Raw genomic sequence first — 57,671 nt, forward strand, 5'->3', positions numbered from 1 at the left:
CTCCGCCAGACTTTCTTCCATCATTTTGGAAATATACCAGAGCAGGTGATCCCCCTCGCGATGGCCGTATAATTCGTTGACCCGTTTCATTCCGTTAATATCATAAAGCGCAACAGACACCATCTTTTGCTCCTGCCGCGCCAGTTTCGTCAACTCTTCAAGTCGTTCCTTCCCCGTCAAACTGGTCATAATCCCGCTCAGATCATATACCATCCGGTTGTTCACAGTTCCCATGATTCCTGCCTCCATATGGGCTCATACATTTTAAGCGCTTCTTTTCTCACATCGTTCCCGGGCGGTCTGTCAGGAAACAGAAAATGCCCGTTTCTCTTCTATTGTAATCGTTTCTTTGGAGGCAGACAAGTTAAATCAAACAATTTTTACCGGTTTTTATTAGTTAATTGAAAATTATGTAGTTTTTTGGGATTTTTTCTTCTTTTGTGCTATACGAATGGCACAGACGGCAAAAAGAATAAATCCGATTATATCTGTTGCGATTCCCGGTTTAATCATACAAAATCCGGCTACCAGGCAGGTAATGCGCAGCCACGGTTCGAGCGGTACCAGAAACCAGCCTTTTAACCCTGCGGCAAAGGCCGTCACTCCAAACAGAGCGGTAAGGAATGCCTGCATAATCAGAAGCGGACTTCCCATCATGAGAAGTTCCGGCGCGTAGAGGAACATAAAGGGGATTATAAATGTAATCAGTCCCAGCTTGCATGCCGCAAGCCCCGTTTTAATAAATGATGCTCCCGATATCTCGGCTCCCGCAAGGGATGCCGGCGCTACCGGAGGCGTGATCATGGATACCAGAGCAAAGTAAAATGCAAACATGTGGGAAGGCAGCATAGCAAAACCAAGCGCTTTAAGCGCCGGAACGGAAACAGCCGATACGATGATATAGGCTACGGTTGTAGGCACACTCATGCCAAGGATAATTGAAGCAATGCCCACTAAAACAGGCCCAATCCACTGGCTCTGGCCCCCCAGCTTCGTCACAAACCCCACAAAATTAAGTCCCAGCCCGGAATAAGAAACCACGCCCACCACAATCCCTGAGATCGCACACGATACGGCAATCATTACCGTTCTTTTTCCGGACAGTTCCAGCGCTTTTAGTATCTTAGACGGGGTCAGCCTGGTTTCTCTGTCCAGCCAGCTGACAGCCACAACCGCCAGTATCGCATAGGCTCCGGCAAAAGCAGCGCTCTTTCCCATCAGCAGCAGCACAACCAGAACAATGAGCGGCACCAGAAAAAACATTCTCCGGCTTACGTCTTTCCACTTCGGAATTTCTTCCGGAGGCAGGCCTTTTACCCCGCTGAGAGCCGATTCAAAATCCACCTGCAGAAACAGAGACAGGTAGTAAAGGACCGCCGGAATCAGTGCCGCCAGCATAATTGTTGCGTAGGGAAGTCCTGTAAACTCCGCCATGACAAAGGCGGCAGCGCCCATAACCGGCGGGGCCAATTGCCCTCCTGTACTCGCCACCGCCTCCACCGCGCCTGCAAACTCGGGACGATATCCCATCTTTTTCATCATCGGGATTGAGAAAGAGCCGGTCGCATAGACATTGGCGACCGCACTTCCTGAGATAGAGCCAAACAGGCTGCTGGTGATTATCGCAATCTTCGCCGGGCCTCCCCGCGTTTTCCCTGCCGCCGCCTTTCCCAGATCCATCAGAAAATCTCCGCCTCCAGCCATTTCAAAAAAGCTCCCGAAGATGATAAAAATGATAATCAGCGTAGAGCACACGGAAAGCGGCAGCCCAAAGATGCCGTCAAACCCAAAACAGGTAAACTCCGCCATTGCCCTGAATGAAAAGCCCCTGTGTCTGAACGGACCCGGCATGAACTGGCCGAACCTCCCATACAGAAGCGCAATGACGGCAATCATCGGAAGGGCGATCCCCGTCGCCCTCCGCCCCGCTTCCAGAGTCAGTATTACAATAACAAGGGAAATAACATACTTTGTATTATCAAAATCCGAGACAAGATAGATCCAGTTGCTGATCATTTCACGGTTTACCAAAAGATACCCCATGACGGAGAGCGCCGCTACTGCCAGAACGCAATCCACCACCGTAAACATCTTTGCTTTGCACCCCGCAGCCGGACGGTAATAGAGCAGTCCGAGAACCAGGGCAAATAAAAGATGCAGCGGCCTCTGTACCGGCGCTTCAAAAATACCGAAATAGCCGGTATACAAGAAGAGAGCTGCAAACAATATGGCAATGTATGTAATGACTTTATGATTCCTGTATTTCGGTTCATCATCTGCTCCCATTGTTACCGTCTCCTTTCTTTATCACTTTAAGTATCCGACCTCTTTAAAGTATTTCTCCGCTCCCGGATGAAGCGGTCCCCCAACATTATTACATGCCTCTTCCGGTTTAAAGTTGGCATGTGTGGTTCCCCAGCCTCTGATGATATCCGGTTTCTCACAAATCAGCTTCACAACATGATAGGCGACATCTTCCGGAAGATCTTTTCTGCAAAGCAGAATGTTCGGTTCCCCTATGGCCCAGAATTCTTCTGAAGCAAACGAATAAGTGCCTGTTTTAACGAGATTCTTAGAATAGCCATATTTCTCGACCAGTGTGTCCACCATCGCTTCATCCAGCGGCAGTACTTTTAAATCCACGCTTGTCGCCAGTTCCGTAATCGCCGGAACCATCGGCGCTATAATCCCGTCCGCATGCCCGTCTGAAATGAGCTGGCAGCCGTCGGTGTAGCTTAAGTAAGACATACTTCCTCCCCAGGATTCAATATCCTTGACCGTAATACCAAACTCTGCCAGAATACGTTCCGCTCCCAGCGACGGTGTGCTTGACTTTGAGGTTGTCACGAGGCGGATGGGATATTTCTGATCCGCAATGTCTTTTATGGAATTGACAGGAAGGGAGGACTTCACTATAAAAAGGCAGGTATCGCTTGTCCCTATCTCCGCCAGACATGACAGGTTTTCATAAGTTTTCCCCTCATAGGGCGCCGTCCCGGCCAGGGCTGAGCGGTATAAATGGGAAACCGTCGTGGAAATGTCCATCTCTCCCTTCTCGGTTAAATCAATATTTCCGATTCCACCCCCCGGCATAACGGAAAATTTCATCCCGTCCATCACATTTTCACACTCAGAAGCCAGTTGGCCTGCAAGGCCATACCAGCCTCCGCCCTGGGGGCCTCCTCCGATCGTAAAACTTGTTTTTCCGGAATCAGCGGCAGGCGCCTCCGGCTTGTCTTCAGCCGATTCATTTGTTTTAACTTCCGCTGTCTCTTTTGATTCCCCTTCGGCAGACTGGCCTGCCGTCTGTTTTTCCGATGACGGGCTCTGACATCCTGCCATACTTCCCAGACATACCGATGCAACCAATATGGTCAGAAATAATTTTTTCATATAGCTCCTCCTCTCAAAAAAGTCTCACAAAAACTATCATTTGCTGAAAATAACGGGTCTTTCACCCTGCCGTTCCATCCCGCTACAGTTCTACCGAGGAATGCAGAAAATCAATCAAACCCCGGATATCGAAAACAGGCATCCCCAGCCGTTCCCTGAGTGGGCGGGAATACGGCGCCAGGTTTGTGCATTCTAATAAAAAAAGACTGATTTCCGGCTCTCTCCCCTTTGCCTCCAGGCACAAATTGATTACCTCCTGCTCCACCAACCCGGTATCCAGTTCATACGGCTGTGAGAACGACATAATCCCACGCATAAATTCCGGACAGTTCTCCATGCTGAGCAAAACGCAGCGCTCCCGCTGGTTCTCAGGAAGCCCGTTCAGATAATCATCAATTGCCTCCGTTCTGCTGCTGACAACTACAGCAGCCTTTTTACCGTCCCCTGTCATGTTCAGTAAAAGCGGCAGCAGCAAAATCGCGGATGAAACGACCGGAATCGTAAGCTTTTCACGAAGCTGCTCCTGATAGGGCACCAGAAGGCCGCAACTTGTCGCAATACTCTTGCAGCCCCGTTTTTCCAGCCTTCCGGCTGCTTCAAACAGCTTGCGGAGAGCTTCCTCCGTCCCCTGTTTTGTCAAAGCCTCTGTTTCAGCCAGTTCCACAATCTCGTATTGAACCGGATAGGAAAACGAACGGGCGTTTCCGGGATCGCCTAACGGCCTGGGAAACCGGCAATCCAGCATCACAATTCCGATGTCCGCACCATATATTGCCCGACCGCCTTTTATAACCGCCATAAGTCTCCTTTCTTGCTTCGTTGATTTTGTGCAGTTTTTGTGTTAATTGTCTGCCGCTGCCCCCTCTTCAAGAGCCATCTTCTGATAGGCGGCTTTCAGTTCTTTTGTCATCTCCGCACAGTTTTCCGGAGCGCATTCTTTCCAGCCCAGTCCCAGGCTCTCCCTGATCCAATACTGCTCCGCCTCCGTAAATACGGCCGTCCCGTCTTCCTTTACATAATCGAGTCCGTCCTTTTTCATACCCGCGGTATTAACTTCAAATGCCTCGGCAGCGCTTACGCCTTCCGGCAGCGCCAATTCCTGTCTGTCCCATAAAAGACGGACCGGTGCACCTCCCGGTATTCCCAAGATTCCGGAGCCGTGTCTTACGGTTCCCTCATTGCACACAAGAGCATATGCCGTTTCCACCGCAGAGGCCGCTGTGATGGAAGCATTGTTGCTGACCGGGGCATTCATTGTCTCAACGCCTGTCACATCCGTCGCATAATTGACGAACCCAAACCGTTCCTCCTCTGTGAAATCCTCTGTGATATCACGCTCTCCATAATAAATTTTCAGGATAAAGGGTACTTCATGAGCTGGAAAACGGCGGAGGGCGTGGTGGGCAACGAGACGGATTACAATCTCATTCGGTGACGCGCCCAGTTCCTTAGCCACTCTCAGTGCAATTCCCTGGCTGGTCGAGTCAAGAGTCCCCGCTCCAATAGTCGGCGCAAGGCCTCTCGGGTATAGAACAGGGCCGGCCAGATCCGGTGCCGAAAGATTGACTACCCTGCACCTCGGCGCCGCCTGATGTACCGCCTGCATCAGAGGATAGAGAACCACCATATCCTTGGGCAGGGTATGAGCAAATCCCGGTATCAGCCCCATTCTTTTCTGCCTCTTTTTCATAGCAGGAAAATAAGGATAAAGAGACATTCCTGTTGCGCAGTTGATGAGTAAATCCGGTGACAGGCGTCTGAGTGTCTCAGCGGTCTCCTCGACATTTGACAGATCCATTCCCACCGGCTCTACAATAGAGGGATATCCCCGCATCAATGAACTGGTTTGTGCATTATAGCTGATTGTAGCAAGATTTGCCTGATTTCTGGCAACCACATAGATGGTATCCGCAATCCCCAGGCGGGCCGCAAAAAGAGCGGCATAAGATCCCACTTCCCCTGTAGCTCCGGTAATCATCATGCTTTTTACCCGTTTTTTCATCCCGTCCTTATTCGCATCCATTCTCCATCCTCCTTTGGCTATTTTTTCTCAAACAGTTTCACCAGCGCCGGATGGACAAAAACCCCGTCTCTCATCACCTCTGCCCCATCGTATTTTACGGTGGCTTTCGTCATCAGGCCGTCCGTGTGTCCATTTGCACGTATCACACCTCCAAAACACGGGAGATCGTTGGTGCCAAAGCCAATGTCAAATACACCATACATTCTCTCATTCAAAAACTTTAAGTCACTGAGCTGCCGGATAGCCGGATTGATGCCGAAGCCATAATGACAGGTACGGTAAATATTGGAATCATTGCGGCCGGCAAACCATGCCTCAAACTCTTTCGCCTGCGCCCCTCCGGAAAACTCTTCGATCCTTCCGTCCCTTATTTCCAGTATAATCGGTTCCCTTAAGATTCCAACCGGATAAGCAAACGCGTCAAAAACCACCCGTCCGTTCCATGTTTCTTCCAGCGGAGCCTGCCCTACCACTCCGGCCGGTATATAGGCTTCATCGTGGGGATGTTCCGCCTTGCCCGGGTTTGTCTGCACCGGTCTGCCGCCCAGCTTCGCCCTGATGTCGGTGCCGCCTTCCGATGTGATATGTATCTCCTGTGAAATGCTGATAATTTCTTCGAGTGCAATGCAGATGTTGTCGGTCAGCGTAAAATCGGCCTCATATATCATGTCATGCACCATCTCTTTGGTAGCGCTCATTGTTCCAAGAACCCTTGTCCCGCCGTTCAGCATATCAAGGCAGGTCTTTGTATAAAAATCTGCACTCTCATACGGAATTAAAGGTATCACAAGATCAGCCGCTTTCATTGCCTCCCCCAAGTGGGCCGGTACATCGATATTCTGGACTCCCCGATAGGGCAGAACCGTCAGAACCGGAGCCGCCCCCTTCTGCTGAGCCGCCTCAAATATAGCATTGGCAAGTGTCATGTCCGACGGAGGTTCACATACAATTAAAACCTTTTCTCCGGCCTTCAGCCCTGCTCTTGAAAGATATTTGTGTGCCATCCGAAGCATAAGATCATGGGAATAATTCATATTCATTCCTTCCTTTCACCGATACCGCGCATATAACGATGTCTTCGCCTTATCATGCGCCATTTCCTGTTCCTTCTTCGTTAATTCTGCTCTTTTTACATGCACTGCTTTTCATCTGTCTGTGACCGGCCGGGTTGACAAATTTTCTAAAAACTCCATTTTTGCCTCATTGTTTTCTGGTTATTTTCATAGTATCACAGTAGAAATTGGTTGTCAATAAAAGGTCTTTATTTTTATGCCCCAATATGTATATTTTTTTGTTTTTAAGTCATTATATCGCATTGTGGTATAATCCAATTTAACGTTTTTTACAATTCCTTCCATATATTCATGCTGACAAACACTTTGAAACATGTTACAATAGAAAATATTAAGATACTTTCGGATTATTTATCCATGGATGAACCTGCATTCAATGGCCATTAGCCGGCATAAGTCTGCGGCATTAGTTTGCTGCCTGATATTTAACCTATCAGTAATTGAACGATAAATATTCGGTTGTTAAATACTTCTAAGTCATAGTTTCCATTGTAAAAAGTAACCATTCGATAACTGCTTGCATTATAATCTATAAATAAAAGGAGAATTGAAATATGAGCTGTGCCATTTCTCTCACAATCGATAAATCACAGAAATCCCCTGCCTACAAGCAGGTGGCTCAGCAAATCAGCGAACTGATTCGGACAGAGCAGCTCCATCCCGGCGATCGGCTTCCCACTGAGCGCCAGTTAAGCCAGGATACGGGAATTGCCCGCGGCACGATTAAAGCCGCCTACGCCCTTCTGCTTGAATCCGGGAAAATTGAGACAAGACGCGGCAGCGGCTCCTTTGTCGCCTCCAAAATGTCGGCAAACTCCATTGAATTCATACGCCGGGAAATCAGGAACATGTTGGAAAAAATCAGTGATCTGCAGATTCATCCCGATGATCTGCTCGGAATTTTCCAGGATGAATTAAAACAGCTCCCTCAAACCGCTGCTCCGGTCAACATTGCATGGATTGACTGCTGCGATGAGTGCGTATGGGCTGCCAAACGGCAGCTTCAGCCGATCGACGGAGTCGGCTTTGCAGGATATCTGCTAAATGATGTAGCGGCAACTCCCACACGCCTGTGGGACAGCTTCGAACTTATTATCACAACCACCAATCACTTCCGTCTGCTTACCCAACTGCTGCCGGGCTGTCTGGAGAGGTTACAGCAGGTTACAATGGATCTTTCCAGGGACTCCGCAATCAGCATTGCCCAGATACCGGCCGGAAGCCGCGTCATCACGCTCTGCCGGAATCAGACCTTCAGTGATATCATGCAGGAGCAGCTCCGTGACTTTGACAATCTGCCATCGGTTCTCCATTTTACCGACGATGATCACGATGAGACGATTAAGCGTCAACTGCAAAAGGCCGACTATGCGATTGTCTACGCCGACTATGCCGGAAGCGGACGCAAAGGAATCTGCCAGGCTTTGGAACGTTTTACTGAAAATGGTGGAATTATTATACCTTTCGATTACCGCCTTGACCGCGGATCGATACTGCATATTAAAGAACTGGTCTGGAAGTCCAGGGAGAGCTGTGGAGAATGGGAGGTGGAGAGGAATGATGGGGGTGAATAACCTTTTTGCTATATGAATGCTGCTATGCAAATTCTGCCATGCGAATACTTCCATGCGAATACCTGCATGCGAATACTGCTGCTATATGGATGGTAAATAGAGCGAATGATAAAAAGAATGTTAAAAAGAGCAGATAAAAACTTGATTATTCTAGTTTTTGTCTGCTCTCTCTTTATCAGTCTATTCAATTATATTAGCCGGATATCTTAATCGGAACGGCGGCCGAATAGAATACATAACAATTTGAAAATCAGCCATCCGGCCAGCGTCCCCAGTGTGTTCATTACCACATCGTCGAGCTGGCAATGGCCTCTCTGCGTCAGGTACTGCGCAGTCTCCAGCGATACACTTGCCAGAAAACCGCTCATAATACAAAGCCAGGCTCCGGCGCCTCTGCCAAACGGCCTGATAAGAACCGGCAGAAGAATTCCCCAGGGAATGAACATGATGACGTTTTCTATTACATAGGCATTGCCCTGCGGGCTGTGCCCCCATGTGCCGAACAGCTCCAGGTCTACGGAAGTCCTGGATCCTGGCGGGCGGGAAAAGAATGCTTCCTGAAGAAGGACGGTCAGGTAAGCGGCGAAAAGAAACAGTACACAAATATGCAGGGCGATTTCACCCGCTGTTTTGTTACTGCCTATACGCGGCTCCTTTTTAGTCCATTTTATTATGAATAAAAGAAAGAATCCGGCAGCGGCGGCGGCCAGGCCGATGAGGACGGCCTGGGGCAGATAGCTTACCGGTTCTTTCATGTCCTGGAGCATATAGCCCCAAAGTTTCATTTTGTTTCGTATTGTCATATTTCTATTTTTTACCAGTCTGTTTGATTTTATTCATTTTGGCTGTGGCTCTTGTCTCTTGTCGGGGAACCGGGCTGTCTGAATTAGTTATTTTATTTATTATAGTGAATTAGGAAGGTGGAGTCAATAAGATAAATTACTGTGCTTCTACAGTTCATTATCTATATCAAGATTTGCCTATATCAATAAAACAGCAAAATTAAGTTTATTATTTTTCTCAAATTAATGGTTGTATGGCAATCGTGAAATTATCTTAAAAGCACTCTATCTTAAGCTAAATACCATGAAAGATGTCAGCCTGAGCCTAAACTTTACCCAATATTACATTTTCCATTTAAAAGAGAGCATTGAACAAATTACTGCCTACTGTACAATGCCCTCTTTTCTGCTTTTATATAACGCTATTCCTCCTTTCCGCCCCAGCTTTTTTAGGTTACTTGTCCTGAGGCTTTATTATAAACAACAAAATGCTCGCTCCGCAAACCTTTCATTGCCAATAAAAAGTACAGCCCGATTGCACTTTTTATTATCTCTTGAAAAAACACTTGTCTTTCCAGCATGCGCCTATGAAGAATACGCTTCTGTCTCCGGAACCTGAATTTCCGCAATTTCATTTGAATTAGATTCTAGAATTCTCCCATTAGAACCAACTTTCCACTCGCAGCCACCACTATCTTTTACCTTTTTGTTTTTTACCATTTTGCCTGATTCACTAATCACGCGCAGACCTTTTCCCGGGATATCAAACACTTCATATTTTGATCCTTTCTCAGCCGTCTGGAGCTTTCCTTTATAGTAAAAATATCCTCCCTCAATACCTGTTACCCCTTTTCCATTTGGGCTGAACCTATATTTAGCCACCTTTCCGGTTTCTGGCTCTACAATATTGCAAATTCCGTCCACTCCGGCCAGATTTCCATCCTCCGGTCCAAAGTAATAAACTTCATTTTCAATTTCTAATAAGCCGGCTCTGGTATGACCTTCTGCATCAAACGCATATCTTTTCCCGTCGATTTTTTCTATCACGTATTTTCCTGCCGATGCAAAAACGGGTTCTCCGCTTCCTTTTAAGTAGTACCAAAATTCCCCTGATGGTCCATCCAGCTCATCCGGCTCTACTGTTTTCACCCAATCATTCTTTGCTAATTGTCCTATAACATGCCCCTCTCCAGTTTCCTTGTAAAGATAACGAAAGCCCTTAATTGAAGGTGATATGTTTTTCATCCTTATCCAGCCCCTCTGCATAATCCCATAGGTGTCAAAGATATAGCCTACTCCTCCCACCGTACTCTCGGTATAAGTGCCGGAAGTACACGCTCTTTTCCTGCCTGAGGTCTCTGAAAAATAGAACCAAGCTTGCTTTCCGAATTTTTCAAAATGAGCTGCAACACGGTCATTGTCGTCAATCCATTCATCCTCAATTTCCAGCCACTGCCAGCCATGACGGAGCGCTCCGTCCTCGCCTAAATAATATTTCTTATCATCAAACCATTTAGTGGCCATATTCCCGCTTTCATTTAGGTAATAGACCTTGTCATCAATGGAATACCAGCCGTTTTTTTGAATGTTCCCATTTTTATCTGTATGGTACCAGTTGGTGTACTCCGTGCCATCCGCTCTTGTCCCGTCAATACTAAACCATGAATCTTTACATAAGACCCCGTCTTCATCAAAATACTGCCTTCCTCCTTTTTCTGTTGTCAGCCATCGTTTTTTATACATCGTTCCATTGACATCAAAATAATACGTTTTCCCATCCACCTCACAATAGCCCCCCTTGAAAACCGCACCATTCTCATCGGCAAGATACCAGCTATCAGTAATTACCCCTGTCTGAGTGTTCGTACTGGAAATCTTAAACCACCCATTGCTTTGGAGTACACCATTTTCATCCAGATAATAACGATGCCCGCTGCCATCTACAAACCACCGTTTTCGGAAAGAAAATCCATTTTGATCAAAATAATACGTTTTTCCATCCAACCTGGCAAACCCATTTCTCAAAATCACGCCGTCCGTTCCCGCGTAATACCAGTTTTTATACTCCTCTCCATTCCCATTTATTCCGTGGATGGCAAACCAGCCGCTTTGCTGCCGGACTCCATTCTCATCTACATAATATCGTTTCTCATCTATATTAACCCAACTCTTACATGGCGAGTTGGCTCCCGGATAAAAATAATAATATTTGCCTTCCAGGTTAAACCAGCCGTTACTCAGAAGAACCCCTTCACTATCCGCATAGTATCTGTTAGTATAGGAAGCGCCGTATGAATTGACACCGGACAGTGTAAACCAGCCATTTTCCTGGCGGGCGCCTTCCTCATCTACATAATAGCGCTTTCCCTCCAAAGTCAGAAATGTCTTTTGGGGTGAATTTCCGCCTCCATAAAAATAGAAGTTTTTTTCTCCTATCTTGTGCCATCCGTCCTTTAAAATGGCCCCGTCTGCCCCAGCGTAATACCACGTTGTGTTCACTTTATCCAAAGGATTATTTGGAACACTATCAAAACAGAACCAAGCATTCACATAGCGCCTCCCGTCTTCCCTGACGTAATAGCGCTCCCCCTCGAAATTAATCCAGCAATTTACCGAAACCCGGCCGTTACCATCTACAAAACGCCAGCTGCCATCCGGCCATTGCACCCACTGATTTACTGTTTTTTTCTCATCCTGCAGATAGTACCACTGTCCGTCACCATTCTGCTGCCAGCCATCTGCTGCTAATGTTTTTGTTGCCGCCAGAAATATCATAGCTGCCGTAAGAGAGATGAGATGCAGCGTGCATAATGTCTTCCTCGTTCTTAAAACAAGCATTCTTCTTCGCCCGGGCTTATTCATCATAAATCTTTATCCTCCACAGTATCCATTTATTCTTGTGATAAATGATATTTATCAGAATCGTATTAAATCATGTTTTGTTTAATTCCTGAAGTAGCCTCAATCTCAATTCCATATTTTTAATTTCCGCCTCATTATCGCAGTTTGTTCTGGACAGATATAAATTAATAATTTCAAGTAAATATAACTTAAAGGCAAAATCCACTTCCACGCCCAGACATTCTAATACTTTGAATATTCTCTTTCGTTTTTTCAGTATATGTTCTGGACTGTTATGATGAAGAAATATTTCGGCTTGAACATAAAAATGGAAGGCGTCAAGATAAGGGGGATACGTCTTTTTAAAATATTCAAAATCAAACGCACACAAATTTTTCTTGCATATTGCGGTATTCCATGGTGTAAAATCTCCGTGATAGAAGGAGAACTCAACATATGGATTTTCTCTATAACGGTCTTCTACATAACCGATAGCGGTAACCACTATTTCTTTTTTCTTTTCATTTAACTTCTGGCAATTTACTTTTAAGTCGTTGAGCATCTGGGCATAATCCGATTGATTAAACCGTATCTTTACTCTGGTTTTACAGTATAGAGTATACAAAAAATGAAGGCTATATTTAGAAAATGAACCTTCAATACGAAAGCAGGATCTCTTTACATTACTTTGAATAAAAATTTCTAAACCATTAAGTGTTTTCCTTTCTATCACCCTGGGGATATTTTTAACACCGCATTCCCTCAGATACATTAACGCATCACACTCTTTATCAAACAATATACCAACTTCGTTATTATCCGATACCTTGCAGTATGCCTTTACTTCACTTTCCCGGCTAATTTGTAACATAACTTTCTGGTGGACAGATGGGGTCCCGCCAAAGTATGATATCCCATAGTCATTGCCAAAAGTACTGTCTAAAAATTTTTTAATGTCTTTCTCTAAACTGATTTTTTTCTTTTTTACCCCTAATATCTCTGAAATAACCTTCCATTTATGTACATAAGGGAATATTCTTTTCAGGAATCTCCCTTTAAACGCTGTGGGTTGGTATATTTCAAAAGCGGTTTTCAAATTTTTTTCATTAAGCAGCCACTCTTTTCCTGATGAATTAATGATGTCATAATAATACCGGCCTTCTGCATCCGCGCATACAATCTTGTCAAGTAAGTTCACTTCTTCCCCTTTCAAAATGTATCTCTCGATAATTTAAGCAATAAGTATCACCATTTATGCTTTTTTACCAAGCTGTGTACATTCTTCATAAAAAAGTCATCTTTTAATAGAAATAAAAAAACAATATAGGTTACTATCCCCACAGAGATAAGGACTATCAAAGAGCTTATTTTAATGGACATTTGCCTTTGTAACAGCAGTAAAATAACGAACATTCCGATTGCAGAGAGCCAATTTTTCCATGAGCTTATCAATAAAACCTTTAAATCAATTTGTCCCCGTTTTACTGTATAAGCAATCATAAAAAGTGCGCCAAAACATTCCGCCGAAACGGAAGCCGCCGCTGCGCCTAGTGAAAAAAAACGTGGAATAAGAAAACTGTTTAAAAAATAATTCAGTATCGCGCTAAACACAACTGCAAACGTATATATTTTTTGTTGTTTAGTAGGTATTAAAAATTGACAGCCAATTACATTGCTGAGTGAAACCGGTATAATAATTAAACTGTATACCGGTAACAATACCTTAATTTTTTCAAAATCCGATCCAAAAAATACAGGGACAAAAATCCGCACTGTTCCTGCAATGCCAAACAGTAAAGGAATTCCCAACAGCCAAACGAATTGAAATGAGCCTTTCAGATATTCCTTCATAAGTGAATAATTTTTATCTGCAAAAACTTTGGCGATCCTTGGTATCATTACGGTTCCAAGAGAAGTGACTATTGCCAATGCCAGCCTGACAATTTTTTCAGTCTGTTCGTAATAGCCATTTTCCATTAAAGACGGTGCCGATATGCCAAGCATCGTTTTATCAAGAACCGTATATATCTGAACTGCCACGGCCGGTATGAACAGAGCAAGTATTTCCTTGAAATTTGAAAATGGCTTTACTGTTTTAACCGATATTTTATTTATATACTTTGGCAGATAAATCCATATTGATAAATTTCCCACCAACGTCAGTAGTGACAATAACAGCGTATATTTCCACACATCTTCCGCTGTTTTTATCAGGGCAAAGATTAATACAATGTTTATTATTTTAACCAATGCATTTCTAAAAACAATTGTTTTGAAATCTTCCAATCCCTGAAAAAACCAGGTTACATCAAACAGGACAGAAATCAGATACAGCAATTGAATCACTGCAATCTCTTTGTTATCCTGAACAAAATTAAATAGATAGAATAAATAAATAGTAACACAGCTCAAAGTAGAGATAACCCTGAAGATAAGTATTTCATAAAAAGCCCTGCTTCTTCTTTCCTTATCTTCCTGATAATAAGCAATGGTTCGTTGCCCAAAAGTTGATGTTCCCATAACCGCCACAAGAACAAAATATGAAACAATTGAATACGTATAACTGTAAATCCCGATACCATCGGCCCCTAAAACTCTTGAAATATAGGGGGTGGTTATTAAAGGTACTATCATAATCAGAATTTGGTAAGATGTATTTAAAATGTAATTATATTTTATGCTGTTTTTCATTCGTTTTTACTCTATTCTTAAATCGATGATTTATATGCAATCCCAAGCCCATCAAATAATTTTCCATGATAGCCAGTATTTTTTGAATCATATTGAATTCGCTGTAGTTACTTATATAGTAATTCCGGCTCTTTGCTTTCATCTGCATCCTTTTATTTATATTTCCTTTTGCACCCGCAAAATGTTCATGATTCGCCGTAATTTCCTTTATATATAATTCTTTACGGCAATGTTTCCTCACCTGTTTTGCTAAGATAGCTTCTTCGCAATACATAAATACATTTTCATCCAGAAAACCAATATCAACTAAAAAGTCGGCTTTAATAAAAAAGCAGCATCCTGAAACTTTTTCACAATACCCTGTTCTGTCCGGCATTAGATACCAGTTGAAATTTTTAAATAACCTGGCCTTTAACACCTGCACAGGCCATAAAAATTCTTCCCAAAACCCAGGTTCTCTCTGTGGATTCTGTCTGGTACCATCCGGTAAAATAATGTTGCTGGCCGCGACGGCGGCCTCCGGCCATTGTTCAAACCGGCTGCTCATATAAGAAATATAGGCTCTGTCCCTCAGTTCGACGTCCGGATTAATAATCAGACACCAGTCGGCTCCTGACATCACCGCCTTTTTTAAGCCGATATTATTTCCTGCAGAATAGCCTTTATTTTCTTTGGAAAATATCAGATCCACGTTAAATTCACTGCTGATTTTCTCCAAATTTTCTCTTTCACCAATTTTAGATGAGGCATTATCAACTAAAAGAATATTTAAATTGGGGTAATCTTGCCTGCGTAAAAACTGTATGCATTTTTTACAGTCAGCGCTATTGTTATAATTTAAAATGATTACTTCTATTTTTTTCATGCTTCCCCCCCTTCTGCCATAAATGCCTTTCTCCAAAAATGTATATATGCAGCTATTCCAAACGCAATCCAACACTCCGGAACATACATCGTTCCACTCGTAAAACCAATCGTAAAAATATATACAATAATTGTCATCATACTTTCAGCCACTGTTGCAAAAAAATCTTCATTGTCTCTCTTTAAGCTGTGAGCTGTGCCAGCCATTAATTTAAATGTACACCATATGGTGATAATCCAGGCTGCCGCCGTAAAAACACCTGTTCCGGAAAGCAATGTTATAAATTCAGTGCCTCCGGTCCTTGTAAAAACCTCGCCCGCCTGCAAATACGCATATGTTTGTCCAAAGCCTACCCCAAATAAAAATGTCAGAGGACTTTGAAGCCAAAATTTAAGACCGGAAGAAATTGCCTCCAATCTGAATCCTCCCGACCCATCCTCCCTTAATTCGCTGGCACCAAATACAAAAAAATTCTGTAACTTTTCTAAAGAATAACCGCCAATTTTTATGATTTTGCAGGAAAGAAATATGTATATCACTGTTCCTATCATGAGCGCTACAAAAATTTTTTTCATCACCAAATTACTTTGCCCCTCCCTAATATAGAATATCAGTAATACAATGATCGCTGCGAGCAGAGCATAGGTTGCCGCCCGGGTAGGGGAAATTACCAAAGTAAGAACAGAGGCGCAAAAAAGAATTTTCTTTTCTGCGTTCGCATTCTCCCTCAACATAAAGGGGATAGAATATGCCGCAGCAAAGCAGGCCAATTTACCATGCGTATTCGCTTCCGTCCTGAAACCGGCAATTTGGAATTGCGATAACTGGGTTTTACCCACTTCAGTAAAAGCCAGTTTATATCCTGTAAAACGGAATAAGGCTAAGGCAAACAATCCAAATAATAAACACAGTAGCAAAACATGGTCAAAATATTTCATAAATTTTGTAAATGATATTTTTCCGCTGTTTAATACAAGATATATTATGAAGGCTCCTATTACATTGAGAAATAAAGAAACCGTTGCTGCCATAGAACCTTTCAAGTCTGTACTGAATATATTACTCACCAGCAGGATGCCACAAAAAAGCAGCATATTTCGCATAATGCAATTATCAATTAATCTTTTAAATCCATGCCCCATACAACAAAATAAAATAAAATTCACAAAATAATAGATTCGCATATTGCCGCCAAATAAAGTGAATGCCCAAAGCTCTGTTGTAAACAGTAAAAAAAGATAAAGAACCCAAAAATCGCTTTTTCTGATTTTTAAGTCATTAAAGCTTACTATATCCAGCACCTCCTTTATCTATGACTTTTAATATATCTTCAATCTGCTCGCCCTTCCTCTCCCAGGTAAACTTTTGTAACATCCGCAGCCTGCCTGCCGCCCCCATTCTTTCCCTTAGCGGCTTATCTATAATGAGAGTATCCAAATATTCCACAGTTTTTCTTAAAATATAATCATAAGACAGCGGATCGATGCGAAATGCACATTGGTTGTTGGTGATAATCTCCATCCCCGTCCATTTTAAACATACAACCGGGAGTCCGAGAGCCATTGCTTCCATTAAGGACCACGAACCGCCTTCTTTCAGACTGGGAAATATAAAAATATCTGACATACTCATTATTTCCAAAACATCATTTCTGGGCATTTCTCCTATAATCGAAATATCTTCATCCAAGCCACAATTTTTTATCCTTTTTTTCATGTTTTTATACTCGCTGCCGGAACCTATGATTGTCAAATGTATATTTCTTTGGCTGTCACGCAGGTACTTTATACTGTCTATCGCTATATTCATATTTTTGATCGGTATAAGTCTCCCAACTGTTATGATTTTAGTACAGTTATCCTCTCTTTTACTGGCTTTCCTCAATGAAAATATTTCATCCGACATAGCAGTTTCTAATATTACTTGTGTCTTGTCGCGGTATTTTCCTGGAACTGCTAATACATTCTGCTTCGTTCTGCAGAGGATTGCCACTGCTTTCCTGCTTGGTATATAGACAAGTGGATTGAACATTGTGGTTCTAACCAATAAAAAACGGAATTTTTGTAAAAGTTGCTGCTTAAGAGGCAGAGTCTTTATCATCTGCTCAGGTACAGCATCTGCGCCGCCAAGTGGCCCCCAGATAAAAGGGACTTTAAAAAATGGCAGAAAGGTCGGCATCCACAGACTGCCAAAACTTAAATGCATAGAATAATCAAATTCATGTTCGCTTATTAACCTTCTGACTAACCGAATAATTCCAATTTGCCAAAACCAATAATACAAATAAAGCCCTTTTTCTCGTTTTTTTACCTTCCTTAACAGTTTGCAAGTGTCGTAATAATAAAAATGAAGATTTTCAAAAAGTTGTTCCGGAATACTCATCTCTATCTTATCTTTATCGTTGCTGCGAGTAATAATGAACAGCTCATTATACCTGGCCATCTGCAAAACCCAGTTCCAGCCAACGCCTGCTTCAGAACCGCGATTTGGCTCACAACCATATGCACTCACAAGTATTTTCCTTTTTTTCATGAAGTCGGGTCTCCTTACGTCTTATATGTATACCTGGAAATAATCTTTTCCGCAGCCTCATCGACCATTTCTTCAATACTTCTGCAGGCGTTCAACTTAATAAATTGTTTTCCCCGCCTGCTTAACCTTTCAAACTCTTTCAACTGTCTATTGATTTCTTCCAGAGATAATTCCTGCTTTCGCTTATAAATTACTTTTGCATCTGCTTCTAATATGAAAACCATGTGCGGCTGTGGAACTAATCTTGTAAAAACGCTTCGTACGGTCTCAGGAAGATTAATTCTGGAGCGAAGTGGATCCACAATAAAGTCGTATGCATATCTGTCAAAAATTGTGAATTTGTCAAACTGTACATCTTTTCTTACACAAATTACCGTGCCCACAATATAGTCTAACCAGTAGTATGAAATGCGTATAAACGAGCTAACCGGGTTTGCCGGTTTATTTCTATGGGGACAGGTAAAATCTTTATCCTGTTCCATTACCCCCATCCTTTCCCCTACCGCCCCCAGATTCGGAAATAGACCCGGCCTGAAATGATATATGTGCATCTTTTCTATGTCACAGACAAACATTTGTGCAAGCAGGACACATAGCTCATTGATAAACGTAGTTTTACCTGTTCCATCAGGAGCTTCGACCGCGATAAATTTTCGGTATCTGTTTGGACATACACCTATGCGATACAATTTTTCCATCCAAAACTGTAAAACATTACAACTTGTCTTGAACGGTCTTCTTTTTAATGCAATCTTTTTTGAAACTTTTGATATTTTCTTTGAATGTTCAAGAATCTGGGCATAATTTTTATCTTTTAACGCATTAATCACTATCCGGGACTCTTTTTCGTCCAGCACTGAACGCAGAATCATGTCTATATGCTCGGCGCTATTTTTGTAACCTTCTTCAATTTTTAATACATACTTATTCTTCAGTTCTTTACAGCCGATTACTTTATATAAAAGCAACATGACGATATCATACGCCTCATTCAAAACCCTGTATCCATTATACTCAACTGTATTTTTATAGAACAAATCAAATGGTATTATTTCAAAACCTTTATTTAAGTAACCTTCAATTAAATCTATGTGTATTGCAAACTTTGTGTCCAAGTCAATCCCAAACCAGCACCTGACTCGTTCATATTTCACCGTGTAATAATTTGGTACGGCAAATTGTTTAAATATCTTTAATAAAATTCTTTCAGCAAGGGCATATTTCCTCGGACGGACAATAATATCCACATCTTTCGAATCATTTCTTTCCGGCAATCCCCCATAATTTCTTAAAATAAAATATTCTACTTCAGCGTTTCCCAGTTCCTTTAAAAAGGTATCAAGAATATCCGAATGCCTTTTTCCCCAGAAATATTCCACCATACCTTATCTACCTCATTTTGTTTCTTAATTCCGCTTCTAAATTTTTTACGGTATCCTCATCCAATATTGTTAATAATATTTCCCGTGTCTTGCGCAGCAAAGGTCTGAAGACATTTCTCCAGATCAAACTGTTTCCCCTTTTCTTTTCTTTCTCGCTTAACCAACTTCCTGAAAAGTGGTGTATGACCGCTGAATGTTCGGTAACCTTAAATTCATTTTTTCCGATTCTTTTTGGACAAAAATATTCTCTCTTATAAATATGTATCCCTTTTAACCTCTGCTCCCTGTCTTCACTCTCAAATCCATTTAAAACTAATAATTTATAAAGGATTTTGACATTGGTTGTCATATCCATATAACCCTTTTCATTGATAAATGGATTAGCATGATAATAATCCAGCATCGCTCCGAGAATTGCATTATTTTTTTCTGCCCCTATAATACCGGTTCCTACCATTGTTCTATTCTCAAATCCGATAAACGCTTCATTTTCCAAAAATTCATCTAAATTTCTGAGGACTTCAACATCTGTATCCAAATAAATCCCGCCAAACCTGTAAAGTGCATTGATACGTACATAATCACTTACAAAAGCATATTTGCCACAGCTATAGGCCTGCTTTACATAATCAACGCTTTTAACATCAAATGTTGCTTCATTCCAGAAAATAATCTCATAATCAGGCAAATGCTGCTTCCATGATTGAATACATTTTTTTTCCATGTCCGGTATAGGGTTCGGCCCAAACCAGCAATAATGAATGATTTTAGGAATGCTCATCCTATCAGTCTCCTCATATGTACAGCCGCTCTATGTCTCTTACAGAAGGCGCCGTGAATTTTTTTATATTATTTAGATTCATAAGCCTGCATTTCGTCTTATCCCCAAGCAGTTGTAAAATGGCCTCTTTTAAAGCTTCTTTATCTGGCGCTATGACAATTCCGTATTCTTTTTTAATTAAATCTTTCGCGCCTACATTCTCACTTACCAGTACAGGTACGCCATGGCTCAAAGCCTCCAATACCGTAAATCCAAATGTTTCATAACAAATACTCGGTGCAATCAGCAGATCCGTTTCCTCAAAAATCTTTTTCAGTTCATCATACTCGTAACCATCCTGAATAATCATATAGGGGGATGGCGATTCAATATGTTCAATAATCCGCAGACTGAAATTATGTTTTTCCTGCGCCCATATTTCGTCGAGGGCGTCTTTTATAATAGTGCTCCCTTTGAATGGCTTAAAAGGCGATAAAAATGATATTCTCAGATCATCTGAATCAAATGCTTTAATGATCCGGTTATCCTCAATCCCCCTATGTGAAATTGGAATCACACTGCTGTTTTCGGGGATAAAATACCTCATGTAGACTTTTTGTGTTACAGATGAATTAAAGTGGATGACATCTATTCCGGTAAGCATACTTAAATAGAACTGCCTTAAACTTTGATAGTCCGTTTTCTTTATCGTCTCTTTTACTTCTGATTTGCTGTGTTCTTTCAGAGCGGCCGGAGCTGTCGCAGCGGATTGCAAATAAAAATTGCACCTGTGTTTTTTGCGGATTTTTTTTACCGGTCCGCAATTTTTTATTTTTCTGTAGATTGGTGATTGCAATAATTTGATTTTGGACTGCGCGAGCCCTTTGTTGTTACAGTTTATACAGTCCACGCATTCATGGTCGCAATCGCAGACTGAGCCTTCACGGTACAGGGTAACTTTCGGACAAATCCCGTAATAATCATGTGTTGTAAACAAGGTCTTTACGCCGGCTTTTTGAGCCGCCGTAATCCACTCTTTGTGAAGTCCCATTAAAGTATGGATATGAAGAACATCAGCTTTATAGCTCCTTAAAAATTGTTCACAAATTTCACTATCGCCGTCGGTCATATAATATTCGATGTCCCGGACTCCTTCATCCATGGGTACGGGAAGTGGATTTATAATTTCATAGCTTTCTAAACCATAGTTATCTTTTCTTTTAAGCACACTATTTTTCTTTAAAAAGTTAATTTCTCCCGGCCACAGTAATCCTACCCTGTTCCCCTGTTCTTTCTGGGTCAGCATTAAATCGAGGCAGTATTTTGTCATTCCTCCTGACCGATATGGGGGAAATCCCAGTGAATAATGTAAAATTCTCATTTTATCGTTTCCTTAACCATTACTTGTTACTTTGCCGCAAGAAATAAAGCTTTATATTTATCCGCAATAAAATTCCAACTGTAATCGGTCATTATTTTACGTTTTGCCTTTTTACTTAAAGCAGCTCTTTCAGCTTCCGTCAGTTGCTCAGCCTTCTCAATCATCCCTGCTAAGCAGCCAGGTGTTTTAACCCAATACACAGCTCCGTCTTCCGCCACTTCACGATTAAAGCCAACATCTAGAAGTAAATTCAGGCCCGTACTTCCCAATGCCTCCAACAAGCTGGGATTAGTGCCTCCCACCTCATGGCCGTGGAGATAAGCATATGCATTTTCACGAATCTTCATTAACAGTTCCGGTTCGTAAATTGTTCCCACAAATTTTATCCGAACATCCTTATCAAATCCCGTCTTCGTTTTTAGAACTTCAAGAAATTTTTCACTAACATTTGTTATAAGTACAAAATCTTTCCTGGAATTACTTTTCATAAATTCCCGAATCATTATTTCATAATTATTTTCCGGTACAAATCTTCCAACAACCAGATAGTAATCTCCTGGGCGTAATCCTTTTTGCTCATACCAGCTGATCAGTCTTTCATCATTATCTGAAACCGTACTCTGTCTTGTCTCGGCCCCATATGCAATATAAACCGTATCCGGATTATATTTCAGATATGTCTTCCTGATATAGGATTCTATATTTTTGCTGTCGCAAACCAACAAATCCGCATTTTTTACCATCATACGTTCTGATATCTTCCAATATCTGCGAACTGGCAGGCTCCATTTTGCCCTCATCCATTCATGCCCGTCAGGATTCACGAACATTCTGCCGCCAAGCTTATGTATTTTTTTCCGGTAATATCGGGCATACGGACCTATTCTGCAGGCTAAAATGTAAACAATGGGATTTGTTATATTATTTTGCTTTATATAGGCACAGATACTTTTCAATGCAGCAACGTCATAATAAATTGCCTGCGCCGCTCCAATATCGGGAACTGCAATTTTAAAACACCGCGCATTATGATACTCATATTCCCCATACTCCGTACTTTTACACGCCACATGGTATTTCAACTCTTTGTTGTCTTTATGGTACTCTGTCAGTTTATCCACAAAGGTTTCGTAGCCTCCATAAGCACTCGGAATTCCTTTTGAACCGACAATAAATATATGCTGCATGTAACTTCTCCTATTTTTAAAATCAACTGGATTTATCCGTAATACCATACATGCTTTTGGGGATAGTTTGTATCCGCAAAAAGCATGTACGCCTTCATTTACTTATTCCTATACACCACCGTAAACGCCGTATCGCTCCCCAGCGTCACCGTCACCTGTTTTGTCGCATAATCAATCGCTGCCGGAGCCATAAACTCCCACTTTTTCGTTACCGTGTTATAATAGAGCAGCTGCACATCATTCAGCCCTTCCACCAGATTCGGCACATATAAGCTGACGGTAACTTTTTCATCCACTTTTGTCTGAGTGGCTGCATCTGTCATTACCAGCGTCTGTACCGGAATCAACGGATTATAGCCAACCGTCTCCGGTGTGCCAATCGCGCGGTAGAGCGGGGTCGTTCCCGAGTTAATTGTGTTGATCGTCTCTACGACATTTTGAGAGAAGCTCTCCTTCATCTCATCATTGGATGCAAAGCGAATCTCCATATTTCCAACCGTGATGGAATTGCCGGCTGAACCCGATCCGCCTCCTGCGGTTCCCCCTGTTGCAGTACCTCCTGCCAGGCCTCCGCTTCCGGTCGCCGCCCCGGTAATTCCTGCGCCCGCGCTGCCGGTCGTGTCAAGTGGTTTAGAACTTGAATTGCTGTCATCCCGATCTTTTGACGGTGTCACCACCGGCTTTGTATTTGGGCTTGGGTTCACAGCCCCCTGGGCCATCACCGGCTGAGCCATCATCATTGCTGCCAATACGATACCAATATACCTTTTCTTCATAACTTATCTCCTTCCTTAACAAGCTGCCTGAACCAATCATCTGTTTCTATATTTTCACTTCCTAAGACCGTACTTCCTTATAAAATAACTGGATTACAAGCTCTTTCACTTTCTCCTCATCCGGATGGAACTCCTCATATAACTCCGTCCGGGCCGCCGATCCGGGAAGGGAGATGAAATCTCCGTCATCCATAATCTGCGGACTGTTCAACACCGCCAGTCCCATTTCCATATACTGGTCCTTGGCCATATTGGTGATCATATATTTTTCCACGTCATCCATCAGTCCGACTATCATTTGATCGTCTTCCTTTGCTCGGCGTTTTGCTGTTTCAATATATGCTTTTATGTACCCCTTCTGACGCTCCAGCCTTGTCAGAGCCGTCTGATATTGGTTGATATCTCTGTACCGGATGTAATGTTCGGCCTGCTCTCCTTTCAGAAGAACGGTTTCTCCCTTGACAAACTCCGGATATTTTTCTGACAGGGTTCCATCCTCAACCAGAACCTCCACGCCTCCGATTTCATCATTCAGAATTTCAACCGTGCTGATGTTTGTTGCAAAATAACCGTCTATCCGCAAACCGGACATCAGCTCCGAGACCGCTTCCGTCATCAGCTCGCAGCTCTGTTCTTTTCCGTCGCCGTAAGCGTAGGCCAGGGTCAAATGCTGGACGTCTTTCCCCAGTTCATTGCCGAAATAGTCAAACAATGTAATTTCCGTCATTGTATCCCTGGGAATCATCAGGATTTGGACCGTATCGCTGGCAGCATCCAGGGCCACCAAAAAAATGCCGTCGGCCTGGCCTGCCGCTCCTGAAACGTGATACTGCTCCATCTCACCCGTCGTATCGACGCCGATGCAGAGTATTGCGCGAATTGCTGTATTGCGCCTGTATTTTTTCCCCTTGTATTCCAGCACATTTCCTACCGGTGAACCAAGAGCTTCCATTGCTCCCCCATTGTCCCGCTCCCGAATACGGGCCTCTGTTTCCTGTCTTTGACGGTATAATCCCAGGCTGAACCAGAAAAACCATAAAAGAAGCAATGCTCCTGCAATCCCGAAAAAGGGGAACAGTTTTTTCCATCCGTTTCGATTCTCCTTCCCATTTCTATTCTCCTTCCCCTCTCCCATCACGATGCCCCCTTCTGGAACAGGACCACATACACGGTCTGAAAGAGCAGCTTGATATCAAGCCAGAAGGACCAGTTATCTATGTATTCCAGATCAAGATTTACAATCTCCTCGAAGTCACTGACCGTACTTCTCCCACTGACCTGCCACATCCCGGTAATTCCCGGTTTCAGGCTGAGACGCCTTTTATGGCGTTCCGAGTATTTCACAAATTCATCCTCGGTCGGAGGACGCGTCCCCACCAGGCTCATATCTCCCGCGAGAACGTTAAAGAACTGTGGGAATTCATCCAGGCTGGTTTTGCGTATAAATCTTCCCACTCTGGTGATCCTGGGATCATCCTTGATTTTAAACATCAGGCCATTCATCTCATTTTGGGCCATCAGTTCTTTTTTCCGCTGTTCCGCATCCATGTACATGGAGCGGAATTTATAGATAGTGAAACGGCGGCCGTTTTTTCCAATCCTGGTCTGTTTAAATATCACGGGCCCCGGCGACTCCAGATATATCATCGGCGCAACGACAATTCCTATCATCACAGTCAGAATCACGCCGGCCAGGCCTCCTGCAATATCCATCGTCCTTTTTAAAAACAGCTCCGCCGGGTCAAATATCCTGGGACTGTAGGTAAGAACGTTGTAAATTCCAAACTCCTCCACCACCTTCTCCTCCCTGCCAAGGCAGAAGGTATTCGTCGTCACATGGGTCACGATTCCCAGGTTTTCCATGTAGAGGATCAGCTCTCTCAGCCATTGCCGCCTCGACTCAGGCATGCTTACCAGCGCCTCGTCGATTGCCTCTCTCATCAGAAATGCCTCCAGGCTCTTTTCCGACAGTTCCATATAGCTTCCGCTCTTCCCGCGGAGAATACGGTTTATTTCCACATGCAGATTGCCTTTGTCCTTATGACCGCTGATTACCACGAGCGCAACGGCCTCATAATCAAACATAAAAGAGGTCACATATTTGTGCATCATCTTCAGGGCATTTTCCTCATTGGCAAACAGGATTAATTTCTTTCTGTTTTCCGATTTACTGTAATAGTCATATAGAAAAGACTTTAGTGATAAACGGACCATATACATAAACGACGTATTTACGATGAAAAAAATAAGGTAAAACGAACGCGGAAATTTCATTCCTACCCTGAATAAATACAGCAGGAGCGCCAGCCCCAGGGCCATCTGAAAATTGACACTGCACACGGTTTCCAGCTCGTTGAAGTTGCTGCGTTTCATCAATGGCTTTTTCTCCTGATAAAACAAGGCGACAAGAAAATAGATACATATCACCAGGATGCACCGGTACCAGAGCTCGGACGGCATCACCCCCGACAGGGAACCTTCTCTGAGAAACGATGTTACAATATAGGAAAAAACAACCGTCAGCGTATCTAAAACCATATAAAATGCGCGGTTTCCGACAATCATACTTTAATCCCCTGATTTCTTTTGTTGTAATTATTCAGTCTTTTTATCTTTCACAGTTGCCGCTTCGCGATTCACAGAATCAGTAAAATACCGTTTCACACCGGCGTAATCCAGGATTTCCATACAAAAATCCCTGAAAACATCTGGCGCAGTACTGCCTTCTGAATAATTGTTCTTGCAGGGACGTCCTGCCTTTTTACATTACCGTCCCGCATTATCTTACTTTTATTTTTTAATTTCCTGGCCATAGCCGTAACCGTAATGATATCTCCCATATTTTCCGTAATACCGGTAATATCCCTGCATCTGCATATTGACACGGTTTAAAACCGTTCCGAGAATCCGGCAGCCGCTGCGTTCCAGCTGTCTCTTTACCTTCTGGAGCACTCTGTAGCTGACTCCCCCGCTCTCCACCACCATAATGGCCCCGTCACAGTGGCCTGCCACAATAGCCCCGTCAATAATCGTGCTCATCGGCGGCGTATCGATGACAACATAGGCGTATTCTTCCCTAGCCCAGTCAATCAGTTTTTTGAACAGCGGTTCTTCCAGCAGCTCCGCCGGGTTTGGTGAAAGGGGGCCTGAAAAAATAACATCCAGATTGTTTATATTGGTTGTATACACCACATCCTCCAGTGTCTTCTGGCCACTCAGATACTGGGACAGACCTTCAATTTTCCGGTCCAGTTTATATCTGGTCACCAGGACTGATTTTCTGACATCCGCATCAATTAGAAGGACGCGGTTATCAATCTGGGCCAGCGAAGATGCCAGTGAAAATGATATCTCGCTCTTTCCCTCATTTGGCACCGCACTGGTCAGCATGATGACCTGCAAATTCGTACCCGAAAATTGAATATTCGTTCTCAGAGTCTTAATTGCCTCTTCATACTGGTAATCCTCTTTCAGATCACGCAATAAGCTGATTTCCTTACCCATCTTGTCTCTCCTTACCGATTTTCCTTATTGGTTTCGGTTTTATCTTTCGTTATAGCCGTCTGTGCACCCTGTTCTGTTTTTTCCGTCTGTATTCTCTGTTCCATTTTTTCCGTCTGTATCCTCTGTTCCGTTTTTCCTGTCTGTTTCTTCTCCTCCAGTACTTTACGCGAAAGCTCCGCTTTTTTTCTGGAAGTATGCTTTTTTGGCACCTTTTTCTTTCTGCCCAAAATTCCGTTTCGGGAACTGCTTTTATCTTCCTTTGAATCTTTCCGTTCCGGAACGACGGCAAGTACGGGAAGTTCCAAGTATTTAAAGACGTCGTCTTCCGTCCTGATTGTGTCGTTCATGATAACGGCCAGGGTAATAATTCCACAGGCCAGAAACAGCATCACAATACCTCCGACCGCCGCATTCTTTTTCACATTCGGACTCGTCTTAACCGTTGCCACCATGCCGTCCTCAATCAGCTTGGGAGGAGTCATTTCCATGATTTCTCCGATATAGTCGGAGGCGGCATTGGCTATCCCGTCGACGATGGCCTTGGCCATATAGGGATCCGGATCTGTTACGGTCAGATACAGGATTCGCGTATCCTTGGGATTTTCTAATTTCAGCTTTGCCGCCAGCTGCTTATAAGTGATATCCAAACCCAATGTATTAATTACTTCCTGCATTACCGGCCTGCTGCCAATCAGTTCCTTATAATCCTGGGTAAGCTGTGTGCCCATCTGCAAATCAGCCAGCGAAGTCAGCGTAGTTTCTTTTGACAGTACGTAAATTTTTGCCTCCGAAGTAAACTGGGGAGTCAACACGTAGTAGCTGTACGCCCCGGCAACCCCGGTTCCAAGAACGGCGGACAAAAGTATCCACCAGATTCTCCGTTTGAACTCATAAAACAGTTCCCGGAAGTCAATCACAATCTCATCATCATCCTGATATTGGCGTATATTCTTTTCCATGACTCATTTCCTTTATCTTCTTTTGTTTTAACATTTTCTTATACTTTCGAACCCTTTATGCTTTCGAAACTTTTATGCTTTCGGAAGTTTTATGTTTTCGGAAGTTTTATGTTTTCGAAACTTTTATGTTTTCGGAACTTTTATGTTTTCGGAACTTTTATCCGTTCGGAATTTCCAGAAGCATACCAGGATTTTCTACCGTCAGCTCCCTGAGGCGGTCTTCCCCTGCCTTCCTTCGCAGCCACGCCAAAGCAGCTTCACAGTCCGGGGGCCTGCGGGTTATTCCGTGCATATCGGTACTAAGGAAATCAAACCGGTTCTCCAGTATCATCTTTCGGCACCACCGCCTGTCGGAAAAATTCGTTCCTGTTTCCAGGCTCTCGTAATTCATCTGCATACGCATGCCGGCTGCCGACAGTTCTTGCAGCCTGTCGTTCCGTCTTAAACAAAAGTAACGCTCTGCATGGGCCAGAACAGGTATGTATCCGGCAAATATCATTTTGCGCAATGCCAGCTCCAGCCTGCTGTAGACAACAGTCGGATGAAATTCTATCAGCACATGTCTTGAGCCTGCCAGAGTTAAGAGCTTATGTTCCGACAGGTATTCTTCTATCTCATAAAAATACATAATCTCCTGTCCGGGATATATGGTAAGTCCCGGGGTCAGAACATCGGCCTCAGCCTGAACGGCATCCACAAGTTCATAAATCCGAGCCACATCCGGTTCATAATGTCTGCGGAAAAAATGAGGGGTTGCAATGATGCTTCGTATCCCCTGCTCAAAGGCCTTTAAGAGCATCTTCCGGGTCTCCTCCATTGTCTCCGGCCCATCGTCAATTCCGGGTAAAATATGTGCATGAATATCAATCATCCCCATACGTTTTACTCCTGTCCGGAACACTTTCCTGCAGAAATTTCTGCTTTGCCTCAAAGACTGCCCTGCAGAAACTCATGTATTCTGCCATTTGCCGCTTTTGTGTATCCTCACCGGTTAGCTTTGTGTTTTCTTCAATAACAATTTTTATCATGCGACTCCTTTATGCTGTAATGGCATGACTGAATTGATTCTTTAGTTGTTGGACTACTACATAATGTGGATTATGTTCCCGAAAGGGAAAGCAAAAGAACAACATAATGTGGATTATGTTCCTTGACAAGTAAAATATCTTTAGATGTAAACATTAGAATTGGGTAAAACAAATAAGCGATTCGAACGTATCAAACCGCTATGCGATGATTTCTCTGGAAAAATTTTACTTTTCTATTGCGCAAAATATGTTATAATGGGAGAAACTGGAATTTGATTGGTAATTTCTGGAAAACATAGAATTTTATGTAAAAATTATAGATTTTTCTATTAAGATACTTGAAAAGAAGAAAATTATGTTATGATTTCTCAGAGATAATAGTTACTTTTTTTTAATCCAAAATATGGACTATTTTGATTTTTTGTTATATACTACTACATAATCCACATTATGTTGCACCAAATATTTAGGCTGCAAATCTCATAATATCAGGTTCATTCGTTCTATCTGCTGTCTGTGTTCCGTCCCCGATGTCACAATATAAATCCTGGTCGTATTGATACTGCTGTGCCCCAACAGATCCGCCAGTTTTGAAATATCCTTCTCCATTCTGTAATACGTCCTGGCAAAAAGATGCCTCAAATTATGGGGAAATACTTTAACGGCTAATACCTTGGCCGTTGCACACAGCGCCTTCATTTCCTTCCAGACATTGCTTCTGTTTACCGGCTTTCCTTCCTTTGTCAGAAATACGGGGCCCCGGCGGATACGGTTCTTCCTGATATATTTCATCAATAGCATCCTGAGCTTATGAGGCAGGAATATCTGACGGCTTTTACCTTTACCCGTCGCATAGGCGATTCCGCTTTGCACTGACTCAACCGTGATATAGATGAGCTCGCTGATTCTGATTCCGGTACTGCAAATCGTTTGAATTATAAGGCCGATCCGTTCTTTCTTCATAAACTTCGCCGTATTAACCAGCCGGTTATATTCTTCCCTGGTCAGTTCCTTCTCCTCCGGACAGTAGACCTGGCGCTGCAATTTCATTTGCTTTACCTTGAATCCATACCAGCCGGCAAACTGCAGAAAATGGTTCAGGGATGCCAGCATTGAATTGACGCTGCTTACCGCATACCGTTCGGAAAGATTCTTTTTGTATTCGATGACTAAATCTTTCGTAATTTCCCGCGCTCCGAGGAACCGGATAAACTTTTTCAGGTCTCTCTGGTACTTTTCAACTGTGTGGTGACTCTTCTCCTCCTGGATTAAATATCGTATAAATCTGCCTTCCATTTCGGAAGTTATTGCGTGATTTTCCATTTTCCCTCCGTTTGAATTATTTTTACTCTCTATATTATCATTAATTGGAGGTTATTTTTAGGGGGTGGGGATGAAAAGTACTGGAAATATATGGAAGAAATTTATTTTTACTATCCATCTCCCGTTGAATCCATACAATAAGCGACGCGGTAACGTCACATCTCTCGTACAGGCCCCGTCGTAAATTGCGAAAGTAAAAGGAACAGATACGAACAAAAGATACGTCATCTGTTCCTTTTACTTTCGCAATTCCGCTCTGTTTTCATCTCCCTTCTTCTACGTCCCGAACACTAAAACTGTTCATGAATCATTTCTATCAATAAAAAATGCAGCCCGATTGCATTTTCTATGTTTAAGCCACTGAATTATTCTGTTAGCTGCTTACTTTTCTTATGGCAAAGACTGACCGCCCTTGCTTTGACATATCCAAAGGACGGATTGCGAGTAATAATCGACAAAAACAGATATGTCCCTCCCCCGATTACAAGCTGTACGGCAAGCTTCACAAAGCTGGTCAGCGGAAGGGCGCCTGCAAGGAACACGCAGCATCCCATTACCCCGCTCATCCACAGTGCCGGAAAAATATCGGTTATCTGCATACGAAATGAGTAGTTCAGCAATGATTTATTAGGAAATGAATTCACCAGCAGCGAAAAGATGGACAGCGGCAAAGCACATACCGCAACAGCGAACACCCCATACCGAATCGACCAAATCAGGCAGATGACCGTGACTGCTTTTTTAATTATTTCCAGTTTTAAGCTGATATCGCTTCTCCCCATTGCCTGGATCACCTGTAAGTTGGCAGTGTGCAGCGGCCAGAATGCATAACTGAAGCACCCTATCCACATATAAGGGACCGCAGCGGACCATACATCTGTGTACAATAACCGAACCAGCGTAGAGGATACAACTGCCAGCCCCGTCATTGCCGGAAAAATCAGGTATGTGCTAATGGAAATAGACTTTCTGACCAAAGCCCGCAGCGTTGTTTTATCACCATTCGCCGACGAATAGGCCGGAAAAAAAACACTCTGGATGGAAGTATTTACATTTGAAATGATCAGTTCGGGCAGATGATTACCGCGATTGTAAAAAGCCAGATCAGACTGTGTATATACTTTTCCGATCAACAGACTCCTCAGATTTTTGTAAAATGTGTCAATTAAATTTGATACAAATACTTTCCAGCCAAAAGAAAATAGCGGTCTGAACCGCCGGTAAGAAAAGCAGAAGCGCGGATGCCAGTCCAGCATTTTCCATAAAATCACCGTATCCATAAGCTGATTTGTCAAAATCTGACCTACCAGGGCCCAAACTCCGTAACCGGCATATGCCATTCCAACACCGACAAAAGCCGAACATACAGTTCCGCCAATCGTGGCCTTAAAGAAAAGATGGAACCACATTTTTTTTGAAATATATGCCTGCTGAATTCCATTGATCCCCCCCAAAACGATGGAAAGGGATAGAACCCGGATTACGGGGAGCATCTGAGGCATGTCATAAAAGTCCGCTACTGCTGAGGCAGAGAAAAACAGGCCGGTATATAGTACAAGAGACATACAGATATTGAAAACAAATACCGTCGTGAAATCCAGGTCGTCTGCTTTTTGCTTCTGAATCAGCGCTGTAGATAAGCCGCTGCTGACAAAAACGTTCAAAATATTTGTGATCACGGTAATCAATGCGACTGTTCCATAAACAGAGGGTGCCAAGAGTCTGGCAAGAACTACCGAAACGATAAAACTGACTCCCTGGGCACCGAAGCGTTCAGCCAGGCGCCATAATATGTTTGTTGAAATAGAAGGATTGTCATAGGTATTTTTTTTATTCTTTTGCTGATTCATTGTTCTTCTTTGTTCCTGTCTGACGTCATAACCAGGAACAGCAGTTTCCACTTATCCCGGATTAGATTAATATCGGTATATTTTTGTATTAAAGCCATATTTTTTTTCTTAACATCCGGGGAATAATTCCGGAAGGTCTCAAAGTTTTCCTTTGAGAGATTAAATGCATTTTCTACCCGAAAGCCTCTTCCCTCATAATTCGCCCACATCGTCGTGTCATTTCGGATATAGATCTTCACCCCCGAAGCCAGGGCAATGGCAATGTTCCCCATGGCCTGCTGCCTGTCATTAAAAAATATCCCTATATCCATTTCGCTGATAAAATCAGAGTATGTTTCTCCGTCCATCGACTCAGTAATAGGAACGACTTTATCTTCCCCGAAAATTCCGACTGCAGTCTGAATGATTTTCTCTCGATATTCTTCAAAACCTTTAAATCCATATGTAAGCGGAATGTAAAGCTTTAAGTCTTCATCCGCAAATGCCTTTAGTTCCTCGAGCGCTTCGGCATGACAATTGGTCACGGTCGCGGAGTTTCCAAGCATCACTTTTACCGTCTTGTTCCCACTGCCTTTTTTATTGCCTCTCTCCGTCAGTTTCTGCATCACTCCGGGACGCTGGATAGGAAGCGGGTAACTCAGAGAAAAGTGCTTTCCTGTGACATGGTACCACTGACGCGCCAGCGGCAGATCTTTATCTACCAGGGTTGCCACGTAACCAATCTGACAGGCATATTTTTGCTTCAGGTATTCCGTCAGTTTAACGCCCCAGCGGTTCGATTTTTCATTATGGCGGTATATATCGCCTCCCCAGATGACCCAGCATGTTTTCTCCAACCATTCTTTTTTTCTGGAAATAAAAATGAAATGTTTAAAATTAAATAAGCCATGCAGGATAATTGCATCACATTCATCGAGATTTTTAATATACTTAAAGAAATTTTTAGGGTTAATTACCTCTGCATGTCCTTCCGCCTGATTTAACCCTATCGGAGCCAAAGAATTCTTACGTTTTGCATGTCCTGTACAGAACTTGTGCTCTCTCCCATCAAAACATGTATTAATCAACATATACATATCCTGTGTATACATTGTCTGCGCCATTACATGTGTAATATTCATCTTTGCTTCCTTTCCGCAAATTTACATTAATTCATCATTTACATCCTGTTTTTTATCATTTTATATAGCCAGATGACGGCATTTACAACACAAATGGCTGTCAAAAATCCAATTGCATCCACCAGCACATCCTGGAATCTTGCATTTCTCCCATTTACAAAATACTGATGAAACTCGTCAATACATCCGTAAAGAAAACAAAGCAGCGCTGACAAAAACGAACATTTTAGAACGTGTATCCATGTCAGCTCCTTCTGTTTTGAAAGCAGATAGGAATGCGTAACACCTCCCAACAGGCCAAAAAGCGTTATATGGCCAAGCTGCCTGACATTCCACTCCCAGATAAGGAACCGTCCGTAGAACTCTCCATTCTCATCTTCCCTTAACATTCCAAGAATCCTTCCCGCCATATCGCTGAAATAGTGAGAAGAAGCTCCGGCCTGACTAGAAAACAGGAAAATAAGAAGCATCATACCGATGACACAGAGCAATAGAATTTTTCGCCGCATAATAAACCTCCAGTTTTATTGATTTCATTTTACAACGGGATATTCCCGTGTTTTTTCCGGAGTATTTTGGCTTTATTGAATCGTTTTTTCCTTAAGGCATCATTTAAAAGAGTATAAATTGTTTCTCTTGTTTCGGACGGCTGGATTACCTGATCGATATAACCCATTTCAAGTCCGTGTTTGTAATTGATGACCTCGGTCTTATATTCTGTTTTTTTCTCCTCTAAGAAATCTGCCCTTTCTTTTCCCGACAGACTTTTCAGTTCTTTTGCATATAATATCTCGACCGCACCGTCTTCTCCCATTACGGCCACCTCGGCTGTCGGCCATGCTATCACAAAATCGGCTCCCAGGTGTTTGCTGTTCATCGCAATATAAGCTCCACCGTAAGCTTTTCTCAATATGATATTGATCTTCGGAACGGTTGCCTCTGAAAAAGCATAAAGCAATTTTGCCCCGTGACGGATAATGCCCTTTGTTTCCTGTGAACTTCCCGGCAGATATCCCGGCACATCCGTAAACGTGATTAATGGTATCCCGAACGCATCACAAAAACGGACAAATCTTGCCGCTTTATCACTCGTGTCACAGTCCAGACTTCCCGCGAGATATCTGGGCTGGTTAGCAACCACACCGATAGTCGTCCCGCACAGAGAAGCAAATCCGACTACGATTGATTGTGCAAATTCAGGCGAAACCTCCATAAAAGTTTCGTCATCCATTACTGCGCGAATCACTTCCCTGACATCGTATCCGATACGGGTATTCTCCGGTATTTCAATCTCCCCGGATTTTTTTTCAAATAAATCCTTCCTTGGCAAAGTGGCTTTCTCTTCACAGTTTTTCGGCAGCATACCAACCAGACGGCGCAGTTCCTGAAAACAGGTTTCTTCATCCTGATAGCAGAAATGAGAGACTCCGCTTTCCCTGGTATGAACTTTGTAGCCTCCCAGTTCCTCTGCCGTTATGCTGCTGCCCGTTACGCTTTTCACGACCTTGGGTCCGGTAATATACATTTGTGCAATGTTCTCGACCATAAAAACAAAATCCGTGATTCCCGGGGAATACACTGCTCCGCCGGCACAAGGCCCTAAAATCACAGAAATCTGAGGAATGAACCCGGAGGCCATCACGTTCCTGTAAAATATTTCCCCATAACCGGCCAGCGAATCAATTCCTTCCTGAATTCTTGCACCACCGGAATCATTAATTGTAATAAACGGACATTTTTTACTTATTGCAACATCCTGCGCCCTGGCAATATTTTCTCCGATTTTCATGCCGAGAGTGCCGCCGCGGTATGTAAAATCCTGCGCTGCGACAATTACTTTTTTCCCATTCACTCTGCCTTCGCAAATCAAAACGCCGATTCTTCGTCCCTTATCGAAAAGCTCCTTATATTTACCATCGTCGAATAATTGCTCCAGCCGTTCCGTCACAAACAATTTGCCTTTTGCATGCTGTTTTTGCTTTGCAGCCTCTATTTTATTTATCTCATCCATTTTTATCCTCTGTATATTTTTTTCGTTCCTCTTTGAATACAAAAAATAGATATGCTATCAGCATCCAAAATTGAGGATAGCCCCAAAACGTATCCGACAGAAATAATTTTGCGTTCGCCGAAAGAAGGATGCAGATGACGAATGCCTGCTCATCCCTGGCACTGATTAAAACCTGTATGCTTTTGATTCCAATAATCAGGAACACAATAATCCCAAGCAGCCAGCCGAAATCGATAATCATTTCCAGAAAAATATTATGGCAGTATCCCCAATAATAGTATGGTGTGATAAACTGCCGGTCCCCGAATGCGCCGTATCCCAGGAACGGCATGTTTTTTATAGCCTCGGAAGCAAGCGAGTAAATGGCGTCCCTGCCGTTGTCACTGGTTATATCTCCGCTGAGAAACATTTGAATTGTTCTTGCATCAATGCCGGAAAGCCCTGATAAAATATCATAATAAAACGCGTTAAACAAAATGCCGAGAAGTACCGCCGCCGCGGTAATCATAATTTTTTTATGAATCGGGACAACCGAAAATTCTTTAAAAAGATAGAGAATTCCAAAAACGAGCAGGCACACTATGCACCCGCGGGAACCTCCCGTCAATGCCAATACTGTTGATATACAGCCTAAAATTAAGTAAATTTTTCTTTTTTCCCTTATAAAAAGTCCAAAAAAAATAGTGGCACAGAAAATAACCGTGTAACCAAAACCCAAATTGTAACTCTGTTCAATGGATTCTCCCGCAGCATTTAAAACGGTCCAATACCCATCGCTGACTGCTTTTATGAACTGATAGCCGCTGTAAAGTAATAACAGGAGTGAGGCGTATTTAAGATTTTCTATCAGCCTCTTGCTGTTCCTGCTGGCCGTTACAGCAAGAAAACCAAAAATCGCTCCACTGTCAGGCCGGAACACATCCTCCCAAATCCCATATGTATCCCAAAAAAAGAAACGGTCATAATTCGGATGCAAAAATAACGTGAGTGCAAAAAGGAATACTGTTGCACACAGAACCAGTAAAAAGCTCCACAAAGATTTATCGATCTTTCTTTTTGATATCATCAGAATCAAAATAAGAATAAGCGGCATATATATGATTAAATTTGCGAATAAAACATATTGGCTCTGTAATCTGGCAACGGCCAAAACCCTTCTCACTGCAAGCCTGACCAAACCACTTGAAAAATACAGACAGATAAACCAGGTAATCGCCTTATCATAATCTATATGTACGAAATTTAACCGGATTTTCAGTTTATCCATAATACATCAACTCCAATACTCATATATATACCTGCTCCATTCTATATTTCCGTCTCTACTGCCTGTCTCCACGCTGCCGGAATTTAATTCAAATTTTTGTACAGAATTTTTCCCGACTCATTTTTGGGAAGTTCCTCAATGACCGACACTTCAAATGCAGAGGCATTCAAATTCAATTTTTCTGCAAGGTAAGCCGGAATTTTATTCTTCAGCGCTCCGTCTACGATAAAAATCTTCATTTTTTCGTCATTTCCGGTACAGGCGCATTCACAGCTAAATCCTTCTTTTATGATCCGCTCCGACTGATCCAGGCTGATACGAAGCCCAAACAGCTTTAAAAACCGTTTTTTTCTTCCAATTATGTAGTAAAAGCCATCCGCATCACGTTTTGCAATATCGCCTGTGTGATATTCGCCGGACCACTCATCGCCTTTAAGCAAATCCTCACGGCAGATCCCGTATCCCATAGTGACGTTCGGACCGCGGTATCCTAATTCTCCCTGTGCCTCCGGCTTCTCTATTTCATTTCCGTTTACATCCAGCAGAAACAGTTCACCTTCCGGAATCGCTTTGCCAATGCTGCCGATTTTCTCCCGTGCCATTTCCGGCGGTAAATACGCCATTCTGGCGCTTGTCTCCGTCGTGCCAAACGTAGCACAGAAACGTTTGCCAGCGTTTTCCGAATACTCTGCCAGCGTTTTGAACATATCGTCGGTCAGTTTTCCTCCGCCTTCCGATAAAGTTTTTAAATCAGGCAGATCCATTCTGGTAAACTTAAGTTTCATCATAATTTCATAGCTGTAAGGTACGCCGGTGAAATTTGAACCATGGTTTTCTTTTATAAAATCCCAGAATTCTGTACTCATCAGATTGTTTTTAATCAGTAAAACCGTGGCTCCGACTATGAAATGACTGTTTATTACGTTCAGGCCCATCGTATACTGTACCGGTAAGTCCATAATACAATTCTCACCGCTCGTCCATCCAAAAACAGCCGCTACATTCCTGGCATTTGCTTCCAGATTTCCATACTTATACCTGACCAGCTTGGGGCTGCCGGTGGAACCGGAAGTTGTCATCAGTAATGCAAGCTTCTCATGAATTGGATAGACATCATAGTTTGATCTTAAAAGACTGTAGCCATATTTTGAATAAATTATGTCGCCGTTGCAACGCGTTTTCTGAGCATCGGGAATCCAGTAATAATACGGTGTGTACATCGTATCCAGTTCTTCCAGCAAAGAGGAATCAATTGCTGCGCTTAATAAAAGCGGCACTACCCTGACACTTTCAAATGCGGCAATTCCTGCCAAAGCACCCGCTGTATTCTCACACAGGCAGAATACGACGCTGCGCATCAGTTTCAGTTCTTCCACCTCTGTGATAAAATCGCACAATTCTCCATAAGTCAGCTGTGTTCCGCTGTCATCATGTATTGCTGTTTTATTTCTTTCAACGTTTTCTATATCTAAAAACATAGTAAACCTCCACCTTTACATTATTGTACAGCCGTCAACAGCCAGCGTTTGTCCTGATACATATTCAGACAAGTCAGACGCAAAAAAAGCACATGCCCGGGCTATGTCTTTTGGTTCAGCCAGTCTCCCCATACAAATATTTTTAATTCTGGCTTCCAATTTGTCCTGATCCGCCTGTTCCATCATTGGTGTCCTGGTAAGGCCGGGAGCTATGGAGTTTACCCTTACCTTCTTTTCAGCCAATTCTTTGGCTGCTGATTTAGTCAGTGAAATAACCGCACCTTTGGTTGCCGAGTATACCAGCTGGCCGCGGTTTCCCCGGACTCCGACCATAGAAGAAATATTCACAATACTTCCTCCCATGGGCTGTCTCCACATAACTCTGCCGACCGCCTGCAGCATATTAATGGTTCCTATCACATTCACATTGAACATCATATCCATATTTTTTCTGCTGATCATGCCAATGAGTTCGTTAAACTCCACCCCGGCGTTGTTGATAAGAACATCAATCCGGCCGCATTCTTTTTTTATCCGCATCACCGCCGTTTTCACCGCCGCTTCATCTGTTATGTCAAAATAAGAGGCACGTATTTTACCCGGAAGCTTTTCATCAAATTCCCGCAGCCAGTCGTCCATACAGCCTTCCCGCGCGTCATTTGCATAAACCGTGGCCCCCAGTTCGGCAAACAGTTCTGCGATTGCCCTTCCAATCCCTCTTCCCGCGCCTGTAATCAGGCAAATCTTTTGTTCGAGAAGTTTTTCCATTCACTAAATCCTCCTCAGATTTCTACGCCGTTCTTCCGGAGTATTTCCAGACCATTGAGATAGGAGCCATAATGAAGGATATCTTCTGTCTCAAACATTGTATCAAAAGTATCTTCTAATTCTGAAATCAGATTCAGGTGAGCAACTGAATCCCATTTACCTACTTTTCCAAAAACAAAATCTTCTCCCAATTCGCTTTTATCTACTGTAAATACGTTAACGAATATGTCATCATAAAGTTCTCTGTTATTCATACTTATCCTCCGTGTAGCTGTTCTACTTCATGCAATCCAGAATATCCGCGACTGTCTGGAATTTTTTCACGACATCGCCTGTAAGCTTTACTCCGCATTCGTCATCCATCATAACAATCAGAGACAGTTTCGCCATTGAATCATATTCCTCTATGTCGGCTAACTTCATCTCCGGAGTAAGGGATCCCTCATCTAAATCCAATGTTTCTTCCAACAGCGCTAATTTTTCTTTTTCACTCATCATCATTTCCTCCTGTCGTATTTTATTTAATTACGCCGGCTGGCTAATCCTGTCTTCCAAATCAGGATGTTGTCATCCCACCGTCAACCGGCAATGTAATACCTGTGATAAAGCGGGCCGCCGGACTTATTAAAAATGCAATTGCATTTGCTATATCTTCCGGTTTTCCTAACCCCATATACTGTCGAACCATAAGTTCCCTGCTGCCCCGGCTGTCCTCCCCGTTCTTTTTTATAAACTCGAGGTACATTTCCGTTTCTGTCATTGCAGGCGCAACTGTATTAATGCATACTCCTTTATCAGCCATCTCTCTTGCAATGCAGCGTACTGATGCATCCATCGCAGCTTTTGAGCCTGAATAAGCAAGATGCGCTTTATCCCCCTGCATGGAAGCTACCGATGATACACCGACAATCCGCATCCCTTCGTTAAATCTTCCCTTTTTACAGATTTGTCGAACCGATTCGATAAATCCAAAGTAATTGATATTAAATATTTCCAGCACTTTTTCGGGCTTGAATAATTTTAGAGGCATGGACATTGCAATTCCGGCTGCGTAAACCATCCCATCCAGTTTTCCCTGTTCCTCTGCTATCTGCTTAAACAACTGCTCTATCTTGTTTACTTCACTTAAGTCCGATACATAATAGGCATTATTTTCGCCTTCCAGCTCACCCAGAACCGCTTTCAGCTTTTCCTCTCTTCTTGCAACCAGAATTACATTTGCCCCCAATTTATTAAGTGTCAGGGCCGTCTGCTTTCCAATGCCGGAGGATGCCCCTGTTATCAGAATCTTCCTGCCGGTTAAATCAACGAATTGATTCATTGTTCTATCTCCTGTCTTAATATTTTCCCGGCTCAAATTTACCCTCCGCATAATAATCTTTCGTACGGATTACAGGAAAAATGTTATTTGTATCCAATACCGCGGATGTTACTCCCCAGGACAGTCCAATGCCAAATCCGCTCATCAGGATTTTCTTTTTCCCATCTTCTTTACTTCCAAAATGATCACACAATGTTAACGGTATCGACATACCTCCCGTATTCCCGAAACGGTCCAGTGAGATCAGAACGCTTTCCTTCGGTGCTTTCAGCCTGCGCGTAATCTGCTTTAAGATAAACTGATTTGCCTGATGAAAGGCCAGACAATCATACTCTCCAATTTCGGTTTCAGTCAGGCTGAGATATTCTTTTACGGTCTCCGGAATATCGGTAATTGAGAAGGAAAAGACAGATGTTCCATCCATAAAGATATCATAGAGCGATCTTTCAATGCCGTCGCTGCACACAAAAGTATCATGGGACGGATTCATGTCACGGAACCCTCCGGCCGGCAGCACAATCGATTGGAACCTGTTACCGTCACTCTTCAGTAAGGTTTTCAGTCTGACTCCCTCTTCCCGTTTAAGAAGTATCGCCGCACCGGCATCTCCATACATCATTACAATGGATTTATCAAGTGGATTTACCAGCTTTGATGCGGTCTCCCCTATCAGTATCAATGCATATTCCATATCTGATGTTGCCATAAGCGATGCAGCAGTCTGAAGCCCATAGACAAACCCGGAACAGCCAAGACCAATATCCATGGCGGCACATCCAAGAGACAGGCCGAGCCGTTTCTGTAAAACACAGGCTGTTGCAGGCCTCCGATAATCAGGAGACTGCGTAACAAAGACAAGCGCTCCTATTTTGCTTCTATCTGTTTCAATCTTCTCAAACAGATTTTCTGCAGCGGCATATGCCAAATCGCCTGCCGTCTGTTCCGGCAATGCCTTGTACATTTCCCGTATCCCGGTACTTTCGGTGAATTTTTTACAGGCCTCCATACCAAAAACAGACTCGAAGCTCTGAACCGTGACTCTGTTATCCGGTACTGCGCATGAAACCGCTTCGATCTTAATGTCATTAATCTCAAAATAAGACATCTTATTTCTTCCTCCTTAGTACAAACTCATTGTAATGCCCGGGATAAACCGTAATACCTTCCGGCAAATCCGTGATGCGCCCTCTGGAAACACATTCCCACTTATCACGGTTTCCTCCCGGAAATCCTAACTCCACCCCATGATCCTTAAACAGACTGTCCCCGGAGAAAAAATGTTTTTGGTTCACCAAAATGCCGATACTCCCATCCGAATGTCCCGGCAGCGCAAAGAGTTCAAAAAGATTGTCAAACCAGTAAAACCGTAATTGATCATCAAAGGTAAACTCCGCGGTGCAATGATAATTTTTCTCTATGGAAACGTATTCATCCTGTCTGGCATAGGTCTGCATCTGGCTGAATGCCTCAAAATACCGGCTCATGTTTTTTCTGGAAGTCCCAATATTAACTGCACATGCCCTGCTGCAAATCACAGGTGCGCCGTATGCTTCTTTCCACGCATTAACACCTGAAATATGATCATAATGTTCATGGGTAAGTATCAGAGCATCAACCTTTGAATCTGCACCGGGTGCCGTATTACGGCAGGGGTCAATTACGATCCTGTGTCCGTGCTCCGACAGCAGATACATGTTGGATGCCATCATGTCCGACTCGAACCGTTTGATTTCCATACGAATCCCCCTTAAACTTCAAACCGCTTTGCAGGATTTCCCAGTACCCGTCTTCCGCTTCTTACCTTGGCAAATACCGCGCTTCCGGCCGCTATAACCGCATCGTCTCCCACAGAGATATGAGGCACAATGAATGCACGGCCTCCTATTTTCACCCGCCGGCCGATTTTTACATAGCCTGCCAGTCCGCAGCCGCCCATCACACATGCATAATCGCCGATCTCTGCATCGTGTCCAAGGGTTGTGCATCCGTTAATCACGACCCCTTTTCCAATTTTTATATTTACAGTCATCATAACGCCGTGGGCGATGACTGAACCATTTCCGATTTTCACCGTATCATGCAGCTCTACGTCCGGTGAGATCAATGTTTCAAATTGAATTCCTTTTTGCTCCAGTTCTTCCTGGATGGCCTCTCTTGGCCCTGGTTCACCGATCGCACAGGTGCACACCACCTCGTTTTTATGGGCAAAAAGCCACTGCCTGGTTCCCAGAACCGGATAACCATTAATCTCAAGCCCATCCCGATAATAGGCATCATCGACGATAAAACCCCGCAGCTCATAGGTTGGCTTAACATGGTTAATCCTTTCTATCAGATAGGCTGTTTCTCTCGCGAAACCTCCTGCTCCAAATAAAACTATATTTTTCATATTTCAATCCTTCACATCCAGTTTTTATGCGATTTGCTCATCCGTATTTTTAGAATTCCGTGAATTTTCTTCTCCAGTAAATTCTCCATCGATTTTTTCGCTTCGAATCCCCGCTCTTTTTTTATTGAATACCAGTTTAATAAGCCTGAAAATCATGATACAGTCCGTTTTAAAGCTGATATTCTCAACATACCACACGTCGTTTTCCAGACGTTCCTCCCAGGTTATATTAGCGTTCCTATAATCAGGCAGGGGACACTCCAGTCCCGGCCGGACCGCATGACGCAGATGCTGACGTTTTGAATACCTTGGAAGATATTTCATCAATAACGGTCTTGGACCGATGATTGACATCTTTCCGCCTAAAATGAGCCAGAATTGCAGAAGCTCGTCAAGCGAGGTTTTTCTCAGAAATTTACCCAGCCTGGTGATACGTTCCGCTGCAGGCAGCAGTTCATTATTTTCGTTTGTCTCGTTGGTCATATTTCGGAATTTCACCATTTTAAACGGCTTTTCTCCCAATCCAGGCCTTTCGTGAACGAAAAAAATGGGGCTTCCCACATCCACAAAAGTGGCTGCCGCTATCAAAAGATTCACCGGCAAAGTAAGTAGTATTGCAGTCAGCGAGAATATAATATCGATCAGCCGCTTTACATATTTAACATAGAATGTTTGCTTTATTGCTAATTCCCCCGTCACGAAAGGGCTGATAAAATTTTCGTTCAGTTCTCCGAAATAATGTGGAGTTTGTTTTAAATCCCCCATCTTCTGCCCCCTCTTACAGTGTCCCTTTTTTTCAGATAGCTTAATTTTGTCACTGTCCCAGCGATAAAATCAAATCGCAAATCCGATCAACATCCTCCATTGCCAGTTCTGCATACATGGGCAGCGTCAGGATATTTTTGGAAACCCTCTCTGATACCGGTGTCTCTCCATGAGCGAATTTATCTTTGTATGAGTCCAGATCGTTCGTAGCCGGATAAAAATAGCGTCTGGAAAAAACATCATTCTCACACAATTTCGTATAAACCTCTTCACGGTTTTTCCCGAATTTATCTTCGTCAATATAAAGCGGAAAATAGGAATAATTGGGTTTGATGTCTTTGTTGTACCTAATTAACGTAAGTCCGTCTATTCCGTTCAGATGGCCGGCATACCGCTCATATACCATTTTCCTTTTCTCAATTTCCTCATCGACATGGCGCAGATTGCAGATTCCCATTGCTGCCCGGAATTCATCCAGCTTTGCATTTCCTCCTACTTCCTCAATAATATCCTCAGCAGTAATGCCAAAATTCTTCAGGCAGTGCAGCGGATTTTTCAATTTTTCATCTGCAAAAGCAATCGCGCCTCCCTCAATCGTGTGGAAGACCTTCGTCGCATGGAAACTGAACATAGACGCATCACCAAAATTACCGACTCCAACCCCTTTATATGTAACTCCAAATGCATGTGCCGCATCATAAATAACTTTCAAATTATGCTTTTTCGCAATTTTCTCGATCGCCTCCACATCACAGATATTCCCATAAACATGTACAGGAATAATCGCCGAAGTTTTATCTGTAATCAGCTCTTCGATTTTCTCCGGATCCATCGTGTAATCATCCGGCTTGATATCACAAAACACTGGTTTCAGCCCATTTCTCACAATCGCATGAGTCGTCGAAACAAATGTATATGGGGTAGTAATCACCTCACCTGTGAGTTTTAATGCCTGAATTGCAATTTCAAGCGCCATATGGCCGTTTACAAAGAGAGATAACTCCGGAACCGATAAATACTGTTTCAGCTGATGCTGAAATCTTTTGTAAACGGGTCCCATATTGGTTAACCAGTGACTATCGAATATGGGTTTAATTTCTTCAACAAATTCATCTAATTGCGGCATTGAAGATCTCGTAACTAAAATACTCATTTGTATATCCTCCTGACTTTTCCCTTGGCAGCGGTTCCCGCTGGTATTCTACCTATCACGATACATTTTTTCATAATAATTCTGATATTCACCGGTAATGATGCATTGCCACCACTCACGGTTGTCCAGATACCACCGAATCGTTTTCTGAATACCATCTGCAAACTTCGTTTCCGGGAACCATCCGAGTTCGCTGTTTATCTTCTCCGGATCGATCGCATACCGCATATCATGGCCTTTTCGGTCCGTTACATAAGTAATCAGACTCTCCGGTTTGCCAAGTGCCTGACAAATCATTTTAACAATGTCGATATTTTTCATCTCGTTGTGTCCGCCTATGTTATATACCTCGCCGATTCTCCCCTTATGAAGGATTAAATCAATGGCCTTGCAGTGATCTTCCACATACAGCCAGTCGCGGACATTCTGCCCTTCTCCGTATACAGGCAGCGGCTTATCGGCCAGCGCATTTACAATCATCAGAGGTATCAGTTTTTCCGGAAAATGAAAGGGACCGTAATTGTTAGAACAACGGCTGATGGTCACCGGAAGACCAAATGTGCGGTGATATGCCTGAACCAGCAGGTCCGCTCCGGCCTTAGAGGCACTGTATGGGGAACTGGTATGAATCGGGGTGCTTTCGGTAAAGAACAAATCAGGCTGATCCAGAGGTAAATCACCGTAAACCTCATCGGTAGAAACCTGATGATAGCGCAACATACCAAACTTACGGCAGGCATCCAATAAAACCGCCGTTCCTTTTATATTGGTGTCCAGGAAAACCTCCGGCTCCTCAATCGAACGGTCCACATGGCTTTCAGCGGCAAAATTAACAACCATGTCCGGCTGTTCCTTTTCAAACACGTTATAAACTGCATTCCTGTCGCAGATATCAGTCTTATAAAAATGAAAGTTTGGATTTTTAAACGCTGCTTCTAATGTGGATAAATTTCCCGCATAGGTCAGACAGTCCATACAGACAATCTGATAGTCAGGATGCATATTCAGCATATGGTAGATAAAATTGCTTCCAATAAAACCAGCTCCGCCGGTCACTATGATTTTCATACTCTCTTCCCTCTTTTTCATTTGTAAAAATCTCTCATATGTTCTGCAGCCGTATGGCCTCCCTATCTCCTTTATTCATAAAGAACATCGATATATTTTCCATCCAGAACATCTTTAAGATATTGGCCGTACTGGTTCTTTTTCATGCTCTCATAAACGGACCACACATCATCTCTGGATATCCAGCCGTTCAGATAAGCAATCTCTTCGAGACAGGCGATTTTCCGGTGCTGGTGGCTTTCCACTGTTTTTACAAAATTTGTTGCATCCACAAGGCTTTCATGCGTGCCCGTATCCAGCCAGGTAAATCCCTGTCCCAGCAGTTCCACATTTAAAAGCTCCGCCTCCAAATAAATCCGGTTCAAATCAGTAATTTCCAGCTCTCCCCTTGTACTAGGCTTTAGTTGTCTTGCATAGTCCACCACCCTGTTATCATAAAAATAAAGACCTGTAACACAGTAGTTGCTTTTAGGGCGCTCCGGTTTTTCTTCAATCGAAACTGCTTTGCCGGTTTTATCAAACTCAACAATTCCAAACCGCTCCGGATCATCTACATAATAACCAAATACCGTAGCCCCTTTTCCCTCCGATGCATTACGGACTGCTTTTTTCAAACGCTTTTTCAATCCATGGCCGGCAAAAATATTATCTCCCAGCACCATAGCAACCGAATCACTTCCTATAAAATCCGCTCCTATCAGAAAGGCCTGGGCCAGTCCATCCGGTGATGCCTGAACAGCGTAGTCCAGATTCACGCCAAAGGCTTTTCCTTCGCCTAACAGTTCCCGAAAACGGGGCGTATCCTGCGGTGTGGAAATAATCAGGATGTCTCTGATCCCCGCTTCCATCAGAACCGACAGAGGATAATAAATCATCGGTTTGTCATAAATAGGAAGCAGCTGTTTTGAAGTTACTTTCGTCAACGGATAAAGGCGGGTGCCGGAGCCTCCGGCAAGAATAATCCCTTTCATAAACTTTCTTATGTCCTTCCATTTATTTCATCTATGTTAATTTCGCGCCATACACATAAGCCTGTTTTCGGTGCACATGGAATCCACCGGTTTTGTTATGCAGATTCGATGCTTAAGTAGTACCGCGAAAAAAGTCTCTTTTAATCCTGCGTAAAACCGGGAACTTGCCCCAAAAACGACTGGGGCAGTCCCTGAGTTTCACTTACCAATGTTTATTTTTTATAAACAATAGTAAATGGTGTTGTTCCGCTTAAAGTAACGGAAATTTCTTTTGTTGCATAGTTGATGCTGGTTGGAGCCATCAGTTCCCATGTACGTGTTGCCTGATTAAAGTACAGAATCTGAACATCATTCAGACCTTCTACCAGGTTTGGAACATACAGGCTTACTGTGGTGGACCCACTGACAACTGCTGCCTGCACCGGTGCTAAAGGAACATAACCAACCAAATTGTTCGTTCCAATCGTGCGGTACAGAGGTTCTACGCCTGCATTGATGGTGTAAATCTTTTCGATTACGTCCCAGGCAATTCCGGCATTTTCATAAACACTGCGATCTGTACTGAGCGAAACTGAACTTCCGGCAGTACCGGTCGGAGCTGAACTTGAATTCAGTTCACCACTGATCATCGACTGCGTCGAACTGCTCAGCGAAGGTACGCCTTGAGACGAGCGTGAGCCTGCCAGAGCTGTAAAAGGCTGTGTCATCAGGACAGCAGCGGTTAACACTCCTACGATTTTCCTCTTCATGTCACATCACCCTTCCTTTCTTCTAATTTTTATCAATAAATAGCATTTAGCTAGTTATTGCCGTTAGGCGTGCGTATCATGCTTATCCTGTTATATTTCTTTGTAGAACAGTTCTATCATGATCCGTTTCAATTCATCCAGGTCCGGGTAAAATTCATCAAAATTGATCGTCTCCACCGCCTGGCCCGGTATTGATAAGAAATCGTTTTCTCCCAGTTGCTGCTGACTGTTTAAGACTGCCAGACCCATATCGAGATACTGGTCTTTAGCCATATTTGTAATCATGTGATCTTCTATATCATTGACAAGCCTTGTTATCAGTTCATTGTCTTTTCCCGCCTCTTCTCTGGCGGTTTCAAAATAGGCCTGTATATATTGTTTCTGGCGATCCATTCTGCTGAGAGCAGTCTGCGACTTCGTAATATCACGGTACCGCACAAAGATTTCTGCCTGACTCCCGTTTAAGTGTACGGTGTTCCCTTTTTTAAGCATTGGATCCCTTACTTCCAGCCCTTCTTCTTTTACGGTAACAGTTACTCCTCCTACCGCATCATTTAAGAGCGGGATGGAACTGACGTTCATTGCAAGATATCCGTCAAGACGTATTCCAAAACATAAATCTGAGACAGCCTCCGAAAGGAGTTCACAGCTCTTTTCCCTGCCGTCTCCATAAGCGTAAGCCAGGGTCAGATGCTGGACATCTTTTCCCAATTCGTTTCCCATTAAATCAAACAAAGTAATCTCCGTCATTGTATCTCTGGGAATCATTAAAATCCTGACCGTATCTCTGGCCATATCCTGTGCCACCAGAAAAAGGCCGTCTGCCTGTCCGGCCACTCCGGAGGCAGTTTTCTGCTCCATATCCCCTTCCGTGTCCACGCCAATGCAAAGAATTGCACGAATTGAGGTATTTCTTCTGTATTTTTTTCCATCCAGTTCGATGATATCTTTCGACGGCACCCCGGAAGAAGCGGAGGCTTCGGCCGTATTTCCAGCTTCTGCTAATTTCATTGTTTTTTTCTGCGTGTAATAGTGGTCCGCAAACATAAAAAAGGCGCCTGCTATACAAAATACGATTAAAACAATTGACCACTTTTGCTTCTTTTCCTTCTCTGACAGGTTCTTTTTTCTATTCATAAGTGATTTTTTTTCAGCAGATTCTTCCTTTTTTTCACGCATGCTTTACTATTTCTCCCTGGCAGTTTTCTGCCACAGTCTGGTGTATCACAAGCCAATTATTGCTTGCTGCTGTATTCTTTTCCGTAATATTTTCCATATTTCCCATAGTAGTAGTAACTGTTTTGTCTAACATCCACCTTATTTAATACTGCGCCTAAGATCCGGCATCCGCTCTTTTCAAGCTGGCCTTTCACCTTCTGCAAGAGACGATGACTGATCTTGCCGCTCTCAATAACCAGTATTGCGCCGTCACAGTTACGTCCGATAATTGCGCCATCAATCAGGTTTCCCATTGGAGGCGTATCAATTATGATATAATCAAAGTTTTCTCTTCCCCATGCGATTAATTTATCAAAAAGCGGTTCTGCTAACAGCTCTGCCGGATTAGGAGAATAAGGTCCGGAAAAAATCATAGTCAGATTCGGCAGGTTTGTCGTATAAACTACCTCATTCAACTTTTTTTGTCCGCTAAGATATTGGGACAGGCCATCTACCCTCCGGTCTAACTGATACCGTGTTACAAGAATAGATTTACGGATGTCTGCGTCAATTAAGAGGACCTTTTTATCCAATTGTGCCAGGGACGCCGCCAAATGAAAGGTTGTCTCACTTTTCCCTTCACTGGGAACAGAACTGGTAAGCATGACAACCTGGATGCCTGTACCTGAAAACTGGATATTCGTACGAAGTGTTTTCATCGCCTCATTATATTGATAGTCATCTATTGCTGTTCTTTTTAAAAAGACTTCGTTATCCATTTATCCGCTCCTCCTCTTTATGTCCCTTTACTTCCTCTTTAAGTCCTTTTTCCAGGGACTTTTCCCATTTCTGTTCTTCCTTTATCGTCTTTTCCTTTTTAGCTTCTTCCATTGTTTTGTTTTTTTCTTTTTTCTTGCCTTTTTCCCTCTTTTTCGGTATAACAGCCAGTACAGGCATGCTCAGATATCTTTCAACATCCTCTTCGCTCTTGACAGTATCGTTAAAGACAACACGAACCGCTATCAGTGCACAGATTAAAAACACTGCCAGAATTCCTCCGAGTAGTGCATTTCTCTTTATGCTGGGACTGTACGGCTCAGATGCGACCACACCATCTTCAATCATTTTCGGTGGTACCATTTCCATAATTTCTCCAATGTAGTCGGAGGCTGTGTTGGCGATGTCGTCTACAATCTGTTTGGCCATATAGGGATTCTCATCCCGTACCGTTAAAGATAAAATTCTGGTATTTTGCGGGTTTTCCACAGTCAGCTTTCCGGCCAGTTCCTTATAAGAATAGTCTAAATTAAGATGATTGATTACCCCCTCCATAACCGGACGGCTGCTGACCAACACCTTATAGTCCTGCGTAAGCTGACTTCCGATTTGCAGATCCGCCAGAGAAGTCAGAGTTGTCTCCTTTGATAATATGTATAACTTCGCTTCCGATTTATATTGCGGAGTTATTAAAAATGCGCTGCCGGCGCCCACAATACCAATCCCCAGAATCAGCGCTACGATAATCAGCCATAATCTTTTTTTCAGTTCAAAAAGCAGTTCGCGCAGATCAATCTCTATCTCTTCCTTGTCTTCTGTGTACATCTTTTCCATTTCTAAAGCCCTTTTCTTCCTTAAGTTAATCTTTTCTAATTTAATTTCTTGCTTATTGATTTATCTTCAAATTAATTCACCGTTCAGAAGTTTTTTAGGTTGATGGTAGGTCAGCCTTTCAAACGTCTCCATTCCGCAGTCCTTTTGCAGCCACTCCACTGCTTTCTTTAATTCCGGAGGGCGGTAATCCAGACGATGCATGTCCGTTCCCAACAGATGAATCTTACCTTCTTTTACTGCCTTCCTGCACCACAACCGATCGACCGGATGACTAAGTCCTGTCAGGCTGCTATAATTCATCTGCATATAAGAACCTGCCTGAATCAGTTCTTCAATGCAGCCGGCTTTTCTCAAGCAGGAATATCGTTCAATATGTGCCAATACCGGAATATATCCGGCCAGAGTAAGATGGCGCACCGCCTTATACACATCTTTATATGAAATAGAAGTGGAAAATTCGATCAGAACATATCTGGTGTCTCCCAGCGTTAAAGCCCGGCCGGACTGCAGCGCTTCCACTATTTCATCTTGATAAAACAACTCCTCACCGGAATAAATTGTTAAATCTGAGGCAATCTCACTCGCCGCTTTTTTCACTTTTTTTAAAGTGTCCAAAATCTGGCTGACGCTCATTTTATTATGTCCTCGGATATAATGCGGCGTAGCAACCACTCCACGAACGCCCTGGGCATATGCCTCCTTCAGCAGGTATCTGGTTTCTCCCAGGTACCTGGATCCATCATCTGCTTTGGGGATAATATGGGTATGGATGTCGATTATCCCGTTTATTGGCTGTAACATTGATCTACTCCCTACATTAATAGTGTCAGGTGAAATAACATAATATTGGTATGATTTAATGGACAACAACATAATATAGATTATGTTGCAAAAGAAACCACATAATATAGATTATGTAGTGCGGTTTTTGGATTTTTGACTTTAAAGTAAATAGATATGGGATTTTTTTAGATGCGGTTAAGAAAAAAGGGGAATTTTGTAAATATGTGATGGTAATAATTGTAAATTATGGATAATTTTTTAAATTATAAATATGCATAAACGAGTTTAAAATAAAAAACAACATGCGATAATATTGCATTATCGAAACTTAATTGGTATAATATGGGAATTGAATGGATATTTACAAAGAAGTGATATTTAAATTTTAATAAATATTTTAGAAATTTTTAACTTTCCAATAGACGTTTTAGACTTTTAGGTGTATAATACGACATAATCTATATTATGTTGTAATTAACAAAATTGTTTTAGTGTTTATTCGTTCTTCCGCATTTCTTATAATAATAATTTCATTTTATCGATTTGCCGTCTGTGCTCTTCTCCTGATGATATAATATAAATCCTTGTGGTATTTATACTGCTGTGTCCAAGTAAGTCTGCAAGCTTCGAGATGTCTTTTTCCATCTTATAGTAGGTCTTTGCAAAAAGATGGCGGAGGTTGTGGGGAAAGACTTTGTTTTCTCTCACCTGGGCTATTTGACACAGGTTTTTCATTTCCCGCCATACGTTGCTTCGGTTGATGGGGTTGCCTTGCTTGGTTATGAATATGGGGCCTTGGCGGATTTGCTGCTTCTTGATATAACTTAGCAGCATCATTTTTAGTTTGTGTGGAATGAATATCTGCCGGCTTTTACCTTTGCAATTGACTTCGGCAACTCCGCTTTGTGCGGCTCTGACTGTAATGCATTCCAGTTCGCTGATACGGATGCCGGTGCTGCAGATGGTTTGGATGATTAAGGAGAGACGATCTTTTTGTAGGTCCTGGGCTGCTTTTATGAGACGATAATACTCTTCTTTTGACAGTTCCTTTTCCTCCGGGCAGTAGACTCGCCGTTGTTGTTTTATTTGTTTGACTTTGCAGTCGTAGAGGCCGGCGAAGTCAAAGTAGTGGTTGAGGGAGGCCAGCATGGAGTTTATGCTGGCGGTGGCGTATTGTTGTTTTAGTTCCTCTTTGTAGGTTATGACCAGTTCCTTTGTGATGGGGCGGTCTGCGGTGTAGGTGAGGAATTTTTGGAGGTCGCGGAGGTATTTGGTGATGGTGGTGGGGGATTTTTCCTCATCTATTAAATAATGATAATAGGTGGTTAATCCGGGAATAGATAACGAATTAGTCTCTGGAAACATCATTTCAGCCCTTTCTTATAAATTACGAAATATAAATAAATCTTCAGTTAGTTTTGATATAATCTTCTGTTTATTATACACATAAATTTCTGTAAGCACATATTCATTATATTGGTTCAAGAGGTGGCTCTCGCTCTCGGAACGTATGGCTCTCACAACGGATTGGATGGCTCTCACAACGGATTGGATGGCTCTCGCGTGGCAGAATATTCATCCGAAAATAAATCGGTTTATCCAGGAGGTTAAAGAGGAGTACTGCGATGCATCCGGACTATGACGGGATGACCAGCTTGATGTCCTCTACCTCTGAATTAATCAGTCCAATAAAAAAGAACGCATCCAAGGTAAGCGATGAATAAGTTCTTACCAAAGTTAGTTGATTTGATAATAGTATTCATTAAAAAAAGTTTTGCTTTCAAAAGGCATCAAATTCAACTAATATTGGAAAGAACCTATTCATCGCTTACCCTCCAAGTGTTATACCTGTTGACGTTCTACTTTTATTTCGAGAATCAAAAAACCGTGAGGAATACTGAAAAGGATTATAAACCATGACAAAAAGTATTCAGAAATCTGTCAACTCAATTTCAAGATACAAAAATATGTCATTTAAAGGATCTATTATATGTTACACATCACTTGTTGGACTAAATAAAAGAACAAACATCCATTTGTTACCATGCAACAAAAATAAACACTATTAACCTACAAATATAAAGGAATAATCCTTATAAACCATAAATGAGAGCAGTACTTCGAACGTTATTCCTGAAGCTATCGTTTCCCCAAATACCCCATAAAATTCTGTTTATTCTCCAATGGAGTAGTCGTTGGTCTTCCAAGATCTCCCCTGGCACCGATTGCACACTTTACCTCAATCATTCGCAATTCGTTCCCATTCTTTGCCTTCAGAAGTTCTATATCGAGAGTATCATAATCTGCAACGCTTACTGCATATGGATAACCGCAGGCTTTTGCAATAGCCGCAAGATCAATTTTCGCCGCTGCAGTAGGCATACCACCAACCGTTTCATGCGCGCCATTGTTAATGATAATTTGGACCATATTTTCAGGATGATTGGCTCCGAGAACTGCCAGCGCTCCCATATGCATCAAAACAGCGCCGTCGCCGTCAATACACCAAACTTTTGTATTAGGTTTATTGAGTGCAATGCCAAGAGCAATAGATGAACTATGGCCCATAGACCCAACCGTCAAAAAATCATATTTGTGGCTTTGTCCATTCGTTTCACGAATCTCAAATAATTCACGGCTCGCCTTTCCTGTTGTTGAAACGATCGTGTCTTCTCCTGTAATCTGGACAATATGTTGAATAATTTGCTCACGTATCATCGTATTTTTATTTTCATATTTCACCGCAGTTTCATAAGACAGCGCACCTTTACAAACTACAAAAGCCACGCTCTGTCCCTTATCCAGTCCTATTCTGAATTTTTTCATTGCATCACGAAGTTCTTCTTCCGTTGTATTTTTTCCTACAATAAAAGAGTCGATTCCCATATCATCCAGCAGTTTTATGGTCACCTCGCCTTGATAGATATGTTGCGGTTCATCATGAACCCCAGGTTCTCCGCGCCACCCAATCACAAAAGCAACCGGGATTGCATACACTTTATCGTTTAAGAGAGAAGCAGCAGGGTTAATTATATTACCTTCACCGGAATTTTGCATGTAAACTACCGGCACTTTGCCTGTCGCCATGTGATAGCCGGCGGCAAGTCCGGTACAGTTGCCCTCATTCGCCGCAATTATGTGGTGTTGCGGATCGATTCCATAGGTATTTACAAGATAATCGCAAAGGGCTTTTAATTGAGAATCAGGCACACCAGCATAAAAATCAGCGCCAATTATATTTACAAATGATTCAACTTTCATCTGTGATACTCCATTCTAGTTGATGTTTAAAATTAATTTGTATAGATAACGTAACGTTTCTTTATTTAATCTCACCGGATTATTCCTTAATCGTGCCGGATTCACCGATTCTGTAAGCACTTCAAGATCACTTACATTTTTCATAATTGGAGCATCCATTCCCAGTTCTGCCAAAATAAACTGGTATCTGGTAAGTGCTTCTTCTATTGAGCCGCAGCCCATAGCACTTGCAGTTTCAAGAAACAAATCTTCAAGATAATCTTTTCCCCGCGGATCAATACAGTTTTCCATATGTTGCGCCATATAGGGCCATAATGCCGCATTGCACAATGCTGCTGCATGTCCATGGGCGATTCCATAAAGGCTTGTAAGTTTATAGCACATCGCATGCCCGGCTGTCGTTTGAGTGATATTGATCGCCTTGCCTGCTATATTAGCGGCCTTTAACATTGCCGTGTTGCCAATGGCTTCATTGGCAAGATAAGCGTTTTTATATTTCATAATGAATTGGATTGCTTCACGCGAATACTGTTTACTTTCTTCGGTTGAATTCACGGACCAGAATGATTCCATTGAATGGCACAATGCATCCAGCATTGTAGATTTTTTTTGGTACAATGGTAATGTTTTTAAGACAGACGCATCCATCAAAACACAGGACGGAATACAACTTTCGTCCGCAATCGACTGTTTTTCACCATTATAATAAATTACCGCATACCGTGTCGCCTCACTGCCTGAACCGGCCGTCGTTGGCAGTGCAATCAGATTAACATCATTGGGTGTAATTTTTTGTTCAATGTAATTAACAGATTCATCCATGTTAGAAAAAAGTTTAATACATTTTGCTACGTCCATTGCACTTCCGCCGCCTGCCGCCATGATGGTATCGCAATTATTCTGACGAAAAATTTTGACCCCTTCTACCACTGAATCATATGTTGGATTTGGTTTGTAATTACTAAATTTGACAATCTTTACCCCTATCCGTTTTTCAATTGTCTCAAAGCTTTTGCTAATGGCAAGAGAAGAAAATGATTCCCCACAAACTAAAAGCAACCTTTTTACACCAATCTTTTTGAAATAATAATCCAGTTCAGAATATACGCTGTCTGTCACTAATATTTCCTGTTTCTTCATTGCTTTCCTCCATCAGCTCTCTTCTGGAATCAATGTAATAATATCTTTAATCGACATACATATATCATCGCATTCTTTTGCCCTATGGTTTTCCAAAATTGTACGCGCCGCTTTCTGCATGGCAGGGAATCCCGTCCGCGTCAACTGATTTGCATAAATGACAACATTCACGCCGCGCGCTTTAAATTCTTCTTCCGTAACAGTATTAAAAGAGGTCGGAACCACAACTATGGGAACTTCCGGTTCCTGTGCACGGAATTTTTCCACAAACTCGAAAATTTCGTCGGGCTCCTTTTTACGGCTGTGAATCATAATACCATCTGCCCCCGCTTTCACAAATGCAAATGCACGTGTAAGGGCATCGTTCATCCCGCGCTCCAAAATCAGACTTTCGATACGCGCCACTATCATAAAATCCTGCGTCTGTTTTGCCTGTTTACCAGCGGCAATTTTTGCGCTGAAATTTTCGATAGAATCTTGTGTCTGTTTCACTTCATTACCAAACAGAGAATTTTTCTTCATCCCTGTCTTATCTTCCACGATAATCATGGAAACTCCCATGCGTTCCAGCGTTTTTACAGTATAGACAAAGTGTTCTGTAAGTCCACCGGTATCGCCGTCAAAAATAATGGGTTTTGTAGTTACTTCCATAATGTCATCAATTGTTCGAAAACGTGAAGTCATATCCACTAGTTCAATATCCGGTTTTCCTTTTGCGGTTGAGTCACACAGCGAGCTTACCCACATAGCGTCAAACTGATGGGCTTCCCCATTCTGATAAGCAGTTGTTTTCTCCACAATTAAGCCAGTCAAACCACTATGCGCCTCCATTGCAGTAATTGTGCCTTTCATTGCAATTGCTTTTTTCAGTCTTCCTCTTCGCACATCAGGCAGTGAGAGTTCCGCTCTCGCTCTATTTTCCAGCGCCTGATATTTTTCATCTGCAGAATAAGGAAACTCTACCAATTTTCCGCCATAAGAGGCCAGAACCGACACTACTTCATCACGAATTGGTTTTTGAAAACCGGTAACCCAATCATCCCCGTGCACAACGTAAGTTGGCTTATACTTTTCCAGGTTTTCTTTATAGCTTAATGTTTTCTGTTCCACTACCTGGTATACACCGGAAATATTCTCGAACAGCGCCTGTCGTTCCTCATAAGGTAAAAGGGGAAATCGCTTATAACTGATGACAGCCTCATCAGACAGTACGCCGACAATCAGTTTACCCAGTTTTTCAGCTTTTTTTATAATAGAAATATGTCCGCTGTGAATCATATCTGTGGAAAAACACATGTATACGGTACGATTTGATATCTCTTTTACCTGTTTCGATACAACAGCCAAATCCTCCGGACTGTCAATCTCACTGCATAACTTATTTTCAACATCCAGCGCTTTAATCAAGCACCTTTCCGACACCTCATTAAATGCATTTTCCGCATAGCATTCCACACGGTCACTCTCACAGAACGCTACGATATTAGACAGCCATACTTTCCAGTCCTGCTTTTCAATTTTATACAGCGGTTGTGCTGCAACTGCTTCATTAAAAAATTCAATGCCAATCTTGGAAATGTACCCGTTATGTATAACCGCTTTAAAATCTTTTTCAGGAAGAGGGAGTGTAGAACTAACCGCCATGCAGCTTCCCTCGTGGTTTACTACAAAATCAAGGACTGCACTTTCAAATACCAAATCGCCATGCATGAGTAAAATATCATCATCCAAATATTCTCTTGCGCAGTAAATCGAATAGATATAATTAGTTTCTTTATACAGTTCATTCTTTACAAAAGTATAAGTCAACGGAAGTTCCAGACTTTGGCAATAGTTTACAAGTACACTGTCAAACAGACCCGTAGTTATAACAACCTCTGTGAGACCGGACTCAGCTATCATTTTTAGCTGCCGGCTTAAAATAGTATCTTTATTGGAAATCTCCGTCATGCATTTGGGATGCTCAGATGTCAGTACCCCCATACGGCTGCCCATACCGGAATTTAAAATCAATACCTTCATAAAACCACACTCTTTCTATTCAAAATTTAGTATGTCGTCACAATTCTACTGTGACAGTTTTTCTTGAATTTGTTTATAAATGATCTCGTTGTTCTCTGCATTGTCATAACACATATATTTTCTGCGCATCTGCCCGCGCAAATCCTGATGCCTGCACGGATCTTTTAAATTCTTTTCTATATCTGAAATAAGCATTTCCTCATTGACCGCTACATCACCCGCTGCAACCTCTTCCTTGGAAAAATACAGTCCCCTGTCATTATCACGGTAAAAATGATAATCATACAAATAGTATTGGACAGGTCGCTCCAACACTAGGTAGTCAAATGAAGCTCCGGAATAATCCGTTATCAGTATATCTGCCGCCGCAAGTAAAGACTGCGCGTCCCAATCTTTTAATATAAATACCCTTCCCAGCATTTCTGTTGCTTTAGAATGCCGCTCCTGATTTACAAAATGTGCCTTTTCTACAATTACTGCATTATATTTCTCCAATATTTTTGTAAGTCTCCTGTCATCAGCCAAAGACGAGAAAGAGAAAGTATTTTCCCGTGTGTCCCGAAATGTAGGCATATAGGCAATTATTTTTGTATCACTATCCATGTTTAATTTTTCTGTTAATTCACTCCTCGATTTAATGTGAAATCTTTTATCGTATAATACAGTATTTCTTGGATGCCCTGCTAAAATAAAATTCCTGTTTTTCGCTCC

At 42.6% G+C, this 57,671-nt stretch carries 53 protein-coding genes and 1 pseudogene (2 of these 54 cut by a window edge); 2 read left to right on the forward strand and 52 right to left on the reverse strand.

The annotated features are described in order from the left end of the window. The 6 genes from QZT18_RS01535 to QZT18_RS01560 form a co-directional block, all read right to left on the reverse strand. Positions 1–234 carry the 5' end (the start) of an EAL domain-containing protein gene (locus QZT18_RS01535; protein ID WP_294143714.1) on the reverse strand. Its footprint begins 1,956 nt before the window's first position, so 234 of the gene's 2,190 nt are visible here — the first part of the coding sequence; its start codon is at positions 232–234; its stop codon lies off the left edge, out of view. 174 nt (positions 235–408) lie between these two features. Beyond that, positions 409–2,286 carry a TRAP transporter fused permease subunit gene (locus QZT18_RS01540; protein ID WP_294143715.1) on the reverse strand — a complete coding sequence of 626 codons (1,878 nt, stop codon included), beginning with the start codon at positions 2,284–2,286 and terminating at the stop codon, positions 409–411. A 21-nt stretch (positions 2,287–2,307) separates the two neighbouring features. Then, positions 2,308–3,393: a TAXI family TRAP transporter solute-binding subunit gene (locus tag QZT18_RS01545; RefSeq protein ID WP_294143717.1), complete on the reverse strand. Its 1,086-nt coding sequence runs from the start codon at positions 3,391–3,393 to the stop codon at positions 2,308–2,310. Positions 3,394–3,475: 82 nt separating this feature from the next. Next, entirely contained in the window at positions 3,476–4,192 is a 717-nt protein-coding gene (locus tag QZT18_RS01550; RefSeq protein WP_294143718.1) for an aspartate/glutamate racemase family protein, read from the reverse strand. A gap of 42 nt (positions 4,193–4,234) precedes the next feature. Continuing rightward, positions 4,235–5,416 (reverse strand): hypothetical protein, encoded by a 1,182-nt coding sequence (locus tag QZT18_RS01555; protein ID WP_294143720.1) that lies wholly within the window; start codon positions 5,414–5,416, stop codon positions 4,235–4,237. Positions 5,417–5,433: 17 nt separating this feature from the next. After that, positions 5,434–6,450, reverse strand: a complete 1,017-nt coding sequence (locus QZT18_RS01560) for an aminopeptidase (protein WP_294143721.1) — start codon at positions 6,448–6,450, stop codon at positions 5,434–5,436. 593 nt (positions 6,451–7,043) lie between these two features. Here QZT18_RS01560 and QZT18_RS01565 point away from each other — a divergent pair. Further along, positions 7,044–8,063 (forward strand): GntR family transcriptional regulator, encoded by a 1,020-nt coding sequence (locus QZT18_RS01565; RefSeq protein WP_294143722.1) that lies wholly within the window; start codon positions 7,044–7,046, stop codon positions 8,061–8,063. A 206-nt stretch (positions 8,064–8,269) separates the two neighbouring features. On the opposite strand, the gene QZT18_RS01570 is transcribed toward QZT18_RS01565, so the two are convergent. The 23 genes from QZT18_RS01570 to QZT18_RS01680 all read right to left on the reverse strand — a co-directional run bounded on the left by QZT18_RS01570 (position 8,270) and on the right by QZT18_RS01680 (position 35,975). Then, the gene (locus QZT18_RS01570; RefSeq protein WP_294143723.1) at positions 8,270–8,866 is read right to left on the reverse strand and encodes a VanZ family protein; all 597 of its coding nucleotides are present in this window, start codon (positions 8,864–8,866) and stop codon (positions 8,270–8,272) included. A gap of 564 nt (positions 8,867–9,430) precedes the next feature. Next, positions 9,431–11,620: a hypothetical protein gene (locus QZT18_RS01575; protein WP_294143724.1), complete on the reverse strand. Its 2,190-nt coding sequence runs from the start codon at positions 11,618–11,620 to the stop codon at positions 9,431–9,433. Positions 11,621–11,777: 157 nt separating this feature from the next. Continuing rightward, positions 11,778–12,899, reverse strand: a complete 1,122-nt coding sequence (locus QZT18_RS01580; RefSeq protein ID WP_294143725.1) for a hypothetical protein — start codon at positions 12,897–12,899, stop codon at positions 11,778–11,780. Positions 12,900–12,931: 32 nt separating this feature from the next. Beyond that, on the reverse strand, positions 12,932–14,377 hold the full coding sequence (locus QZT18_RS01585) for an oligosaccharide flippase family protein (RefSeq protein WP_294143726.1): 1,446 nt from the start codon (positions 14,375–14,377) through the stop codon (positions 12,932–12,934). Continuing rightward, positions 14,355–15,242: a glycosyltransferase gene (locus tag QZT18_RS01590; RefSeq protein WP_294143727.1), complete on the reverse strand. Its 888-nt coding sequence runs from the start codon at positions 15,240–15,242 to the stop codon at positions 14,355–14,357. The genes QZT18_RS01585 and QZT18_RS01590 overlap by 23 nt, the downstream gene beginning before the upstream one ends. Then, the gene (locus QZT18_RS01595) at positions 15,239–16,543 is read right to left on the reverse strand and encodes an O-antigen ligase (protein WP_294143728.1); all 1,305 of its coding nucleotides are present in this window, start codon (positions 16,541–16,543) and stop codon (positions 15,239–15,241) included. Before QZT18_RS01595 ends, QZT18_RS01590 begins: the two co-directional genes overlap by 4 nt. Further along, positions 16,521–17,774, reverse strand: coding sequence for a glycosyltransferase family 4 protein (locus QZT18_RS01600; RefSeq protein WP_294143729.1), 1,254 nt, complete (start codon positions 17,772–17,774; stop codon positions 16,521–16,523). Before QZT18_RS01600 ends, QZT18_RS01595 begins: the two co-directional genes overlap by 23 nt. Positions 17,775–17,788: 14 nt before the next feature. After that, positions 17,789–19,156, reverse strand: a complete 1,368-nt coding sequence (locus QZT18_RS01605; protein ID WP_294143730.1) for a hypothetical protein — start codon at positions 19,154–19,156, stop codon at positions 17,789–17,791. 7 nt (positions 19,157–19,163) lie between these two features. After that, the gene (locus QZT18_RS01610; RefSeq protein WP_294143731.1) at positions 19,164–19,937 is read right to left on the reverse strand and encodes a glycosyltransferase family 32 protein; all 774 of its coding nucleotides are present in this window, start codon (positions 19,935–19,937) and stop codon (positions 19,164–19,166) included. A gap of 13 nt (positions 19,938–19,950) precedes the next feature. Then, positions 19,951–21,297, reverse strand: coding sequence for a glycosyltransferase (locus tag QZT18_RS01615; RefSeq protein WP_294143732.1), 1,347 nt, complete (start codon positions 21,295–21,297; stop codon positions 19,951–19,953). A gap of 26 nt (positions 21,298–21,323) precedes the next feature. After that, positions 21,324–22,484 (reverse strand): beta 1-4 rhamnosyltransferase Cps2T, encoded by a 1,161-nt coding sequence (cps2T, locus tag QZT18_RS01620; RefSeq protein ID WP_294143733.1) that lies wholly within the window; start codon positions 22,482–22,484, stop codon positions 21,324–21,326. Between the two features lie 98 nt (positions 22,485–22,582). Then, positions 22,583–23,260, reverse strand: coding sequence for a hypothetical protein (locus tag QZT18_RS01625; RefSeq protein ID WP_294143734.1), 678 nt, complete (start codon positions 23,258–23,260; stop codon positions 22,583–22,585). Positions 23,261–23,321: 61 nt separating this feature from the next. Beyond that, a complete protein-coding gene (locus QZT18_RS01630; protein WP_294143735.1) occupies positions 23,322–24,395 on the reverse strand; it encodes an LCP family protein in 1,074 nt (357 codons plus the stop codon). Further along, positions 24,395–25,825 (reverse strand): sugar transferase, encoded by a 1,431-nt coding sequence (locus QZT18_RS01635; protein WP_294143736.1) that lies wholly within the window; start codon positions 25,823–25,825, stop codon positions 24,395–24,397. Before QZT18_RS01635 ends, QZT18_RS01630 begins: the two co-directional genes overlap by 1 nt. Before the next feature lie 225 nt (positions 25,826–26,050). After that, a complete protein-coding gene (locus tag QZT18_RS01640; protein ID WP_294143737.1) occupies positions 26,051–26,764 on the reverse strand; it encodes a CpsD/CapB family tyrosine-protein kinase in 714 nt (237 codons plus the stop codon). Between the two features lie 11 nt (positions 26,765–26,775). Next, positions 26,776–27,723: a YveK family protein gene (locus tag QZT18_RS01645; protein ID WP_294143738.1), complete on the reverse strand. Its 948-nt coding sequence runs from the start codon at positions 27,721–27,723 to the stop codon at positions 26,776–26,778. A 157-nt stretch (positions 27,724–27,880) separates the two neighbouring features. After that, positions 27,881–28,600 carry a CpsB/CapC family capsule biosynthesis tyrosine phosphatase gene (locus QZT18_RS01650; RefSeq protein ID WP_294143739.1) on the reverse strand — a complete coding sequence of 240 codons (720 nt, stop codon included), beginning with the start codon at positions 28,598–28,600 and terminating at the stop codon, positions 27,881–27,883. A gap of 631 nt (positions 28,601–29,231) precedes the next feature. Next, entirely contained in the window at positions 29,232–30,074 is an 843-nt protein-coding gene (locus QZT18_RS01655; protein ID WP_294143740.1) for a tyrosine-type recombinase/integrase, read from the reverse strand. A gap of 365 nt (positions 30,075–30,439) precedes the next feature. Next, positions 30,440–31,924, reverse strand: coding sequence for a lipopolysaccharide biosynthesis protein (locus QZT18_RS01660; RefSeq protein WP_294143741.1), 1,485 nt, complete (start codon positions 31,922–31,924; stop codon positions 30,440–30,442). Continuing rightward, a complete protein-coding gene (locus QZT18_RS01665) occupies positions 31,921–33,045 on the reverse strand; it encodes a TDP-N-acetylfucosamine:lipid II N-acetylfucosaminyltransferase (protein WP_294143742.1) in 1,125 nt (374 codons plus the stop codon). The genes QZT18_RS01660 and QZT18_RS01665 overlap by 4 nt, the downstream gene beginning before the upstream one ends. A 38-nt stretch (positions 33,046–33,083) precedes the next feature. Then, positions 33,084–33,554 carry a VanZ family protein gene (locus tag QZT18_RS01670; protein ID WP_294143743.1) on the reverse strand — a complete coding sequence of 157 codons (471 nt, stop codon included), beginning with the start codon at positions 33,552–33,554 and terminating at the stop codon, positions 33,084–33,086. A 29-nt stretch (positions 33,555–33,583) separates the two neighbouring features. Then, positions 33,584–35,056, reverse strand: coding sequence for an acyl-CoA carboxylase subunit beta (locus tag QZT18_RS01675; protein ID WP_294143744.1), 1,473 nt, complete (start codon positions 35,054–35,056; stop codon positions 33,584–33,586). Further along, positions 35,049–35,975, reverse strand: a complete 927-nt coding sequence (locus QZT18_RS01680) for an O-antigen ligase (RefSeq protein ID WP_294143745.1) — start codon at positions 35,973–35,975, stop codon at positions 35,049–35,051. Before QZT18_RS01680 ends, QZT18_RS01675 begins: the two co-directional genes overlap by 8 nt. 178 nt (positions 35,976–36,153) lie before the next feature. Between QZT18_RS01680 and QZT18_RS01685 the strand changes: the two genes are divergently transcribed. Then, positions 36,154–36,282, forward strand: coding sequence for a hypothetical protein (locus QZT18_RS01685; RefSeq protein WP_294143746.1), 129 nt, complete (start codon positions 36,154–36,156; stop codon positions 36,280–36,282). Positions 36,283–36,406: 124 nt separating this feature from the next. On the opposite strand, the gene QZT18_RS01690 is transcribed toward QZT18_RS01685, so the two are convergent. The 23 genes and pseudogenes from QZT18_RS01690 to QZT18_RS01795 all read right to left on the reverse strand — a co-directional run. Continuing rightward, the gene (locus QZT18_RS01690) at positions 36,407–37,801 is read right to left on the reverse strand and encodes an AMP-binding protein (RefSeq protein WP_294143747.1); all 1,395 of its coding nucleotides are present in this window, start codon (positions 37,799–37,801) and stop codon (positions 36,407–36,409) included. A 15-nt stretch (positions 37,802–37,816) separates the two neighbouring features. Next, complete coding sequence (locus QZT18_RS01695; RefSeq protein WP_294143748.1) at positions 37,817–38,569, reverse strand: SDR family NAD(P)-dependent oxidoreductase; 753 nt, start codon at positions 38,567–38,569, stop codon at positions 37,817–37,819. 14 nt (positions 38,570–38,583) lie between these two features. Next, positions 38,584–38,823: an acyl carrier protein gene (locus tag QZT18_RS01700; protein WP_294143749.1), complete on the reverse strand. Its 240-nt coding sequence runs from the start codon at positions 38,821–38,823 to the stop codon at positions 38,584–38,586. A gap of 22 nt (positions 38,824–38,845) precedes the next feature. Further along, a complete protein-coding gene (locus QZT18_RS01705; RefSeq protein WP_294143750.1) occupies positions 38,846–39,064 on the reverse strand; it encodes an acyl carrier protein in 219 nt (72 codons plus the stop codon). Positions 39,065–39,125: 61 nt separating this feature from the next. After that, entirely contained in the window at positions 39,126–39,890 is a 765-nt protein-coding gene (locus QZT18_RS01710; RefSeq protein ID WP_294143751.1) for an SDR family NAD(P)-dependent oxidoreductase, read from the reverse strand. Between the two features lie 16 nt (positions 39,891–39,906). Next, on the reverse strand, positions 39,907–40,995 hold the full coding sequence (locus tag QZT18_RS01715) for a 3-oxoacyl-ACP synthase III family protein (protein WP_294143752.1): 1,089 nt from the start codon (positions 40,993–40,995) through the stop codon (positions 39,907–39,909). Between the two features lies 1 nt (position 40,996). Then, complete coding sequence (locus QZT18_RS01720) at positions 40,997–41,626, reverse strand: MBL fold metallo-hydrolase (protein WP_294143753.1); 630 nt, start codon at positions 41,624–41,626, stop codon at positions 40,997–40,999. A gap of 11 nt (positions 41,627–41,637) precedes the next feature. Continuing rightward, positions 41,638–42,279: a NeuD/PglB/VioB family sugar acetyltransferase gene (locus QZT18_RS01725; protein WP_294143754.1), complete on the reverse strand. Its 642-nt coding sequence runs from the start codon at positions 42,277–42,279 to the stop codon at positions 41,638–41,640. A gap of 24 nt (positions 42,280–42,303) precedes the next feature. Continuing rightward, complete coding sequence (locus tag QZT18_RS01730; protein ID WP_294143755.1) at positions 42,304–43,044, reverse strand: sugar transferase; 741 nt, start codon at positions 43,042–43,044, stop codon at positions 42,304–42,306. Positions 43,045–43,093: 49 nt separating this feature from the next. Then, positions 43,094–44,197 carry a DegT/DnrJ/EryC1/StrS aminotransferase family protein gene (locus QZT18_RS01735; RefSeq protein ID WP_294143756.1) on the reverse strand — a complete coding sequence of 368 codons (1,104 nt, stop codon included), beginning with the start codon at positions 44,195–44,197 and terminating at the stop codon, positions 43,094–43,096. 48 nt (positions 44,198–44,245) lie between these two features. Beyond that, positions 44,246–45,265, reverse strand: coding sequence for a dTDP-glucose 4,6-dehydratase (gene rfbB, locus QZT18_RS01740; protein WP_294143757.1), 1,020 nt, complete (start codon positions 45,263–45,265; stop codon positions 44,246–44,248). Between the two features lie 71 nt (positions 45,266–45,336). Next, complete coding sequence (rfbA, locus tag QZT18_RS01745; protein ID WP_294143758.1) at positions 45,337–46,236, reverse strand: glucose-1-phosphate thymidylyltransferase RfbA; 900 nt, start codon at positions 46,234–46,236, stop codon at positions 45,337–45,339. Between the two features lie 212 nt (positions 46,237–46,448). After that, entirely contained in the window at positions 46,449–46,985 is a 537-nt protein-coding gene (locus tag QZT18_RS01750) for a hypothetical protein (protein WP_294143759.1), read from the reverse strand. Between the two features lie 90 nt (positions 46,986–47,075). Beyond that, a complete protein-coding gene (locus QZT18_RS01755; RefSeq protein WP_294143760.1) occupies positions 47,076–47,996 on the reverse strand; it encodes an LCP family protein in 921 nt (306 codons plus the stop codon). A gap of 224 nt (positions 47,997–48,220) precedes the next feature. Continuing rightward, the gene (locus tag QZT18_RS01760; protein WP_294143761.1) at positions 48,221–48,922 is read right to left on the reverse strand and encodes a CpsD/CapB family tyrosine-protein kinase; all 702 of its coding nucleotides are present in this window, start codon (positions 48,920–48,922) and stop codon (positions 48,221–48,223) included. Beyond that, positions 48,915–49,754 carry a YveK family protein gene (locus QZT18_RS01765; protein ID WP_294143762.1) on the reverse strand — a complete coding sequence of 280 codons (840 nt, stop codon included), beginning with the start codon at positions 49,752–49,754 and terminating at the stop codon, positions 48,915–48,917. The genes QZT18_RS01760 and QZT18_RS01765 overlap by 8 nt, the downstream gene beginning before the upstream one ends. A 66-nt stretch (positions 49,755–49,820) precedes the next feature. Continuing rightward, positions 49,821–50,555 carry a CpsB/CapC family capsule biosynthesis tyrosine phosphatase gene (locus QZT18_RS01770; protein WP_294143763.1) on the reverse strand — a complete coding sequence of 245 codons (735 nt, stop codon included), beginning with the start codon at positions 50,553–50,555 and terminating at the stop codon, positions 49,821–49,823. A gap of 498 nt (positions 50,556–51,053) precedes the next feature. Next, positions 51,054–51,905: a tyrosine-type recombinase/integrase gene (locus tag QZT18_RS01775; protein WP_294143764.1), complete on the reverse strand. Its 852-nt coding sequence runs from the start codon at positions 51,903–51,905 to the stop codon at positions 51,054–51,056. A 771-nt stretch (positions 51,906–52,676) separates the two neighbouring features. Further along, positions 52,677–53,798, reverse strand: coding sequence for a phosphonopyruvate decarboxylase (gene aepY / locus QZT18_RS01780; RefSeq protein ID WP_294143765.1), 1,122 nt, complete (start codon positions 53,796–53,798; stop codon positions 52,677–52,679). Positions 53,799–53,813: 15 nt separating this feature from the next. After that, positions 53,814–54,938 (reverse strand): phosphonoacetaldehyde reductase, encoded by a 1,125-nt coding sequence (locus tag QZT18_RS01785; protein ID WP_294143766.1) that lies wholly within the window; start codon positions 54,936–54,938, stop codon positions 53,814–53,816. 12 nt (positions 54,939–54,950) lie between these two features. Continuing rightward, positions 54,951–56,234: a phosphoenolpyruvate mutase gene (aepX, locus tag QZT18_RS23430; protein WP_366925776.1), complete on the reverse strand. Its 1,284-nt coding sequence runs from the start codon at positions 56,232–56,234 to the stop codon at positions 54,951–54,953. 366 nt (positions 56,235–56,600) lie between these two features. Then, positions 56,601–56,960 (reverse strand): annotated as a pseudogene (locus QZT18_RS23435) (NTP transferase domain-containing protein); the annotation flags it as partial. A gap of 45 nt (positions 56,961–57,005) precedes the next feature. Beyond that, positions 57,006–57,671: the 3' portion of a CDP-glycerol glycerophosphotransferase family protein gene (locus QZT18_RS01795; RefSeq protein WP_294143768.1), read on the reverse strand. Its footprint extends 531 nt past the window's final position; 666 of the gene's 1,197 nt are visible here — the last part of the coding sequence; its start codon lies off the right edge, out of view; its stop codon occupies positions 57,006–57,008.

Origin of the sequence: uncultured Clostridium sp. (genome assembly GCF_900547735.1) — a bacterium.
Classification (GTDB): domain Bacteria; phylum Bacillota; class Clostridia; order Lachnospirales; family Lachnospiraceae; genus Otoolea.

Coding starts and splice junctions, on each gene's coding strand:
- QZT18_RS01735 (WP_294143756.1), bottom strand. CDS start 44,197: ATGAGTATTTTAGTTACGAGATCTTCAATGCCGCAATTAGATGAATTT.
- rfbB (WP_294143757.1), bottom strand. CDS start 45,265: ATGAAAATCATAGTGACCGGCGGAGCTGGTTTTATTGGAAGCAATTTT.
- QZT18_RS01750 (WP_294143759.1), bottom strand. CDS start 46,985: ATGAAGAGGAAAATCGTAGGAGTGTTAACCGCTGCTGTCCTGATGACA.
- QZT18_RS01670 (WP_294143743.1), bottom strand. CDS start 33,554: ATGCGGCGAAAAATTCTATTGCTCTGTGTCATCGGTATGATGCTTCTT.
- QZT18_RS01710 (WP_294143751.1), bottom strand. CDS start 39,890: ATGAATCAATTCGTTGATTTAACCGGCAGGAAGATTCTGATAACAGGG.
- QZT18_RS01685 (WP_294143746.1), top strand. CDS start 36,154: ATGATTAAATTTGCGAATAAAACATATTGGCTCTGTAATCTGGCAACG.
- QZT18_RS01545 (WP_294143717.1), bottom strand. CDS start 3,393: ATGAAAAAATTATTTCTGACCATATTGGTTGCATCGGTATGTCTGGGA.
- rfbA (WP_294143758.1), bottom strand. CDS start 46,236: ATGAAAGGGATTATTCTTGCCGGAGGCTCCGGCACCCGCCTTTATCCG.
- cps2T (WP_294143733.1), bottom strand. CDS start 22,484: ATGCAGCATATATTTATTGTCGGTTCAAAAGGAATTCCGAGTGCTTAT.
- QZT18_RS01660 (WP_294143741.1), bottom strand. CDS start 31,924: ATGAATCAGCAAAAGAATAAAAAAAATACCTATGACAATCCTTCTATT.
- QZT18_RS01700 (WP_294143749.1), bottom strand. CDS start 38,823: ATGAATAACAGAGAACTTTATGATGACATATTCGTTAACGTATTTACA.
- QZT18_RS01575 (WP_294143724.1), bottom strand. CDS start 11,620: ATGATATTTCTGGCGGCAACAAAAACATTAGCAGCAGATGGCTGGCAG.
- QZT18_RS01610 (WP_294143731.1), bottom strand. CDS start 19,937: ATGAGCATTCCTAAAATCATTCATTATTGCTGGTTTGGGCCGAACCCT.
- QZT18_RS01565 (WP_294143722.1), top strand. CDS start 7,044: ATGAGCTGTGCCATTTCTCTCACAATCGATAAATCACAGAAATCCCCT.
- QZT18_RS01560 (WP_294143721.1), bottom strand. CDS start 6,450: ATGAATTATTCCCATGATCTTATGCTTCGGATGGCACACAAATATCTT.
- QZT18_RS01665 (WP_294143742.1), bottom strand. CDS start 33,045: ATGAATATTACACATGTAATGGCGCAGACAATGTATACACAGGATATG.
- QZT18_RS01630 (WP_294143735.1), bottom strand. CDS start 24,395: ATGGGAGAGGGGAAGGAGAATAGAAATGGGAAGGAGAATCGAAACGGA.
- QZT18_RS01760 (WP_294143761.1), bottom strand. CDS start 48,922: ATGGATAACGAAGTCTTTTTAAAAAGAACAGCAATAGATGACTATCAA.
- QZT18_RS01635 (WP_294143736.1), bottom strand. CDS start 25,825: ATGATTGTCGGAAACCGCGCATTTTATATGGTTTTAGATACGCTGACG.
- QZT18_RS01775 (WP_294143764.1), bottom strand. CDS start 51,905: ATGATGTTTCCAGAGACTAATTCGTTATCTATTCCCGGATTAACCACC.
- aepY (WP_294143765.1), bottom strand. CDS start 53,798: ATGAAAGTTGAATCATTTGTAAATATAATTGGCGCTGATTTTTATGCT.
- QZT18_RS01730 (WP_294143755.1), bottom strand. CDS start 43,044: ATGGGGGATTTAAAACAAACTCCACATTATTTCGGAGAACTGAACGAA.
- QZT18_RS01590 (WP_294143727.1), bottom strand. CDS start 15,242: ATGAAAAAAATAGAAGTAATCATTTTAAATTATAACAATAGCGCTGAC.
- QZT18_RS01615 (WP_294143732.1), bottom strand. CDS start 21,297: ATGAGAATTTTACATTATTCACTGGGATTTCCCCCATATCGGTCAGGA.
- QZT18_RS01605 (WP_294143730.1), bottom strand. CDS start 19,156: ATGGTGGAATATTTCTGGGGAAAAAGGCATTCGGATATTCTTGATACC.
- aepX (WP_366925776.1), bottom strand. CDS start 56,234: ATGTGTTTTTCCACAGATATGATTCACAGCGGACATATTTCTATTATA.
- QZT18_RS01625 (WP_294143734.1), bottom strand. CDS start 23,260: ATGAAGAAAAGGTATATTGGTATCGTATTGGCAGCAATGATGATGGCT.
- QZT18_RS01765 (WP_294143762.1), bottom strand. CDS start 49,754: ATGGAAAAGATGTACACAGAAGACAAGGAAGAGATAGAGATTGATCTG.
- QZT18_RS01770 (WP_294143763.1), bottom strand. CDS start 50,555: ATGTTACAGCCAATAAACGGGATAATCGACATCCATACCCATATTATC.
- QZT18_RS01675 (WP_294143744.1), bottom strand. CDS start 35,056: ATGGATGAGATAAATAAAATAGAGGCTGCAAAGCAAAAACAGCATGCA.
- QZT18_RS01725 (WP_294143754.1), bottom strand. CDS start 42,279: ATGAAAAATATAGTTTTATTTGGAGCAGGAGGTTTCGCGAGAGAAACA.
- QZT18_RS01650 (WP_294143739.1), bottom strand. CDS start 28,600: ATGGGGATGATTGATATTCATGCACATATTTTACCCGGAATTGACGAT.
- QZT18_RS01550 (WP_294143718.1), bottom strand. CDS start 4,192: ATGGCGGTTATAAAAGGCGGTCGGGCAATATATGGTGCGGACATCGGA.
- QZT18_RS01785 (WP_294143766.1), bottom strand. CDS start 54,938: ATGAAGAAACAGGAAATATTAGTGACAGACAGCGTATATTCTGAACTG.
- QZT18_RS01715 (WP_294143752.1), bottom strand. CDS start 40,995: ATGTCTTATTTTGAGATTAATGACATTAAGATCGAAGCGGTTTCATGC.
- QZT18_RS01570 (WP_294143723.1), bottom strand. CDS start 8,866: ATGACAATACGAAACAAAATGAAACTTTGGGGCTATATGCTCCAGGAC.
- QZT18_RS01645 (WP_294143738.1), bottom strand. CDS start 27,723: ATGGAAAAGAATATACGCCAATATCAGGATGATGATGAGATTGTGATT.
- QZT18_RS01755 (WP_294143760.1), bottom strand. CDS start 47,996: ATGAAATTAGCAGAAGCTGGAAATACGGCCGAAGCCTCCGCTTCTTCC.
- QZT18_RS01705 (WP_294143750.1), bottom strand. CDS start 39,064: ATGAGTGAAAAAGAAAAATTAGCGCTGTTGGAAGAAACATTGGATTTA.
- QZT18_RS01695 (WP_294143748.1), bottom strand. CDS start 38,569: ATGGAAAAACTTCTCGAACAAAAGATTTGCCTGATTACAGGCGCGGGA.
- QZT18_RS01640 (WP_294143737.1), bottom strand. CDS start 26,764: ATGGGTAAGGAAATCAGCTTATTGCGTGATCTGAAAGAGGATTACCAG.
- QZT18_RS01585 (WP_294143726.1), bottom strand. CDS start 14,377: ATGAAAAACAGCATAAAATATAATTACATTTTAAATACATCTTACCAA.
- QZT18_RS01690 (WP_294143747.1), bottom strand. CDS start 37,801: ATGTTTTTAGATATAGAAAACGTTGAAAGAAATAAAACAGCAATACAT.
- QZT18_RS01555 (WP_294143720.1), bottom strand. CDS start 5,416: ATGGATGCGAATAAGGACGGGATGAAAAAACGGGTAAAAAGCATGATG.
- QZT18_RS01540 (WP_294143715.1), bottom strand. CDS start 2,286: ATGGGAGCAGATGATGAACCGAAATACAGGAATCATAAAGTCATTACA.
- QZT18_RS01600 (WP_294143729.1), bottom strand. CDS start 17,774: ATGAAAAAAAGGAAAATACTTGTGAGTGCATATGGTTGTGAGCCAAAT.
- QZT18_RS01720 (WP_294143753.1), bottom strand. CDS start 41,626: ATGGAAATCAAACGGTTCGAGTCGGACATGATGGCATCCAACATGTAT.
- QZT18_RS01655 (WP_294143740.1), bottom strand. CDS start 30,074: ATGGAAAATCACGCAATAACTTCCGAAATGGAAGGCAGATTTATACGA.